Below are 57,487 nucleotides of genomic sequence, written 5' to 3'. Positions count from 1 at the left end.
CAGCAAGCTAGAACCACATACCCCGTTTCAGCTGGACAAGGGCTTCCTACCTTCTTTACGCTCAAGACACTTGATTCACGTTTTACGTTCAACAGAGGAGTTGATACAAGTGGACTTGCCAAGTATACTTGCACCCATAAGTGGGGAGGATCCTTTGATTCTTCCCTCAGCACACAGGGAACGGAAACATGGCGAACAGCCCATCGCCGACTCGGACATTCTCCATGTCTACCGATATGGCATCGAAGTCGACATCAACGTTCTTCGTTTTCCTCCCACTCATGTGCTTGTCGGGACTGGAGCGTCTGGTGCCATTTTGTATGAAATCGGCGTCATTGAACGCGAATGGATTCCGGGAACATATGAGCATGTCATCGTGCACGCCATGCGAGCTCGACTGACCTATGAAATGAAATGGTTGACGATGCAATACCAGGATGGTGATAACGATGAAATTTGAAGACTACTCCCCCGAAGTGCAAGCCAAACTCATGGAAATCGGCAACGCTGCGGCAGATGCCGTGGAGTCTCAGGAATCACCAGCAGAAGGCATTCCCGAGGACAGCCCAAACTTCTCTCCCGAACTGGAGCTCAGCCGTCTAATCAATCGACGCAAAGCCGAACTGGAATACATTGATGCCCGCATTGCGCAGATGGTACTGCTCATGCATGAGCGTGGCCAATCATGGGAAACAATTGGTCGCAAGCTCGGTATCACGGGTGAAGCTACTCGTTTGCGATATGCCAAGATGGAGAGACCACGGCAATAACTGTAGTGCCAGCTGAGTTCGCGAATCATCTCGGCGAGAGAGGCTTCATCGCTAATCGTCATATTAGTCAGTTCAGACGCTCAGCTCTTTTGTCGGCACTCGGCAATGAGGGCGGCACAGAGCAAAATGACCTGGGCGACGAGGTTGAACCAAATGAGCACGCCGATCAACGCGGCGAACGGGGCAAGCATCGGATTCCGGGAGGCTCCGGCTAATAGTCGCGCACCGAGAAGCTGCATTGCGGAAACCGTCAGAGATCCCAGTAACGCGCCGAGTATCGTGAATCGTCCGGCTTTGATGCGGGAGACCACGCGCAGCAGCAACATGAACAACGCGAAATTCAGTGCGACGCCGGTACCGAAACCGGTCATCTCCAAAAGCACGGTGCCGGGCAACGAACTGCTGGGGATGCCGCCCCATTGCAGCAGTCGGCGTACGATGCCGCCGGACACCGTACCGGCCGCGGTCGAAAGAATGAACAGTATTGCGATGGCGATGGCGGCAAGCGTATCGCGTAACCTTGCGACGACGATATTGAGCTCGTCGCCGCAGTCGTCGAACATTGCCCGTACGGCGTGGCGCAGCGAGTTCATCCAGCCGGTCACTGTCCACCAGAATATGGCCAACGTGGCCAGACCGGTCCACGTCAATGTGCTTGACATGGTGCCTAGCGCGGAAGACGTCAGAAACGAGTCGGCCACACCGGGAATGACTTCACGCACCGCGTCGATCAGCATTTGCTGCCAATCAATGTTGCCGACCATGATGAGACCGAGCACGCTCACCGCAATCCAGATTCCGGCAAAAAAGGCGAATAGCAGACCATATGCCAGACCATTCGCCAGCAGGGGGCCGCTCCGCGACACATACCGGTCGAGCACGCGCCCAGGCAGCGAACGTGCACACGCGTCCGCTCCCCTGTCAATCGCACTCTTCAACCCATGCATAGTTCGACTGTAGCCGTTGTCACCGTTGTTGAAACAGCATGACGCGAAATCGCATTTAGCCAGCTCAAACGATGGCAACCATCAACGCCCCACTCAATTGTTCAGAATCGGATACCATATGAGTATTCAATTCATCCGTCGGAGTTCAATGTCAGCAGTCCTCACCAACTGATGTCTTGCTAACCCGCTGGCCGCCCTAGTATCTACTGTTTCTTGTGGTCTTCGTTCAACAGCCAGTCAAGCGCGTATACCTGTCGGATGCCTTCGTGGGAGTAGGGCCGTTCGTCATCCAGCGTAATCAGTGTCTTGGGATAGTTGTCACGCACGGCGCGCAGCGAGGACAGCTCCCGATCCAGCGTCGCCGAATCGTGCACCGATTCGCTGACCTGGTAGTACCGACACCCGCCTGGCCCGTTCGTGACGAAGTCGATCTCGCCGCCGGAGCTCTGTCCGACATACACGTCGCCCTCGCGGCGCATCAGTTCGAGGAACACCACGTTCTCGAGGAGGCGTCCAATGTCCCGCACGTTGTTGGAGCACAGGATACGTCGCATCCCCAAGTCCACGGCATAGTACTTCTTCTCCTGCTTGAGAATCCTCTTGCCTTTGATGTCGTATCGGTGGGCCGGGTAGAGGATGAACGCGTCGGACAGGCCGTCAAGGTAGCTAGACACTGTCGGTGCCGTGATCTTGGTTACCAGCGAGGTCATGTGTTGGCGATGGTCTTGGGCGTGGTCAGGTTGCCGATGTTGCCGAACATGTAGCGGGTGAGTGCGCCGAGCGCCCCGATGTTGGAGGCGCCGAGACGTTCGGCGACGTCCTTGAGCAGCACGGTGTTCAGGATGCCGTCGAGATAGTCGTGAAGCATCGTCTCGTCGCCGGGGAAGCCCACGGTCGCCGGCATTGCGCCGTCACGCAGGTAGTCGGACCAGACGCGTCGTAGGCCGCGATCGTCGTCGGAACGGGCACGGACAACGACCAGGAAACGGTTTTTATCAGCAGGAGATTCTGCAATCCGGATGGCATATACCGTCCGGCTTCATTACTGCTTTGGCTCATTTCTGTTCACTTCACGCTGGAGTACCGAGACACGTTGAGCGGAAATACCGGTAATTCGCGTACGGTTACCGACCATTGGCCTGAATGGTACTCAGCATCCGCAGTCACTTGGGGTATGGTCATGACGGAGAGCCATCATGACCGATCTCTCGTTATTTTGGGATGAATCCGGCGAAGCCGGAACTGAATCTAAATATTAAAACGCATGATGCACACGTTGCGGAATTAGTCCACCAGAACTTCGGCATATTCGGCAGGTTCAGCGGGTTCGATATGTCGGGCACGCATGGCATCGAGGGCGGCAGCCAAGTCGGCCGGGTACTGGGACCGGACCGTGGTCCAGACGCGGGTGCGAGGATGACGGAATTCGAGCTTCATGGCGTGCAGCCACTGCCGGTCAAGTCCCAAGGCCTCAGACAGCACCGGATTGGCACCATACATGGGGTCGCCGTACAGGGGATGCCCAATCGAGGAGAAATGCACGCGAATCTGATGAGTACGTCCGGTCTCCAGATTCACGGATACCAGAGTGGCCTCATGGCCGAAACGCTCCAGCACATCCCAGTGCGTAACGGCCGGTTTGCCGGCCGGAGTCACGCAGAAGCGGAAATCGGACACTTTGGCGCGCCCGATCGGTGCCTCAATGGTTGCTTTGTTCTCTTTAAGACCACCCTGCACGAGCGCATGATAGGTTTTCTTTACCTCATGCTCGGCGAACTGCCGACGCATCTCGGTGTACGCAAGGTCGGACTTGCACACCAACATCAAGCCGGAAGTGCCTACATCAAGGCGAGAAACGATGCCCTCACGCCCGGCCGCACCATAGGAAGTGATATGCACACCGCGGTCACGCAGTGATCCGAGCACGGTTGGACCGGTCCAGCCAACCGAGGCATGCGCCGCCACGCCTACAGGCTTATCGACTACAACGACATCATCGTCTTCGTAGACAACGGCCATATCAGTTGCGATAGGCTCAGGCTCGGCCTGTTCCTCCGCCAAATCAAATTCGACGGTCTCCCCCGCCTGCAATGTGCTGGACCGCGCAACTTCACGCCCTAAAACGCGCGCCTGCCCGGAGTCAACCAGATCGGCGGCTTTAGATCGTGAAATACCCAGCATTTTGGCCACGGCTACGTCGAAACGCTTACCCACCAATGCATCGGGAGCAGGGACTATTCGACTCATTACTTGGCGTCCGCCTCCGGCTCAGACTGTAGGGATTCGTCGGATTGCTCGATGAGATCCTTGTGTGAGAACGGCTCCCCCATAAGAATCAGAATCACCAGGACCACACCGGCGACTACCAGATAGATATCCGCCACATTGCCAACGGACCAGCCATAGTTAAGGAAATCCACCACTTTGCCGTTGAGGAAGCCGTCAGCGTACATAACACGGTCAATCAGGTTGCCCAGAGCGCCTGCAAACGCGAAAGAAATCGCCACCGACCATTTCATGGAGACAGCGCGCACCCCAGCCACAGCAAGGGCCACGCAAGCCACAACGGCCAACAGACTGATTACCCAAGTAGCGCCTGATCCCATGCCCAAGGACGCGCCCGGATTGCGCACCAAGGTGAAGGACAGCAGTCCGGGAATCACGCGAATGGTCTGACCGTTGGATAACGCGGCCATCGCCCAAGCCTTGGTGAGCTGATCGACAATCAGCGCAGCCGCGGCCACACATGCAAAGACGGCCACGCGAGTGCGCAGCCGTCCCTGTTGGTTCGTCATACGACCTGTACCTGCCTACGCTCAGTTGGTCTTGGACGAGGTCTGGTCGACGTAGTTGTTCGACTCGGAAACCTGCGATGCCAGCTGGCCGAGGTACTCGGTGAGGCGGGCGCGGTATTCAGTCTCGAACTGCTTGAGGCTCTGGATGTTGCCCTCGACGACCTTGGACTGAGCCTGAAGGTTGTCGCGCACCTGCTCGGCATACGTATCGGCTGCAGAGCGGGTGTTCTTGTCGTACGCATCAGCTGCGGAACGAGTGTTCTTGTCATACTCGGCGGCACGCTGCTGCACTTCCTTCTCGTAGTTGTCAGCGTCATCGTGCTGAGACTTGGAGTAGTTGTCCGCATCCTGACGAGTCTTGACGGAGTATGCGTCGGCCTCAGAACGGGTGTTCTGGGAGTAGGTCTCGGCATCCGCGTGAGTCTGGTCACGGTAAGCGTCGGCCTCGGAACGGGTACGCTCCGAATAGGTGTCGGCGTCGGAACGAGTACGAGTGGAGTAGTCGTCGGCCTCGGAACGGGTACGCTCGGAGTAGTTGTTGGCCTTGGTGACCAGATCGTTGTACTTGTTCTGGCTGGCCTCGGTGATTTCCTTGGCCTTGTTCTTGCCCTTCTCCACGTACTGATCGTGCAGCTGCATAGCCAGGGTCAGCATGGCGGTGGCGCGCTCGGGCTCGGTGCCCGGCATGGAAGCGGCGCCAGCGATCTTCTGCAGAGAACCGGTCTCGGTGCTCGGCTCGACCTTGGAAACCTGAGCACGAAGCTGGTTTTCACGCTGCTTGGCTTCTTCGAGCTGACGGGACAGCTCAGCGATCTGAGCGGACTGCTGCTGAGCGGCGGCACCCTGCTGCTGAGCAACGGCGAGCTGACGGGACAGCTCCTCGTTGGCCGCGCGGAACTGATCACGTTCCTGCTGAATGGCGGCGATCTGCTGGCCGACAGCCTCCTGGTTACCGGAGGCCTGAGCGGCCTGAGCGGTGAGCTGATCGATTTGAGCGTTCAGCTGATCGACCTGACCCTTGAGCTGCTCATTCTGGGAGGACAGCGCACGGTTGGATTCCTCGGCTTCGCTGAGCTTGGCAGAGGCAAGCTGTGCTGCCTGATCATTGCCAGCCTGAGCGGCCTGCTGGGCCTGAGCCACAGTGTTCTTCAAACCAGCATTCTCCGACTGGAGTTGCTGCACCTGACCGGTAAGATCGGAAATCTTCGCATTAAGGTTGGTTACGTCAGGACCCAGAGACTGAGTGGCCTGACCGCCGGCTACCGCCTGACGTCCAAGAGCCTCGACGGTTTCCGTGACCTGATCAAGGAAGTCATCGACCTCGTCGACATCATAGCCTTCCTTGAATCGAACAGTCTGGAAGGTATGCTCCCTAATATCCTTCGGCGTCAACAGAGCCATAAATCTTGCACCTCGCTTCGGGGCATTGCCCGCACTTACGTTGGTCTCAAGTCAGAATGCTATCACGACCCCATCGTTTCAGAACATTCGACGTGGGTTTTTATGCCGGATATATGCCTCCGGCGGGTCAAAACGGCCTCAGAACACTATCAGAACAACACTTTCCAGTACCACCAGCGCAAAATACAGCACAATGAAGCTGACATCAAGATAAATCGAACCGAGCGGCAATGGGCGAATATAGCGACGTAGCCAACGCAGAGGGGGTTCGGTAATGAAATACACAATATTGATCAGCTGGGCCACCACACCACGTGGATACCAGTTTCGTGCGAGAACGGAGACCCAGTCCAGAATCATGCGCACGAACAGAACCGTGATATACGCGTTGATGAGCCATGCAAGAATGCGGCCGATCAGAGAGAACACTAAGGAAAGCATGCTGACAGACTAACAACCGCGCATGAAAAGTTTGTTCGGAGCACAATAAGAATCGGCCGACTCCTTGCTGGGAGTCGGCCGAATACCGATATAACGTCGAATGCGAAAACTACTGAACCGGTCAGTCAGCGAACAAATCGTGTGCCGAGGCTGGTTTTGTCGGCTCTTCGACCTTGATGTTCACCTGCGCCGGGCTCAACAGGAACACGCGCGGAGTGACACGCTCGAGGGAACCACGCACGCCGAACACCACGCCGGCGGAGAAGTCCACGATGCGATATGCCACGGCTTCGGCCACACCGGTGAGATTCAGTACGACCGGAACACCGTCACGCAATGCGCGGCCGACCAGTTGAGCATCCTCATATGACTTCGGATGGATGGTGGTGATTCTGTTCACACGGCCACCGGGGAACGGCTTGGTAGTCGACGATGCGGCAGGCGCGGTGGTTGATGCCAGCGGCGTGACCGTATGGTCGGAATCAAATGCGGACTTCGGAGCCGGCTTCTGCTCCTCGTCCTCCTCGATGTAGTCGTCCTCATCGTCCACAACGTCACTCATGCCCAGATAGGACATCGCGTTTTTCATGAACCCAGCCATGGATCAGTCCTTTCAGCGCAGGAAGTCAGGGATGTCGAGATCGCCGGCCGGATCGTTCACGGCGATATTCGGATGAGCGGAAGTCGAATCATCAAAAGGCAACGATGCGGAGTCACCGGTAGCCGGTGTGAATGCCGGTTGGGCAGTGGCAGCGGGCTGTGCAGCCGGTGCTGGAGCTGGCTGTGCCACGGGAGTCGCAGGATCGGCGGCGGTTGGCACAACCGGCGTCACCGTGCTCCGAGTGTCGTCATCTTGAGCAGCGACGGGGTCAAAACCAGCAGCAATAACAGTGACACGCACTTCATCGCCATAAGCATCGTCCAGAGCAAGACCCCAAATAATCTGGGCTTCAGGGTGAATGGCCTTGCGCACCAGTTCGGTGGCAGCAGAGGCCTCCTGCAACTTCAGGTCGGTCGGACCGGCGATGTTGATCAGCGCACCGTGTGCGCCTTCAATGCTTTCCTCAAGCAGCGGAGAGCTGATGGCGATTTCGGCGGCCTGCGTGGCACGATCCTCTCCCCGTGCGGAACCGATACCAAACAGCGCAGTACCAGCACCACGAAGAATGGAGTTCACATCGTTGAAGTCGACGTGAATATAGGAGTTCATCGAAATCAGGTCAGTGATGCCCTGAACACCGGCAAGCAGTGCGGTATCAGCGGTCTTGAAGGCCTCAATAATGCCAATGGAACGGTCAGAAAGTTCGAGCAGGCGATCGTTCGGAATGACGATCAGCGCGTCGACTTCCTTGCGCAGGTTGTCGATGCCGTATTCGGCGGAAGCGGAACGCTGAGGGCCTTCGAAGCTGAACGGACGAGTAACAACCGCGATGGTGAGAGCACCCTGTTGATGAGCCGCACGAGCGACGATCGGGCTGGCTCCAGTACCGGTGCCACCGCCCTCGCCGCAGGTGACGAACACCATGTCGGCACCCCTAAGCGCCTCTTCGATATCCGACTGGTGGTCCTGGGCCGCCTTGGCTCCACGCTCCGGGTCGGCACCAGCACCGAGACCACGACTGGACTTATCGGAAAGGGAAATCTTGACATCCGCATCAGAGCGCAGAAGATCCTTCGCATCGGTATTTACCGCCACAAATTCAACATTCTGTAATCCCTCGGCAATCATGCGATTGACGGCATTACCGCCGGCACCGCCGACGCCAACAACCTTGATGTTGGTCTTGTCGTTGAACTCATTCTGCGCGATCTCGCTCACGTTTGGCTCCTGTCACTTCACGGTTACACCTAAGAGTAGCGCAAACAGGCTACTCTTGGAGGGAAATTCACGCGCAGAATGGCGCGTGTTGCGTGTATTTTCAGTATTTTCTCAGTAACTGGCGTCCATTGGGTCGTCACCGAAGAGCGCCTCACGCTCTTCGTGGGTGGTGGTACGCGATTCCAACCAGCCATACGGCAAGTGCACCTTCTTGGCGAAACGCACGCGGCCGCGCGGTTTGTCGACCACGCGTGGCGGGTATTCGATAGTCGGGTCGAGCTTGCCGATCTCGCGGTCCACATCGGTCAGGCTCTCGCACTCCATAAAGGCCTTGCGGGTGGACCCGCCCACCGGGAATCCTTTCAGATACCAGGCGATGTGCTTGCGCAGATCGTGGACGGCCATCATCTCATCGCCCTCATAAAACTCGGTAAGCAGCTCGGCATGACGGTGAATCACCCGGCAGACCTCGCCCAGATTCGGATTGAGCCGTTCGGGATTGCCCTCGAAGGCGTTTTTGATGTTGGCGAACAGCCACGGCCGGCCCTGGCATCCGCGGCCGATGGCCACACCGTCGCAGCCGGTCTCGCGCACCATTTCGAGCGCATCCTCGGCACCCCAGATATCGCCATTGCCGAATACCGGAATGTTGAGGTGTTCCTTGAGCTCGCCGATGCGGGACCAGTCGGAATGACCGCCATAGTATTCGGCGGTGGTGCGGGCATGCAGGGTTACGGCCTTGCAGCCCTCCTCCTGCGCGATGTGTCCGGCTTCGAGGAAGGTCTCATGGTTATGGTCGATGCCGACGCGGATCTTCGCGGTGACGGGGATGCCCGCCGGCTCGCATACGGCGACCACGCGCTGGATGAGCTCGGTGAAGATGTCGGTTTTCCAAGGCAAGGCCGAACCACCGCCTCGACGAGTGACCTTGGGCACCGGGCAGCCGAAGTTCAGATCCACATGGTCGGCCATGTTGCCGTCGACCACGATTTTCGCCGCCTGTTCGGTGATGGAGGGGTTCACGCCGTACAACTGCAGTGAACGGATTTTTTCGCTTTTGGCGAAATGACAGAGGCGCAGTGCTTTCGGGTTATGCGCCACGAGGGCTCGAGCGGTGATCATCTCGGCCACGTAGAGTCCATCGGGACCATATTCCTCGCAAATCACGCGGAAGGGCCAGTTGGTCACTCCCGCCATCGGCGAGAGCACCACCGGGGTCGGCACGGTGATGTTGCCGAGTTGGACCGGGGCGATATGCACCGGGGTCCCGGGGCGCGCCGGCGCGTCCGTACGTGGGTCGAGGTTGTCGGTCTCGTGATGCTCGGTGAGCACTGTTTCGGATTCGGATTGTGCCATGTGATTCCTAAGAAAATAAGTAGGGGCTCCCCTGAGAGAGGAGCCCCGGCGTCTATCGCCGCCACTTCGCCTACAAACAGCCCACTGGGATGTTTTCCTTACGGCTCAGCCCACAGAGGGGAGCCCAAGTTGTGCGACTCCGGCTTAGTACAGGCCGCCGGCTTCCCGAACGCCGGACTCAGGCCAAGGCTCACCGCCCATTTCCACAGGCTTCAGGGGCACGCGGGTGCGCTTCTCGCCGATACGGGCGGCCACGTAATCGGCCACCTTGTCAAGAGCGACGCGCTCCTGGGCCATGGTGTCACGCTCACGGATGGTCACGGCGTGGTCCTCGAGGGTGTCGAAGTCCACGGTGATGCACAGCGGGGTGCCGATCTCGTCCTGACGACGGTAACGACGACCGATGGCACCGGACTCGTCGTAGTCGATCATCCACTCGTTGAAGCGCAGGTCGTCGGCCAGGTTCTGGGCCACGGTCTGCAGTTCGGGCTTCTTGCTCAGCGGCAGCACGGCGGCCTTGACCGGGGCCAGACGCGGGTCGAGACGCAGCACGGTGCGCTTGTCAACGCCGCCCTTGGTGTTCGGGGCCTCGTCCACATCGTAGGCGTCCACGAGGAAGCACATCAGGGAGCGGGTCAGGCCGGCGGCCGGTTCGATGACGTACGGCACGTACTTCTCGCCGGTGGCCTGGTTGAAGTAGCTCAGGTCTTCGCCGGAGTGCTTGGAGTGCGCGCTCAAATCGTAATCGGTACGGTTGGCGATGCCTTCGAGCTCGCCCCAGTCGGAACCCTGGAAGCCGAACTTGTATTCGATGTCCACGGTGCGCTTGGAGTAGTGGGAGAGCTTCTCCTTCGGGTGCTCGTAGTGGCGCAGGTTCTCCGGCCTGACGCCGAGGTCGATGTACCAGCGGGTGCGGGCGTCGATCCAGTACTGGTGCCATTCCTCATCGGTGCCGGGCGTGACGAAGAACTCCATCTCCATCTGCTCGAACTCACGGGTGCGGAAGATGAAGTTACCCGGGGTGATCTCGTTACGGAAGGACTTACCCATGTTGGCGATGCCGAACGGCGGCCTGGAACGGGAAGAGGTCATCACGTTCTTGAAGTCCACGAAGATGCCCTGTGCAGTCTCCGGGCGCAGGTAGTGCAGGCTGTTCTCGTCCTCGACCGGGCCGAGGTGGGTGCGCAGCATCATGTTGAAGTCGCGCGGTTCGGTCCACTGGCCACGGGTGCCGCAGTTCGGGCAGACGATGTCCTTCATGCCGTTTTCCGGCATCTTGTCGTCGTGCTTCTCGGCGTAGGATTCCTCGAGCTTGTCGGCGCGGTTGCGCTTGTGGCAGTTGAGACACTCGACGAGCGGATCGTTGAACACGCTCACGTGGCCGGACGCCACCCACACTTCGGGCGGCAGAATGATGGAAGTGTCGACACCGACGACATCAGGACGGGTGACGACCATGGAGCGCCACCATTCACGCTTGATATTGTCCTTGAGAGCGACGCCGAGGGGGCCGTAATCCCAAGCGGAACGGGTGCCGCCGTAAATTTCGCCGGCGGGGAACACGAAGCCGCGACGCTTCGCAAGGGATACGACTTCATCGAGTTTGGACTGAGCCACAATGCACCTTCTGGTTTGAACGGTTTGGGGGTCTAATAACAACCGCTTCAGGATAGCCGTATATGGTGACAGGTCAGGCGGCATTATCCGGTATATGTTCCGCGTCTCACGAGCGGCCGTTCGCAGCGATTCCTCTATCGCAACACCTCCATATTGTTCCTGTTGTTTTACCCTTCCCGAATTTGTACCACTGGCATCGCGTCAGCGTCACAAATGCGGGAGATGTTGCTCGGCGGAGGCGTCTATGTATCACGAATGGACGGGACGCGCCAGACCTGACGACACGTATCGAACAAATCCGTCACGATAATGTCCATGTTGGCGCATAGCGTCGGCACTGTAATGCAGGGGAACTCGCATGTGGTTCGCGAGTTGAGAAAGGCCTGAGCCTGACCCTTAGAACCTGTTGGTTAAGACCATCGTAGGGAGCAGTAAATGAGCAATAGTGCATCATCGTTTACCGGTGTGTCCAGCGGTTGTACCGCCGGGACTCCGGTTCCAGCCGATTCACCCATCCGTGACAATATCGCCGATGCCGTTCGCCGCGTACGCGAGACGACTCCGTTGGCCCAGTCATTCACCAATTTTGTGACCATCAATTTGGTTGCCAACGCGCAACTGGCGGCCGGCGGCACTGCGGCCATGAGTTTCCTGCCGGACGACGTGATCGAAACCGCGAAAATCGCGGGCGCGAACTACATCAACGTGGGCACGCTGCTGCCGTTCTATAAGGACGCACTGCCCGAAATCGCCCAGCGACTCAACTACTTGGACAAGCCGTGGGTGCTCGACCCGGTGGCCGCCGGCATCGGCCGCACCCGTACCGCCATTCTTCAGGCCTTCAAGGCCGCTCCCCCGACCATGATTCGCGCGAATGCATCCGAGGTAATCGCGCTGGCGAACATGTGGGGGCTCAATACCGAAACCGTGGGGGACGTTTCCGAGCACCGCCCCGCCGGAGTGGAATCCGTCGACGACGTGGAGTCCGCAACCGGTGCGGCGGTGGCGCTGGCACAGTATCTGACCGAACAGCACGCCAAGCATTCCTCCCATGACGCTTCCACCCGCTGCGCCGTGGCCGTGTCCGGCATCGCCGATCTGGTGACCGATGGCGAAACCGTGTACCGGCTGCCGGGCGGTAGCGCGATGATGACCAAGATCACCGGTGCCGGCTGCTCGCTGGGCGGCGTGGCTGCCACGTATTTGGCGGTCTCCGATCCGTTGACCGCCGCCCTGTCCGCGTCTCTGCTGTACAACCGCGCGGGAGAGGTGGCCGATACAAGTTCGCACGGGCCGGGCTCGTTCCAAGTCGCGTTCCTTGACGCGCTGTGGAATGTGACCGCCGGACAGGTGGCGGAATCCGAGATTTTGGTGCAGTAGTTTCAGTTCCCTCTGATGAGGGAGCTCATAACAGTTTTTTCCAATAAGACTTCCACAAGAAACAACAAAAGCAGGAATAATAATGAATATTGAATACCCATACGACTCCATGCGCGACAGCTTCGACCTGTCCGCGTACTTCGTGGTGGGGCCGGAGGACTGCAAAGGCCGTCCGCTGACCGACGTGGTGGATCAGGCTCTGCACGGCGGCGCAACCTTCATCCAACTGCGCGCCAAGGAGGCCGATGCCTCTGAGCTGACCGACATGGCTCGCGACATCGCGCAGATCATCGAGGACAATGAGAAGTCCGATTCCGTGGCCTTTGTGATCGACGACCGTGCCGACGTGGTGTGGCAGGCCCGCCGCAAGGGCATCAAGGTGGACGGTGTGCACATCGGCCAAACCGACATGGAGCCGCGCGAAGCCCGCGCCCTGCTCGGCGACGAGGCCATCGTGGGTCTGTCGGCTGAGACCGAAAGCCTCGTTCGGCTCATCAACGAGCTGCCCGACGGCTGCATCGACTACATTGGCGCCGGCCCTCTGCACGTCTCCACCACCAAGCCCGAGGCTTCCGTGGGCGGCAACGACGGCTCCGGCAAGACGCTGGACGCCGCCCAGATCAACACCATCTGCGTTGCCAGTGAATTCCCGGTGGTCGTGGGCGGCGGCGTGACCGCAGCCGATATGGCCATGCTCGCCGATACCAAGGCTGCCGGCTGGTTCGCGGTCTCCGCCATCGCGGGTGCCGAGGACCCGGAAGAGGCCGCGCGCACCATGGTCGAAGACTGGAAGGCCGTCCGCGGCGACAAGAAGCACGGCTACGCGCCGCGCGTCGTAACCCACACCCCCGTTACTGACACTCAGGCTGCTCAGGAGGGGGCCGCGAAGCCTGGTTCCGAGGCCACTGAGAAGAAGTTCACCAACGCCAAGGACGCCAAGGATGCCCAGAAGCTTGCCAAGCAGCAGCGCGTGGACATCGCTGCCCGTGGTTCCAAGCAGCGCGACAAGGCGCACATCCGCAAGACCAAGTCCGTACCGTTCACCTATCAGTACGGTTCCTACGATCTGGAAGTGCCGTACACCGAAATCAAGCTGAGCGACACGCCCGGCGTGGGCCCGAACCCGCCGTTCCACGATTACAACACCGAAGGCCCCAAGTGCGACCCGAAGGAAGGCTTGAAGCCCCTGCGTCTCGACTGGATTCGCGACCGCGGCGACATCGAAGACTACGAGGGCCGCCGCCGCAACCTTGAGGACGATGGCAAGCGCGCCATCAAGCGCGGCCGCGCCACCAAGGAATGGCGTGGACGCAAGCATGAGCCGATGCGCGCCAAGGATCACCCGATCACCCAGATGTGGTACGCCCGCCACGGCATCATCACCCCGGAGATGCAGTACGTGGCCACCCGCGAGAACTGCGATGTGGAGCTCGTGCGCTCCGAGCTGGCCGCCGGCCGCGCAGTGATGCCCTGCAACATCAACCACCCCGAGGCCGAGCCGATGATTATCGGATCCGCCTTCCTGACCAAGCTCAACGCCAACATGGGCAACTCGGCCGTCACCTCCTCCATCGATGAGGAAGTGGAGAAGCTGACGTGGGCCACCAAGTGGGGTGCCGATACCGTGATGGACCTGTCCACCGGTAACGACATCCACACCACCCGTGAGTGGATTCTGCGCAACTCCCCCGTGCCGATCGGCACCGTGCCGATGTACCAGGCCCTCGAAAAGGTCGAGGATGATGCCTCCAAGCTGAGCTGGGAGCTGTTCCGCGACACCGTGATCGAACAGTGCGAGCAGGGTGTGGATTACATGACCATCCACGCCGGCGTGCTGCTGCGTTACGTGCCGCTGACCGCCAACCGCGTGACCGGCATCGTCTCCCGCGGTGGCTCCATCATGGCCGACTGGTGCCTGCGCCACCACCAGGAGAGCTTCCTGTACACGCACTTCGACGAGCTGTGCGACATCTTCGCCAAGTACGACGTGGCGTTCTCTCTGGGCGATGGCCTGCGCCCCGGCTCCCTGGCCGACGCGAACGACGCCGCGCAGCTTTCCGAGCTCATGACTCTGGGCGAGCTGACTGAGCGCGCCTGGGCCAAGGACGTGCAGGTGATGATCGAGGGGCCGGGCCACGTGCCGTTCGACACCGTGCGCATGAACATCGAGCTGGAGAAGGCCGTGTGCCACAACGCCCCGTTCTACACCCTCGGACCGCTGACCACCGATACCGCTCCGGGTTACGATCACATCACCTCCGCTATCGGTGCCACCGAGATCGGTCGTTACGGCACCGCTATGCTGTGCTACGTGACCCCGAAGGAACACCTCGGCCTGCCGAACAAGGATGATGTGAAGCAGGGCGTGATTGCCTACAAGATCGCCTGCCACGCCGCAGACATCGCCAAGCACCACCCGCACGCGATGGATCGTGACAATGCGATTTCCAAGGCTCGCTTTGAGTTCCGTTGGCTCGACCAGTTCAATCTGTCCTACGATCCGGACACCGCCATCGCCTTCCACGACGATACCCTGCCCGCCGAGCCGGCCAAGATGGCGCACTTCTGCTCGATGTGCGGCCCGAAGTTCTGCTCGATGGCCATCTCCCAGAACATCCGCAAGGCATTCGGTGGCGAGGCCGCTCAGCAGCAAATCGTGAAGGAGGCTGCTGCAGGCATCGACTCCGAGGCACTGGCTAAGGCCAAGGCCAATGTCGATAACGGCGTGGTGTCCGCCAACGTGCTCAGCCCCGAAGAAATCCTCGCCGGCATGGATGCGATGAGCAAAAAGTACACCGCCCAAGGCGGCAAGCTCTACTCCACCGCCCAGGAGTAAACCTCTCTGGCTCCCCTCTCTGAGGGGAGCCAATTATTATGCCCGGTGGTGTCTTAATTCGGGGCGGCGCTCGACTCGCTCGAAGGCGGTGACGAGGTCGGCAGCACGGATCGCGCCGCGGCGGTCCTTGGCGGCCACCAGAGCGGCCTCGGTCCAAATGGCGCACACTTCGGCGCCACTCCAGCCTTCAGTCCGCTGTGCGATATCGGCCAACGGCAGTTCGCCCTCAATTGACAGCGAACGGGCCTGCACCTGCAGAATGCCCAAACGGTCGCGCTCGGACGGCATCGGGAAAGGAATCTGCCAGTCGAAACGGCCCGGACGCAACAAAGCAGGATCCACGTCCTCAATACGATTGGTCGCAGCGACCACCACAACATTGCCCTTGGACTCGAAACCATCCATCAACGTCAGCAACTGTGCCACCAAGCGCTTGCCGACGCCATTGGTATCGTTCTCGCGCGAGGACGCAATCGAATCGATCTCATCAAAGAAGATGATGGCGCGCTTGTCCGCCTGCGCGGCGGCGAAAATCATGCGCAGCGTTTCCTCACTATCGCCTACATACTTGCTCACAATGGTCGGGCCGGACACTAGATAGAACTGCGCGTCCGCCACATTGGCGATGATGCGGGCCAAATGCGTTTTGCCGGTGCCCGGAGCACCGGTGAAGATCACGCCCTTGATGGGCTTGGCACCAATCGCACGCATCTGCGCACTGTTGCCCAGCTGCGTTTCGATGAGCTCCTTGGCGCGCGTAATCACCTGCTCATAACCGCCGAACGAATCGAAGGTAAGCGACGGATCGCTGCCCGGCGTGATGCGGTACTGCTTGATGTCGTCATCATGGTCAGATTCGCCAGGACGGATGGCCGTGGGCCACAGCACTCGTTCGATGCCGAACAGGTCGGTGAACTGCACAGTATTGCCGGGCATGATCGAAGTCGGATAATCACCCTCAAGCAGTTCGAGGCCGTTGGAAGTCTCCAGGACCACGCCTTCGTTGAGCGCACGGCGCACGATGCCCACACGGGGCTTCAACGGCCACACATCATGCGGCACTTTGCGATAGAAATCCGTACCGACGAGCAACACGTCGCCCACATCGAACACTTCCTGACGCGGAAATGTGAGCTGTGTGGTGTGTCCGTTAGGCATTACGCCAAAATATGCGGTGCGTTCATCGTCAAAACCGGTGATGCGCACCAAGACGCCGTCACGGCGCAGTACATCGTTATCAGCCATGTCCTCCTCCCGAACATTTCATGAATCAATCGCAATCAGCAAACCTTCCCCATCTCACCACAGGAGCGGCAAAACATCAAGGAAAACCGCTCCGAAAAAACATCATGGGCCCCACTTAGAATGAACACTATGGCACAAATTGCAACATCTCCACTTCCCGCTGTTCTCGCGATCTCCGGCTCCGACTCGTCCGGCGGTGCCGGCATGCAGGCCGACCTGAAGACCATGCTGGCCTGCGGCGTGTTCGGCATGAGCGCCATCACCGCGCTCACCGCACAGAACACCACCGGCGTGCGTTCCATTCAGGACACCAAACCGGACATTCTCGCCGATCAGATCAACATGGTGTTTGAGGATATTCCGCCGGTCGCGGTGAAAATCGGCATGGTGTCTGCCACTGACCTCATCGACGTCATCGCTGAACGACTCACCTTCCATCACGCCACGAACATCGTGCTCGACCCGGTTATGGTGGCCACTTCCGGTGCCAAGCTCATCAGTGACGATGCCATTGCAGCCTTGACCGGCAAACTGTTCCCGATGGCCACGGTCGTGACTCCGAACATTCCCGAGGCCGAAGTGCTGACCGATACGCTGATTCGCGATCAGGAGGATATGGAGGCCGCCGCCCACCGCCTCGTGGAGCGTTATGGCTGTGCCGCGCTGGTCAAGGGTGGTCATGGCACCGAGGATGCCAACGATGTGCTTGCCGAGACGGATGGAACCGTGACCTGGTTTGATGGCGCGCGTATCAATAATCCGAACACGCACGGCACCGGATGCACGCTAAGCTCCGCCATCGCCTCGTATCTGGCGCTTGGCGACACATTGCCCAAGACCATCAAGCATGCGAAGAAGTATCTGACCGGTGCGCTGAAGGCCCAGCTGAGTCTTGGCCACGGCTCCGGCCCGATGGATCATTTCTGGAAGTATCGCTGAGTCCTACTGGCCCCCCTCTCTGAGGGGAACCAAGTAATAAAAGGAGAATCATGATTATTGACCGTAATGCCGTTACTCAGGAAGTGCCGATCGACCCGGAAACCGGCAAACCGTACCTCAACACCGTGGCCGCCATTCAGGTGTCGGCCAATGGCGTGGGCTCCGAGGTTTCGCCATACGTGGCTCAGGCCGTCGAGGTGATTCGCGAATCCGGCCTGCCGCAGGAAACCAACGCCCTGTTCACCAACGTGGAAGGCAATCTGGACGACGTGCTCAAGGTGGCCGGTGAGGCCGCCAAGAAGCTCGCCGAGCAGGGCTACCGCACTTCTCTGGTGCTGCACATGGATATCCGCCCCGGCTTCACCGGCCAGCTGACCGAAAAGCCCAAGCTGGTGGATGAGATCCTCGCCGACAAGCAGGCGAAGTAGCAAAGCATTGCTTCCACCAGCAAGGGCATGCTTTGTTATTACACGTTTCATGGGGCGGTAGCTCACCCATGGGGTGGTAAATATCTCATGGGGCGGTAGGCGAAAACGGCTCTATTCTGCGGAAAGGCATAATCCGCTAACCGCCCCATGGGCCGAATACCACCCCATGAGTGTTTTACCGCCCCATGGGAATCGCGGTTCTGCCTTCTTTCGACGGGGTAAAAGCGTAAGTGGGGCATATGTAGGAGCGTTACAACCTCTGTTATCGTTCACAATGTGACCGCAACGCGGCGTGCCACAAAATCGAACCTATAGTTAAGCCCCATGCAGTGAGCTATCTCACAACGATTGGCTCGCTACGTGGAATTCAAGACTTGGACCGCAAACGTCGTTCATCCCACACAATGGGAGGGCGAACGGAACACGCAGTCCAATCAAGAGTTCGCTCGCCGCAACACCATTGAGCAGTTGCACGCGGGCAGGTTTGCAAGAAGAGGGCTCAAATATGACTGCTGCTGAACAGCAGATTTCCGGCAATCCCCCGGCTATGGAAAACGCACAAGCACGTACCACCGTGATGGATCAAGCCAAGGTTCAGGATATTATCTCGCGCATGGATCGCGCACATGAAACCCCGATGTTCCATCGCATCGTGACGCTGGTCGCCGCTGGCATGCTGATGGACAGCATCGACGTATATATTGGCAGCGCCGTTGCCTCCAGCGCGTTGGCTACCCACTGGTCCACCGTTGCGCAAAATTCCACCTTTATGTCCGCAGGCTTCCTGGGTCTGCTGGTCGGTTCGCTGCTGGCCGGCTTCGTCGGTGACCTGGAGGGCCGCCGCGTGGCTTACCAAATCAACCTGCTGCTGTTTGGCGGCTTCACCTTCCTCGGCGCATTCGCCCCGAACATGGCCGTGCTGTCCCTGTGCCGTCTGGGTGCCGGCCTGGGCCTCGGCGCTGAAATCGTCACCGGCTTCGCCATGGTCAACGAGTTCGCACCGATGAACCGCCGTGGCCACTGGTGCGCGATTGTCTCGCTCGTGGCCAACTGCGGTGTGCCGATCGCTATGCTGCTGTGTGCATGGATCATCCCCCGCTGGTCCTGGCGTCCGCTGTTCGTGGCCATCGGTCTGGGGGCCGCCATCATCTGGTGGCTGCGCCGCGACATCCCCGAATCCCCGCGTTGGCTCGCCGTGCACGGCCGTTACGATGAGGCCGACGCCATCGTCAAGCAGCTTGAGGCCAACGGCTCCGAACCGATCGACGCAGCCGCCAAGGCCGACACCAGCGACACCCGCAACGCCGGCGGCCGTTCGCTCGGCATCTGCCTGCTTGTGGCTGTGGTTGCTGTGGCCGCCACGAACGTGTGCTCCTACGCCTTCACTTCTTGGGTTCCGACGATTCTGGTCAAGCGTGGTATTAACCTGTCCAGCTCGCTGCTCACCTCCACGGCGATGATGCTCGGCGCCCCGGTCGGCTGCCTGATTGGCTCTCTGCTTATCGACCGCATCGGCCGCAAGCGCACGATTGTGCCGGCCTTCCTGTTCACTGGCGTGTTCGGTTTGATGTATGCCTTCCAGACCTCTACCGTGAGCGCAATTATCGTTGGCTTCCTGCTCATGATGTGCCTGTACGTGCTTATGGCTTCCGTGGTGGCTGTGTACGCTCCGGAACTGTTCGCCACCAAGGTTCGCTTCCGTTGCGTCGGTTTCGCGAACGCCGTGGCCAAGCTGCTCAATGTGTTGATGCCTATGGTGGTGGGTTGGATGCTCACCTCGCTTGGTGTTACGTCCATCTTTGTGGCCATTAGCGCGATTGCTATTGCATCGATGTTGATTGTCGGCTTCTTTGGCGCGGAGACTGCGCAGAAGTCGGTTGGGTGATGGTTTCCTCACAGTGGAATAACTGCTGATAATGTCCATTCGGCGTCTTGCGTGGTGATATGCAGGGCGCCGTTTTGTTGTTCTAGTAATTGTCGGTAACGGTTGAGGCCGGTGCCGGTGGATAGGTCCGCACTGCCATCCGCATCCGAATCCGATGACGTGCAGGCCGTGTCGATGCAGGCGATGCGGACGGTGTCCAGTCCGATGCCAATCGTCATTACATAGCCCGCTTCCGGGTCGGCATGTTTGGCGATATTGCCGTACAGTTCCTCCAACAGCCCGGCGATCAGGTCACTCCGACCGGCTGCGCCATGAGCACCGGAAATAATCGTCTGACCTTCAAAGCCAAGCTCTGATAATCGGCGGTCACCATTGCTCGCACCATCACGAATTTGCTCGGCTAGCGGACAATCAGCGCCTGTGATGTCACATGCAATGCCAGAAGCGGCATCAACGGTCGAATCATACGGAGTCACTACACTGTGCGCCGCTTCTCCCCTGCCTTCAATAACATCAATGACCTGATGCGTGCGATCCAATGCGCCCATAGCCACGCTACGCAGTTCGCGTAATTCTTCTTCAGAAGGGGTCTTGCCATCGGCGATATTTTTGTCGAATCGCAAAATCAGGTATGCCAAATCATTGGATACGTAATCGTGAATGTCCTGAGCCGTGCGTTCCTGCTGACGGCGGTGAGCCAACTCAGCTTGTGCCAAGCTGCGTTCGTGATTCCATCGCGCTGCCATACCGCCAAGCATGAAGCCAATAAACAGCACGGCCACTGGTATCACACCATAGAGGGCAATCGCACCAAGAATCACTTGCCCAGTGCGATGCTCGGCAGAAGAACCGCTCGATTCATAGGCGCTTCCGGTGAAGTCGCTTCCCGACTGCCCTGCGCTGTCAGACCCACTGGATGAAGAGCCACCATCAGCAGCGCCACCGTCAGCAACACTACCGTCTAGGGCACTACTACTCGCCGCGCCATCCGCAGATCCACTCATCGTGTCTGAGCCGCCATCAAGCCAAGGAATGGCCACGCCACCACGCGACAACATCCACACCACAACGGCAATGCCGGCAACCGCCAGCGCCAATCGCTTATCGGTGTATCCGGCAATACCCACCGCCAATAACATGGCGAGCATTGCACCCGACGGCATCCAGATCGGACTCATGCACAACACTATCCAAGCCACCGCTACCGCCACGCATCCGGTGACCGGACGAAACGCCATCCACCCCACAATGGCAACGAATATGAACTCCGCAAGGCAGTCCGCCGCCGAGACATTGTCAGCGGCCAAGCCCGCCATGGTTTCCATCGTGCATATCAAGGCAACAACCAGTATGGCAATCAACAGCCATGCATTGCGAACACCGCTATCCAGCTCGGCCAATCGGTGTCGTAACGCTTTCATAGCAGTTCCTTTCCTACCATCCATGCCGTTGCACATGCAGCCCTTGCCAGCTCTTAAATCTCATGCCGTTTCACGCAGATTGATATGGCATGGGCGCGACTGCGAGCGCCGAGTTTGGCGAGTGCGCGGCGTTCAAAAGTCGCCACAGTGGCCACGCTGATGCCCAATCGCTCGGCGATTTCCTTGGTGGTTGACCCGTCCGCATACATGCGCAGGGTGTTGCGTTCTTTGCCGGAAAGCGCGCCACGGTGCGCGTATGACGTATCTTCGAGCACCGCGTAGGCGGTTGCGGCATCCATGAAGGACAGCGAATTACCGCTCTCCTCATCTCCCAGTACCAGCTCATTGGTTGGCAATCCTTGGGCTGCATTGCGAATAGCGAGCGCAATGCCGTTCAAATCGGTTTTACCAACCAAGGCCTGTGCCCCGCAGCGAGCCGCCTCGTCGTGAAATGACGCGAGCGCGTATGAGGTGACACCCACCAGCCCAACCTCGGGTGTTTTGGCACGAATCGCTCGGCAGACTTCGGTACCGGGCACGTCGCCCATAGACATATCCGTAACCAGCACGTCAGGCCGCTTGGTGGGGCTCAGGCATCGGCTGATGGCCACGGCACCCAAATCGCAGGTCCATATCACGGCAAAATCGCTGGACATACGTTCGATTAGCGCGCCGAACACTTTCAGCGCATATGGGTCATTGTCCACAATGCCGATGCGTATGTTGCGGTTGCGCGCTTCTTCCATTACATTCACCCCTTCAGTGTGCCCGACGCCAAACTGCTCCGTCCTGACATGTCATGGTCACTATGACAACTATCATTCCACATTTCCTGCGTGATTTACGATGGAATCATCATCAATCCTTGACAAGGCGGTAAAGGAGGACGGCAATGAACCGTGCACAAGCACTCAGCAAGCTCAACAGGAGCGATATGCGCAATGCCGCCGCCGAGCGCGGGACGCAAACACTGTTCACATGGAACCGCGCGCATTGGATTGGCATGGTTGTACTGATAGCGGTGTTGTTGCTGCTGCAGTGGAGCTCATCAATGTATCTCATGCCCGACGAGGTTCTTGACAGGGCTGCCAAAAACCTGTTCGTATGGTTCCCCGGTATGGTGCTGCACTGGCCATTGGTGTTGGGAATCACCAACCTGATACTCGGTTCGATACGATCCGGCAGTCTGTCTTTCCCGTTGGCGAGCGCAATCATCGGACCGCTGGCATTCGGCTGTACCAATCTTCGCTTACGGCCGGGGTTCCCATACCGTTCCTGGGCTCAGTGGTGGAAGCTAATGCACACTGAAAGCGGCCATCAGTTATTGGTTCATTCGTTGATCGGCTCGGCCATGCTGTTGATCTGTTATACGGCCGTTGCGTTCATCTGCTATGCAATCGGATGCTACGGTCTGCGCGAATTGTTTGTGGATCCGAATCCGCAGACGGCGAGCGGACGACTGCTCACATGGATTCGTCAGGATACGATTCGCTTCGGCTGCTGGCTGGCGACGGCAATCATGTACGGCTTGCTATTGGCGCTGACCTTACGGGGCGGCATGGCTGCGATGGCCGCCGCACTGCTAATCAATTTTGTGATTCCGCCCGCCTTGCTGGTCATCAACGGCATCTACGCGCTACGCCCGGCCTCACTGACGTATCCGTGGAAAAGCCTGCTGTTCCCGTTGGTGTGCACACTGGTACCTGCGCCGATGCTCATGGTGCTCATCACGGTGTATGAAGACACGTGCCCGGTAGGAAGTACCTGCACGCTGATCGGCGACCGATACCTCTCCTGGGTCTCGATGGATCAGGTCTTGCATTTCGTCATCGTGTTCGCCGTGGCGAGCTTCCTCGGATTCGGCGTGGTGTGGGCCGTGCGGTGGATTGTGACTCGTCGCACAAAATAAGAGAGACCAAAATATACTGAAATCAGGGGCTTCGTGCAATGATGCACGAGCCGATCCAAGCAAAGGGGCCGACCATGAGCGAGCAACTGATGGAACAGTACCGGTTGCGCGGACAACGCAAACGCCGTAACGCTTGTATCGCCGCCATCGTGACAGTAGTGCTCGTCCTTGCCGTCGCCGGCGGCGTATGGTGGACGGCCGGCGATGGCAGCGCATTGGTTCGCAATATGTTCAAGCCGAAGGCCACGCCTGCCACGCAGCCGGTAGTCAACAGCACCGCAACCTTCGCCTACCGCACCGCACCGGAATTCCTGGCGATGGAAGCCGGAGACCGAGGCACCGGCAATGTGAACTACTCCCCTGCTTCGATGTGGATGGCGTTGGCCATCGCCGCGCAGGGCGCCAATGGCACGACCCGCTCGCAACTGAACGAACTGCTGGGCTCCGGTTCGCTGACCGATAGCGACTACCAATCGCTGCTGAGTTCGATCAACGGGCAATATTCGGGGGCGAAATCCGAGATGAGCGCCGCAAACTCGCTGTGGATTGATGACGGCTACTCTCTTGCCAGCGATTACCAATCCACTGTCAAGAAGATGTTCGAGGCAGAAGTCACCACGTTACCGTTCGACGATCAGGCCGCCGCAAAGATGTCCGATTGGATCGCCAAGCATACGAATGGTTCGCTCAAGCCGAAGATCACGCTGCGTGACCGTGAAGTCCTGTCCATCATCAACACCGTCTATGCGGATGGCCGCTGGAAGGATCCGTTCGAAGAGCGGTCCACCGGCAACGGCACCTTCCACGGCGAAGCCGGAGATGCTCAGGTGCCGATGATGCACCGGACCTTCAGCCAAATGGCTTACGGACATGATGAGTACAACACTTGGCAGCGGGTGGAGATTCCGTTCGACAACGGCGGCAATCTGGCCATCGTGCTGCCGGCCGAAGGGCATTTCGACGAGTTGGCCGGCGATGCCGAGAAGCTCAGTTGGGCGTTCGGTACATGCTCGACGGCTTCCCTTGGCGAGGGCGCAAGAGATTGCATTACAGACAGCATGTCCGGCTGGGGCGTCTCCGTCAACTCGGTCATGGTGAACGTCACGCTACCGCGATTCACCATCGACAGCATGTTCGACTCGGAAGCCACCATCAAGGCATTCGAAAAAACTGGGGGTGACCGATGCGTTCAGTGCAGGCGACGCCGACTTCACCAAGATGATCGACACCGGTTCGCACGGCGAGAATCTGTATATCGGCTCGATTCTGCAAGGCACGCGCATCGAGGTGAACGAAGCCGGAGCCAAGGCCATGTCCTTCACCAAGGTCGGCGTGGACTCCGTTAGCGCGCCGGTGGACAACGTCGAGTTCACGGTGGATCGCCCATTTCTGTATTCGTACGTCACCCCGGACGGCATACCATTATTCATCGGTGCGGTGCACAACCTCGGCGGAGTCGGTGGAGAAAACTGATACTTTCCTGACAGTCCGTCAATTAGGGTGTATCGTTTGACGCATGGTTACGATGAAGGAAATCGCGAACAAGACGGGGGTTTCCGTCTCCACGGTGTCGCTGGTGCTCAACGGACGCGACGAGGGGCGCGTAAAGTCCAAAATTGCGGACAATGTGCGCGCCATCGCCACCAAGCTCGGCTACCGGTCGAATCCGCTGGCCAGTTCGCTGCGTACAGGCAAGACGCACATCCTCGGTTTCATCAGTGAGGAGGTGGCCACCACCCCGTACGCCGGCGGTATGATTCTGGGCGCGCAGACCGCCGCAAGCCAGTTCGGCTATATGCTCATCACCGTGAGCACCGACGGCGAGAACAGCGAGAGCGAGGAAATCGCCGCACTCAAGCGATACGGCACCGACGGTTTTCTGTACGCCAAGATGTCGAACCGCATCACCCATGTGCCTTCTTCGCTGGCCAAGACACCACTGGTGTTGGTGGATGCCACCGACTCGCTTGGCAAAATCCCGAGCGTGGAACCGGACGAGTTCCAAATCGGCTACGACGCCACCACCAGATTGGTTAAGGCCGGATGCGCACGTATCGCCTATGTGGGTTGCTTGGAGCCGATGATTGCGCAGGACGATCGTTTGAAAGGCTATCAGGCGGCGCTCAGGGACGCCGGCCTCGACTATGACGATCATCTGGCCGTCAATGTGCTCAACAACGGGCCGGCACTGACCGCAGTCAGCGATTTGTTCGACGCCGAGCATCCGGACGGATTCTTCTGCTTCAACGATGCCCGCGCCTGGTATGTGTACGAATGCGCCGCACGCCGAGGACTCACGGTCGGCAAGGACATCTCCGTGGTCGGCGTGGATAACCATCGCGTGTTCGCCGAAACGCTGGAACCGATGCTCACCACTGTGGAACTGCCGCATTTCGAGATGGGCTACTGGGCCGTGGCCAAGCTGGTGTCGATTATCGAAGGACGCTCGATGGACGACGCCTCATGGCCAGCGACCACCGCTCCCCTGCCGCCGATCGACGCGCCGATTCCGGCGAAGATCCACTGCACGCTGATCGAAAAGGCCTCGGCGAAGTAACCGAGTCCCACGCGATTTCTCAAGGCCTCCGCTCAGCGCGGAGGCCTTTTTGCGTGTCAAACAGGTACGACACGCCGATGACGTCAATCGATTGACGTAAATCGATTGACGTCGCATAATAATTGCTACACAACAACTTCTACAAAGGCACGGCCGCCCGAGCAGAAGCGCTACATAACCAATAACCAACCAAGTAGTAATCAAAGGATGATTATGGCAAGTGCAACCAAATCTGCATGGAAGAATCCTTCCTATCTGCAGAGCTCTTTCGGCATCTTCATGTTCTTCTGCTCCTGGGGCATCTGGTGGTCCTTCTTCCGTATCTGGCTTGAATCCTTGGGCCTGAGCGGCACCGAAGTCGGCACCATCTACTCCATCAACTCCGCAATGACCATGATTATCATGTTCTGCTACGGCATCATCCAGGATCAGCTCGGCATCAAGCGCAAGCTCATCATCGTGGTCTCCGTGATCTCCGCATGCGTGGGCCCCTTTGTCCAGTTCGTCTACGCCCCGATGATCAACGCCGGAGGCACCACCCGCTGGGCTGGTGCACTGATTGGCTCCATCGTCCTGTCCGCCGGCTTCATGGCAGCCTGCTCCCTGTTCGAGGCTGTCACCGAACGCTACTCCCGTAAGTTCAACTTCGAATACGGCCAGTCCCGTGCCTGGGGTTCCTTCGGCTACGCCATCGTGGCCCTGTGCGCCGGCTTCCTGTTCAACATCAGCCCGATGATCAACTTCTGGATCGGCACCGCCTGCGGCGTCGGCATGCTGCTCATCTACCTGTTCTGGGTTCCGGCCGAGCAGAAGGAAGAGCTCAAGAAGGCAGCCGATCCGAACGCCGAGAAGACCAACCCCTCCTTCAAGGAGATGGTCGGCGTGCTCAAGATGCCGACCCTGTGGGTGCTCATCGTCTTCATGCTCCTGACCAACACCTTCTACACCGTGTTCGACCAGCAGTGGTTCCCGGTCTACTACGCCGGTCTGTTCCCCACTGAGGCCATCGGCAACGCCACCTACGGCACCCTCAACGGCTTCCAGGTCTTCCTCGAGTCCGCGATGATGGGCGTTGTACCGATCATCATGAAGAAGATCGGCGTGCGCAACTCCCTGCTGCTCGGCGCCACCGTGATGTTCCTGCGCATCGGCCTGTGCGGCGTGTTCCACGACCCGGTCACCGTCTCCATCGTCAAGCTGTTCCACTCCATCGAAGTGCCGCTGTTCTGTCTGCCGGCGTTCCGCTACTTCACCCTGCACTTCGACACCAAGCTCTCCGCCACGCTGTACATGGTCGGCTTCCAGATCGCCTCCCAGGTGGGCCAGATCATCTTCTCCACCCCACTGGGCGCCTTCCACGACTACATGGCCGGCATCCTGCCGAACAACGACATGGGCTCCCGCGTGACCTTCTGGGTCATCTCCGGCATCGTGCTGTGCGCGCTGATCTACGGCTTCTTCGTCATCAAGCACGATGATCAGGAAGTCGGCGGCGACCCGTTCTACACCGACAAGCAGCTGCGCCAGATGGAAGCTGCCAAGGCCTGAAAGGACACACCATGACTGACTTCACTCCCGAAACCCCTGTTCTCACCCCCATCCGCGACCACGCTGCTGAACTGGCAAAAGCCGAAGCCGGCGTGGCTGAGATGGCCGCCAAGCGCAACAACCGCTGGTACCCGAAGTATCACATCGCCTCCAACGGTGGCTGGATCAACGACCCGAACGGCCTGTGCTTCTACAAGGGCCGCTGGCACGTGTTCTACCAGCTGCACCCCTACGGCACCCAGTGGGGTCCGATGCACTGGGGCCACGTCTCCTCCACCGACATGCTCAACTGGAAGCGCGAGCCCATCATGTTCGCACCGTCCCTAGAGCAGGAGAAGGACGGCGTGTTCTCCGGTTCCGCCGTCATCGACGACAACGGCGACCTTCGCTTCTACTACACCGGCCACCGTTGGGCCAACGGCCACGACAACACCGGCGGCGACTGGCAGGTGCAGATGACCGCGCTGCCGGACAATGACGAGCTCACCTCCGCCACCAAGCAGGGCATGATCATCGACTGCCCGACCGACAAGGTCGACCATCACTACCGCGACCCGAAGGTCTGGAAGACCGGCGACACCTGGTACATGACCTTCGGTGTCTCCTCTGCGGACAAGCGCGGCCAGATGTGGCTGTTCTCCTCCAAGGACATGGTCCGCTGGGAATACGAGCGCGTGCTCTTCCAGCACCCGGATCCGGATGTGTTCATGCTCGAATGCCCCGACTTCTTCCCCATCAAAGACAAGGACGGCAACGAGAAGTGGGTCATTGGCTTCTCCGCCATGGGGTCCAAGCCCAGCGGCTTCATGAACCGCAACGTCAACAACGCCGGCTACATGATCGGCACGTGGGAGCCGGGCGGCGAATTCAAGCCGGAAACCGAGTTCCGCCTGTGGGATTGCGGCCACAACTACTATGCCCCGCAGTCCTTCAATGTGGACGGCCGTCAGATCGTCTATGGCTGGATGAGCCCGTTCGTGCAGCCGATTCCCATGGAGGATGACGGCTGGTGTGGCCAGCTCACCCTGCCGCGCGAGATCACCCTTGGCGATGACGGCGACGTGGTCACCGCGCCGGTCGCCGAAATGGAAGGCCTGCGCGAGGATACCCTCGACCATGGTTCGATCACACTCGACATGGATGGCGAGCAGGTCATCGCCGACGACGCCGAGGCCGTGGAAATCGAAATGACCATCGACTTGGCTGCCTCCACTGCCGAGCGTGCGGGTCTGAAGATTCACGCCACTGAGGACGGTGCCTACACCTACGTGGCTTATGACGACCAGATCGGCCGCGTGGTGGTGGATCGTCAGGCCATGACCAACGGCGATCGCGGCTACCGCGCCGCCCCACTGACCGACGCCGAACTGGCCTCCGGCAAGCTGGACCTGCGCGTGTTCGTGGATCGCGGCTCCGTGGAGGTCTACGTCAACGGTGGCCACCAAGTGCTGAGCTCCTACTCCTACGCCTCCGAAGGCCCGCGCGCCATCAAGCTCGTCGCCGAGTCCGGTAGTCTCAAGGTGGATTCCCTGAAGCTCCACCACATGAAGTCCATCGGACTGGAGTAGCTCTCTCACCTCCCTCTGACGAGGGAGGTTTTTTGTGCGCCCTGTCGTTCGCCTTCGCCTATACTGATGGACGGCATATAACACAATCCATCACACGACCGGCAGGCGCGCAGGCTCCTCACCTTACTGTTCCACGCCCCGGCCGCAAGCGCCACCAGCAAACCGGACTGGCGCGGAAAGCAAGGTGACATCCCATGTCCATCGCCAAGCGCCTCAAGCGCCGCATGCCCACCGTCATCGCCGTCATCGTATTGCTGGCAGTCTGGGAAACGTGGGTGGATCTAGGACATGTCTCCCCCACGATGATCTCCGCACCAAGCGAGATTTTCGCCGCCACCATCGAAACATGGAACACGCTCGGCCCGGCCGCGGCAATCACCGGCTATGAGGGCGTGGCTGGCTTCCTGTTTGCCGTGTTCTTCGGCATTATGATCGGCATTGCACTGTACTGCTCGCACACGTTCAACGCGGCGTTCTATCCGCTGCTTGCCGCCGCACAAACCATGCCGCTGATTTCCATCGCCCCGTTGTTCCTGATTTGGTTCGGTTTTGAGATTTCCGGCAAAATCGTAATCGTGGCGGTATTCGGCCTCTTCCCCATCGCCGTGCAGACTGTGCGCGGACTAGAAGCAGTGCCCCAGTTCTATTCCGACGTCGCATTGACCTGCGGCGCGACCCCGGTCTGGACGCTCTGGCACGTGAAGCTGCGCGTTGCCGCACGTCAGATCTATGGCGGTATCCGAGTATCTGCCGCATACATCTTCGCCACGGCATCCACCGCTGAATACCTTGGCGCACGCAAGGGCCTCGGCATCTGGCTGCAGGCTGCCTACAGTTCATTCCGCACGCCGCTGATCTTCTCCGCCACCATCGTCATTATCCTGATGACATGCGTACTGATGCTGGCGGTAAACGCCAGCGAGCGCATCCTGCTCGGCCCGGCCGGCGACGACGAAGACCCCGACGCGGACCAGTAGTTCTTTTTTTTACCGTCAAAGGCACAAGCCGGCAGCCAGGACCGACTGAACGAGGCGGCTTCTCATGAGGTCTCCAACCCTGTCTCTATAATGGAACAGCTTTACCAGCGTGTGGCAAACCGGCTTTCCCGAGCTTTCATAGGGAATGTCGGGGGCGCTGGTCGAACGGAAATCAAGGCCCTCCATATCGTTTTCTGCCGACTTCCGTTCGAAGCAATCCCAGAGAACGATAGAGAGACAACGAATTAGGGAACCATCATTATGAAGAAAAGCCTTGTATCCAAGGCCGCTGCCCTCGTGGGCGCCCTTGCTATGACTTTCGGTTTCGCCGCATGTGGCCAGACCAACACCGCCGACTCCTCCAACTCCAACACCTCCGACCTCAAGAAGGTCACTTTCATGCTTTCCTGGGCACCCGATACCAACCACATCGGCGTGTACGTGGCCAAGAACAAGGGCTACTTCAAGGATGCCGGCCTTGACGTGGATATCGTGGCCGTGGCCCAGGCCGGTGCCGAACAGGCCGTGAACAACGGTGTGGCCGACTTCGCCCTGTCCAACCTGACCAACGTGGGCATCTACACGCTGAAGGGCGCTCACATCAAGCAGGTGCTGCAGGTGCAGCAGAAGCCGAGCGCCATTTGGTGCGCACTGGCGTCCAACACCGCCATCAAGTCCCCTAAGGATTTGGATGGCAAGACCTTCGCCACCTTCGGCTCCAACGAGTCCGATGCCGTGGTGCGCCGCATGATCCAAACCGATGGCGGCAAGGGCGAATTCGACAAGGTGACCGTCGGCACCTCCACCTTCCAGACCATGGAATCCGGCAAGGCCGATTTCGGCGGCTTCTACGCCACGTGGGAAGGCGTGCAAGCCGACATGTACGGCCCGAAGCTCAACTGCTTCACCGAGCCTGACTATGGCGTGCCCGGCAACGCCGACACCATCGGCATCATCACCAACGACAAGACCATCAAGAACAATCCCGACCTGGTCAAGAAGTTCACTCAGGCCACTCAAAAGGGTTACGAGTACGCGTACGCCAACCCGGATGACGCCGCGCAGATTCTCGTGGACGAAGCCCCTGACGCCAACCTCAAGCCCGAATTCGTCAAGAAGAGCATGCAGGTTATCGTCGACGGCCAGTACTGGGGCGATCCGGCCAAGATCAAGGACGGCTCTTTCGTGCTCGGCACCAACGACTTCAAGGGCGCTCAAGAATACTTCGACTTCCTGGCTGAAGAAGACGCATACACCGACAGTCATGACAAGATAATTCATGAGGCCCCGCAGGCCAAGGACCTTGCCACCGACGAATTCATCGGCAAGTAATTTCCGATATTCCGAGTTTGAATCTACGCAAAAATGCGTCCTTCCCATGAGGAAAGGACGCATTTTTGCGTATCGGCCGATAAGGTTATTCATAGCGGATCACGCTAACAAGGAGACGATTCTATGGTCCAATGTCCTGACCGTATTATTGCCAGCATGGATACGGGTGTTGATGATGCGTTGGCGTTGGCGTATTTGTTGGGGTCGGCGGATGAGTGCGAGTTGGGTGGCGTGATTGCCAGTTATGGCAATGTGGATGCGAACACGGCTTATACCAATACTTGCGCGGTGCTTGATTTGTTTGGTCGGGCGGATATTCCAGTGTTTTTAGGGTCTGAGCATCCTTCTTGGGCTGATGCGTTTATTCCTGATGCAGGGTGTGCCCAGTTCCATGGGGATGATGGACTGGGGAATACTCGGCTGGCAGGGTCCGGGGCTCTGGCTGATGGAGCTGGTGTGCCTGGTGATGATATGTCTGGGGATGACATGTCTGTGGATGTGCCCGATGAGGTTGTTTCTGTTGGCGGGTATTTGGCGGGGGATGTTCATGCTCATCCGGCGTTGGGTGCTTGTTCTCGTGTGAACCGCTCTCGGTCGGTGGGCCACCCCCAGTCGGCTATGCCGACAGCTCTCGCCAGCGGGGGCAAAAGGAGGTGCTCCGTTGATGCTGCGGATGGGATTGAGTATCTGATTGAGCAGGTTCGCGAGTTTGGCCGAGACGTTACCGTGCTGGCTACCGGGCCGTTGACGGATGTGGATGCGGCTATTACTCGAGCACCGGATATTGCATCGAAACTCAGGCTGGTGATGATGGGCGGTACGCTTACCCAACCCGGTAATTGTTGGGATGCGGTAGCTGAGACGAATATCATCCAAGACCCTGAGGCCGCGAATCGTGTATTTCATTCCGGCGCAGACATCACAATGGTGGGACTTGATGTGACTCACCAGTGTTTGCTACCGCAATCGGCAGCCGACCAGTGGCGTGCGACGGGGACCAAGCGCGGGCGGTTTTTGGCTGATCTCGCGGACTTTTCCATCAAGGCAAATTTGGAAGCCGACCCCGCACTGTTCTCTGGCGGCATGCCGTTTCATGATCCGTTGGCGGCGGCGGTTGCACTTGATTCTTCACTGGTCGATTGTTTTGATCTTGCGTTGCGCGCGGAGACCAATACCGGTGATTTCAATGGAGTACGAGGCCGGACCACCGGAGACCCGGTTGGGCTGGTGAATCATTCCATGCCGCATGTGCATGTGGCACTTGGTGTGAATTCGGGACGTTTTTTGGATGAGTTTGTAGAGAGGATAGCTGAGGTGTGCCGGTAACTCCCCTCAGTCCGCTACACGGACAGCTCGACCGCAATTACGGACAAGCTGCCGCTCGCATTCTTCTGGCTCGACTCTCGTCTCGCCTTCGCCTACAAGCAGCCCACCGGGCTGTTTGCTTTACGGTTCAGCCCGTCAGAGGGGCCTAACAAGGACTATTTCACACCGCCGAATCGGCGATCGCGGTGGATGTAATGGTCGATGGAGCGCCATAGCACGTCACGGCCGCAGTCCGGGAAGAGTTCGGGCACGAAGTCGAGCTCGGCGTAGGCGGCCTCCCACGGCAGGAAGTTGGAGGTGCGCTGTTCGCCGGAAGTACGGATCACCAAGTCGCAATCGGGAATGTCCGGATTGTACAGATGGTCGGCAATCATCTTTTCAGTCACACGGTCGCCGGAAATCTTGCCATCGCGCACTTCGCGAGCGATGGCGGCGCAGGCGTCGGCGATTTCAGCACGGCCACCATAGTTGATGCAGAACACCACATCGATGACCTTGTTGTTCTTGGTGCGCTCCTCGGCGGCTTCAAGCTCGTCGATCACCGACTTCCACAGCTTGGGGCGACGGCCGGACCAGCGCACGCGCACACCCCACTCGTCCATCTGTTCCACACGACGGTGGATGATTTCACGCGAGAAACCCATGAGGAAGCGCACTTCCTGTGGCGAGCGCTTCCAGTTTTCAGTGGAGAACGTGTACAGGCTCAAATACCGTACACCGGCTTCGATGGCACCGGCGATAGTGTCGAACACCACCGGTTCGGCGGCCTGATGACCATTGGTGCGGACCATGCCGCGCTGCTTGGCCCAACGACCATTGCCGTCCATAATCACACCGATATGGCGGGGTACCTTGTTCTTGGGGAAGTCGGGAATACGAGCGGGGTCGCTGAACGGAGCTGCGGGAATGTCCAACGACGTGTAATCAACGTTCTCAAAAGCCATACTCATGAATCTATCAAGCGCAGCGAACGAATCGGGCGTTCGAGGTAATACTCCCCCCAATCTTCAACCAACTCCTGCACAACCCGCTCCACAGGCGCGGCATCAAGCACCGACCAATCGCCACGAATCAGTGCATCGAACTGGTTTAACACGAACGGCGCGATACGGCGCGCATCGGTAGTGTGGTCGGCTTCGCACATCACGCCGCCGGACGCGATGGACAGGTACGCCGGCTCCGCCTTGCCGCATACCACGCAAGCACCCAATCGTGGCGTCCAACCAGCCAAGGCCAAGGCGCGCATCACATAGGAGTCGCCTATGGCTTGCGGGGCGTGGGATTGTTTGGCGAGCGCGTTCAACGCGCCGATGAGCAGCCGATATTGGTTCGGCAGCTGCTCATGTTCGGTGCTGGCGAGTTTATCGATAGTCTCAACGATGACGTTGGCGGCCTCATACGCCGCATAATCCGCCGCGATCGGAGCACCATAAGCGGCGACCGCTTCAGCTTGGGAGACCACGTCAAGCGAGCGGCCTTCAGCGATAAGCACATCGACTCGCATGAACGGCTCGAGCCTGGCACCAAAGCGTGATTTGGTGCGACGTACGCCTTTGGCGACCGCCCGAATCTTGCCATGCCCACGCGTCAGGATGGTGATGATACGATCAGCCTCGCCCAGTTTGGAGGTACGCAACACCACACCTTCGTCTCGGTACAGCGACATCTCATCTCCTTTCCCCGCGACGCCCGGCAGACCCTACTCAATGAAGTAGTCAGTAAATAAACAGGCCCCAGAAGGCGAACACCAACAGTATGTACAGCATGGTGAAGGCCACCAGCCAGAACAGGACTCGGCCCAGACGGGTGGAGGCCAGTACCGGGTCGGCACCGGTGACGATGTCTCGAACGGATTCGCGACGAGGGGGTATCTGAATCAGGCCGCAGACGGAAGCGACTTCTATCAGGTGCATAAAGACGCGGGACCAAGCCCATAGCACCAGCACGGACACCACTTGGATGACCGGCCAGCTCCAATACATGACACCCGGCGTCTCGGTAGGCGCGCCACCCCATGCAAGTCTGACCACGCCCATGATCACCTGCCCGAGTCCGGCGAAGAAGATGAGCAATGTGGCAAGAGTGGTGAGGGTCAAAGTCAGCAGCGCATTGCCGAAACCATGTGCGAAATCGAGTACCACAGGCCGTCCCGGTATCAGCATGCCCGCACGTTTGGCCTCGCGCTTCTCTCGCCGCCATCGGGCATCCGCCGCGATTTTGCGACCCAGCGCCACCAGTGCCAGCACGATGGATGCGAGCAACAGCAGTACCACCGTGACGTGCAGAATCACACCATATATGGTGCCGACGCGTCTTGCCTTCAAAGCGCCCGGCAGACCGATTGATTGGTACAGATTGGTGCCGGCCACCTTTTCGCTGGTCTGCGTGAGTCCGGCGGAAGTGCCGACGGCCCAGTCGATGAGATCGTCCACATAGGCGTCCGCAAACGGGGTGCCCGCTTCGGACTCATCTCCCAAACGCAGCACATGGTTGGCGACCGGGTAGCTGCGCACGGTCACATTCCAGTTATCGGCTTTGTGGGCGTTGTAGAGAATCGCACGCACGCCGTCGACCTGCGCTGTCATCACGTCTTTCGAACCGTAAGCCACATAGGTGGGTACGGCGTAGGCGGCGGGTTTGAGTGTGGCGAGGTCGAAATTGTTCAATCCGAACAGGCCGGTGTCCGCGCTGAACACACGTTGGACGATGGATTGATAGCCTTCGTTCGCGCCAACAAGGGTGAAGTCTTGGGTGACGAAAAATCCCAGCGATTGGCGTGGGCTGAACACCATCGGGCTCAGGAGAATCTGGAAGGCGACGTCCGGATCGTCCCCGAGCAGATACGAGGAGATCCATGTCGATTCGGAGGTGGCATAGATGCCGACCTTGGCCGCGTCCACATCGCTTTGGTCTCGCAGGTATTCGATGACCTGATCATAAGCCTTGGCTGAAGCCGGATAATCGCGGTTGATGTCGGTGGTGTTCCAGACGGGTTTGTCGAGCACTGCGGTCACAAAGCCGGCCGAAGCCATATCGGAGGCCACGTCGCCAAAGGAGTTGTCACAGGTGCCGTATCCGGCACCGTGCATGAACACCACGCCGGGGCGCTTGCCTGATGCATTCTGAGGTTCCCGAATCAATACCTTGATGGCTTGGACGCCGTCCGCATTGGCCTTGCCCCGATCAACGGACTCCTTGGTCAGATTGCCGTCGCTGGTCATGTTCAGCGTGATGTATCGCTCGGTGACCTCATACGTGCCTTTTGCCGGCAGCGTTTCTCCGGACGGGTTATCGAAGGTGACTTCGGTATCGTCGGTGAGCGTGGCCATCGACTGGCCGGTGGGTTCGATGTTCCAAGGCACCGTGGTCAGATTGGAAATGGAGACCAGCACGCCGATCAGGATAATGAAGATGGGCAGGCTGACCATCAGCCGGTGGGTGCTGGTCCACGGCTTGGATCGAACAGTCAGGCGATGCTCTTCTTCTTGCGGCACGTGCGCTATTGTAATCTGACCGCGATATTTATGCCGAGGGACTATTCGGCCGAATCAGTGACCGGGGTGCTGGATTGGGACCACGACCGGGCCGGTGGAATTGACGGGGACTTGGCCGTCGACCTCCATTTGGGCGGCGATATCGTTCGCTATGGTGAGCAGCGTGTCGACGATCTGGTCTTCGGGCACGGTCTTGATGACCTTGCCCTTGATGAAGATCTGGCCCTTGCCATTGCCGGAGGCCACGCCGAGGTCGGCTTCGCGTGCTTCGCCCGGACCGTTGACGATGCAGCCCATGACGGCTACACGGATCGGCGCGGTCACGTCCTTCAGGCCTTCGGTGACGGCGGAGGCGAGCTGGATCACATCCACTTGGGCGCGGCCGCAGCTCGGGCAGGAGATGATGTCGAACTTGCGGGGGCGCAATCCCATGTATTCCAAGAGTTTGCAACCCACCTTGACCTCTTCGACCGGCGGCGCGGAGAGGGACACGCGAATCGTGTCGCCAATGCCCTCGGCCAGGAGCGCACCGAACGCAAGACAAGATTTAATGGTGCCTTGCCAGGCAGGGCCGGCCTCGGTGACGCCGAGGTGCAGCGGCCAATCGCCCTTGGATGCGAGCAGTCGGTACGTTTCGACCATGGTGATGACGTCATGGTGTTTGACGGAGATCTTGAAATCGTGGAAGCCGACGTCCTCGAACATGTGCGCTTCCTTCAAGGCGGAGGCCACCAGCGCTTCCGGAGTCGGGCCACCGTATTTGGCGTAGAGTTCCTTGTCCAGCGAGCCGGCGTTCACACCGATACGCAGCGAGATGCCCGCGTCGGTGGCGGCCTTGCAGATGTCCGGGCCGACTTCGTCGAACTTACGGATGTTGCCGGGGTTCACACGCACGGCCGCGCAGCCGGCGTCGATGGCCTGGAACACGTATTTGGACTGGAAGTGGATATCGGCGATGACCGGAATCGGCGATTTGCGGCAGATTTCCGGCAGTGCGTCGGCATCGTCCTGACTCGGCACGGCCACGCGCACGATGTCGCAGCCGGCGGCGGTCAGTTCGGCGATCTGCTGCAACGTGGCAGGTACGTTGGCCGTGAGCGTGTTGGTCATCGACTGCACGGAGATGGGCGCTCCCCCGCCCACCGGCACCGGACCCACCATGATGCGGCGGGACTTGCGGCGCGGGTGCAAGGGCGATTCGCTGGTCAGGTCGACCGGATCACCGGTTTTGCGGAACGGCTTTTCGATGGGATTTTCCGTATTCAAGGTATTCATCATTGCTTGTTTATCAGGTCGTCGGCGCGTCGGCGGGCTTCAAGCTCAAGCTGGTTCATTTCCTCCACGTCCGTGAACAGCGGGTTACCACGAAGCTCGGCGTCCATCTGGTCCAGCACGGCTTTGACCGTGTCCACGATGCCGAGGTATGGCAGACGATGCTCGAGGAAGGCATGCACGGCCTGTTCATTGGCAGCATTGAGCACCGCCGTATGCTTCTCGGAGGCGGCCAGGCAGTGGCGGGCCAGTTGCACGGCAGGGAACGCCTCATTGTCCAACGGTTCAAAGGTCCAGGTTGCGGCTTGCGTCCAGTCGCACGCGGCGGCCACATTGGTCATGCGGTCCGGCGCGGACAGGCCCAGCGCGATGGGCAGACGCATGTCTGGCGGCGAAGCTTGGCAAATCGTGGCGCCGTCCACAAATTCGACCATGGAATGGACGATGGACTGCGGGTGCACGGTCACGTCGATGCGTTCAGGCGGCACGTTGAACAAGCGGGACGCCTCGATGACTTCGAGGCCCTTGTTCATCAGTGTGGAGGAGTTGATGGTGACAACCGGCCCCATGTTCCACGTCGGATGATGCAGCGCCTGCTCGGGAGTGATGTTCTCCATGTCGGCACGTTTCCAGCCGCGGAACGGTCCGCCGGAGGCGGTGACCACAAGCTTGGCGACTTCGGCGTGGGTTCCGGAGCGCAGGGATTGCCAGATGGCGGAATGCTCGGAATCGACCGGGTTGATTTGGTTCTCGCGCACTTGCGCGCTGAACAGCAGATGCCCGCCCGCGACTACGGACTCCTTGTTGGCCAATGCCAGCTGGGAACCGGCCTTGAGCGCCGCGATCGACGGTTCGAGGCCGATGGAGCCGGTGATGCCGTTCAATACGACATTCGCACCGGAGCCGGCCATGGCGATGACCGAATCCGGACCGCCGGTCACGCGGACACCTTGTGCGCCGGCCTGTGCGAGAGCTGCTTGCAGCGCTGGAACCTTGGTCTCATCAAACACCGCGACTTCGGACACATGGAACTGTGCGGCCTGTTGCGCCAGCAGCTCGATATGTGCTCCGCCCGCCGCCAGACCGGTGACGGTAAATCGTTCAGGATGACGCGAGATGACGTCAAGTCCTTGGGTGCCGATGGATCCGGTGGATCCGAGAACGATGACAGTGGAGTTGGAGGCTATGCTCACTGTTCCTTCTTCGTATCGTCATTGTTCAGTGTGGGGAACGACAGGTCGGGGATATCCGAATCGAAGTCACCGCCAAGCGGGAACAGCAGCGGGAACGAATCGTTGGAATCGTGCTTATCCTGTGACGGCTGAGCTGCTTCCGCGTCATGGGAGGCGGCAACGTATTCAGATGATTCCACAGCCGGACGGGAGGTCGTGCTGTCTGCAGGCTGACTATCGGATACGCGAACCGGAATGGAGTTCGTGTTACGATCCGGCTTGCTGGTGGGAGCAAAGGAGACCGGCATGGCAGCGGACGCAGCCTCGTCAGCAGTGCTATTCACAGGTTGCGCTGCCGGGGCGGAGGGTGCCGGGGATGAAACCGAACCCGGTACCTCATTCAATTTCAGCGCATTCGGTGTATCAAGGCTGGGCATCTTGGGAGCGAAGGACGGCGTATCCACCGCCGGAAGTTCCTGAGAAACCGCAGCCATGTGGGCGAGAGCGGCCAGAGAGGAACCGTCCTGCACCATATCCACGGGCTGTTCCGCGAACACCGACGGGGTCGATGACGGAGCTGCGGGTTCGTGAGCTGCCTGTGCCGGAGCAAACGAGGGGACGCTGCCAGCGGTCACACCGGAAACCGGCGCGGACGGGGCACTGACGGGAGGCTCAGCCGCAGCAACTGCGGTAGGAGCCACGGAAGGCGTCTCGGAGACGGGCTTCGCCGCAGACTCGTTGGACTCATGCACCGGGTATGCTGCGGGAGCAAAGGAAACCGGCTGTTCCGCATTGGTGTTATTGGTGCTTGTGGAAGCATCGAACGATGCAGGAGCCGGCGCATAGGCGATCGGTGCCGCCGCGGCCGGCGCCGCGGGAGCAACCGGAGCCGGAGCAGTGAACAGGCTCTGCTCGGCCTGATGCAGGGCATCGAATGATTCGTCATGAGCAACGGCAGACGGCGCAAAACGTTCGTCAGTTGCCGGGCGCTGCGTTCCGGAAGCGAACAACGGTGAGACGCCGTTCGCTTGAACGGTCACGTTCGTGGCGGTCTGGGCAGGAGCCGCAGGCTCGCCGGACACGAAATCGGCCACACGTGCATAGGATTCCAAGCGACTCAGCAACCGCACGCAGGCGTTCAGGAAGTAATCGACCTGTCGCTCGTCATAGCCTTTCTTGCCCTTGCGCTGGGTGAAGATCACATTGTTGACCGTATTCGCATTGAGATCGGCCAAAGACCGTACATCGTCTTCGGTCACGCCGTCAACGCCCAATGCGGCCGCCGCCTTGTCCACAATCTGGTCGACCAGACGATCCACCTGCTTCTTATCGTACGAAGGCTGCTTGGGCGCTCCGGACTTGAAGCGTTCGCGCTCATTACGCTCCGCATGGTTCTGGACTTCGTGGTACAGCTTCTCGGTCTTCGCCTTCCACGTCACACGCCCATGCTGTGCGATCTCCCATGTGGTCTGCTTATCGACCACGGCACGTTCCAGACGTCCAAGCGCGGCGTCAACCTGTGCGATCACATAGCCGTTCTTGCGCAAATCAAAGGACACGTTCTGAATGTCATGCTGGGTGAGATTCATGCCCTCGCTGTCATACAGAGCATGGGCGCGCTCCAGGAAAGCGTCCACCTGAGCGGGGTCATACCCCCACTTGCGCTTGCCCGCACGTGCGATGCCCGACTTGCCGTCCCCTTCACGAAGTTCCTGCGCCATCGGCTATTCGACCTCCTGCTGGATATAAACACTCTGCCACAACTTTACGTGACTATTGAGACGCATCTGACCAAGAAGACCGAAATTCACGATTTTGTAGCAGTACTGCAAGCTTCCTTCTGCACGCATCTCACTGAGATTTCAGAACCCTTGCCGAAGACTGTCAGGGAATATCGTCACAGCCTATATCCGTGGAATGAGGGGATTGCATGAAGTGATGAAAAATGAAAGTGGGCAATGAGGGACTCGAACCCCCGACATCCACCGTGTAAAGGTGGCGCTCTAACCAACTGAGCTAATTGCCCACAAATGACAACAATAGCGTATGGCCGGCACTGCGCGACACGTGGTGTCGCATACGCGTGCCGTAGCGCTCAATCGCAATGACATTCAGTCACGCCCAGCAGCACTACGCAGCACGCGACGCCGGTCAACACGCTTAAAGTCAAGCGTATTGATTGACGCTTATCAGCGGCCCTTGCCGAATGCGCGCAGGCGGATGCCGTTCCAGTCCGAGCTGACGGTCAGCGGGGTGGCGGCGTTCATACCGGCGGTCTGCGCGGCGGACTGCACGGTGGAGGAGCTGGCGGCACCCGGGCGGCCGGGCTTGGGAGTCAGTATCCACAGCGGGCCGTCATTGCCCAGTACCGCGTAGGCGTCAACGATCGTATCGGACAATTCGTCCTCATCATCGCCGTCGCGCCACCATACGATGACGCCGTCCACAGCGGAGTCGTAGTCCTCGTCCACGAGATTCTCGCCCGTGAGCTCTTCAATCTGGGCACGAATGGAATCGTCCACGTCGTCGTCCCAGAGCCACTCCTGGACGATATCGCCGGGCTCGAAACCAAATTCTTCAGCGTTCTGTGATGCCGTTTGATTCACAGGGGACACATTAGCAAGTCTTCGCGAACAAATGCGTTAACGCGGCCGAAAATCGCCGCATTGTGGGCAGACCCATGCGAGTCGTCTCACCAGAAACAACGACTGGCCGCGCGCGTCATGCCTCGCAATGAGGCAAATCGTCGGCTTGCCCCTTGCCGACGGCCACCAACGCCTGATACGCCTCGTCCAGCGTGGCGACCTTGACGTCGCGCAGACCATCCGGCACGCGGCCGGCCACATCCAAACAATTCGACGCGGGGGCCAGGAACCATGTGGCGCCATCGCGCTTGGCGCCAAGCATCTTCAGCTCTATGCCGCCGATTCTGCCGACTTTGCCGTCCTTGTCTATGGTGCCGGTGCCGGCGATGGTCTTGCCGCCGCTCTCGTTGGCGGGGGTGAGTTTGTCGATGAGACCGAGCGTGTACATCATGCCTGCGGACGGCCCGCCGATGCTGTCCACGTGCATCGTCACCTTGGCGTGTCGCAATGCACTGGCGTCAATGCCCAGTTCGTCCGCATGGGCTTTGGCATACGCCAGACCGACGGCACTGGCCGAATCCTGGGAACCGGCCATGTCTTGTTCGACTTTCTTCTGATACTGGTCCGCGCTCTGGCCCACCGGTACCGTGGCCTCACGCGGCATGACCTCCACCTGCGGATTGGCCCAACCCCAGACGGCCTGCGCGTTGATGATCGGGTACCCGGGCACGCCGGACGCGTTCACCGTGGTCAGCAGCAGCTTGCCGGAATCCTTATACGTCGTCACGTCGGTACCAGTGATGTCGATAACCGCACCATCCTCAACTTTGCCCAGCACATCCTGGGTGGGTCCGGGCATCTCGATGACGTACGGGCTGGGCAGCAGCAGAATCACCACACCAAGCAACACGGCGAACGCACCGACGAAATGGCGTTTCGGACGAGCGGCCGCATAGGCCCGAGCACGGCTGATTCCACGAGATAGGCGCGAATCATGCTTCACTTCGAACGATGGCATGTGCTCATCTCCCGCTTCCGAACCCGCAGTCGGGCTCTCCTGCTCCTGAACGAGGTCTGGTTCCTGATTCCTGTGGCGTGCAAGCATACCCTACAGTGTAAGCGGAGGGCCGAAATCGGCCGAAAACGAACATAAACCGAAAATATTGCTCGGCCACAAGCGAACAGGCCCGGGCAGACCCTACACTTGGGGTAACACACCGCGGCAAAGAAGGATACGCATGGACGACAACGCGATTCACGAGTGGCTGATCAAATGCTTCGGCCCCATTCAGGGTGAGATGGCCTGGCAGCAGATCAGCCAGTTGCCTGAGGAGATCCGTGAACAGCTGATGAGTCAGGACCCCAGCCGACTGCCCAATCCATCCGAAGTCCAGCAGATGATGGCCGCGTTCAGCGCCGGCGGACTCAACACGATGGGCGATATCAAGCGCACTGTCGAGGAAGGGCCGATCAACGTCAAGCTCGCCAAGTCGATTGCCTTGCAGCAGGCCAACGCCCCCGGTTCTGCATCCAGCGTGTCCGCCGTGGATGGCGAGGCGGCTCGCCGCGCGATGAGTGAGGCGAACCTGTGGCTGGATACCGCCTGCGAGTTCAATCCCGCGCCCGGCGATCCGGATGTGCTGACCCGCGCCGGCTGGGTGGAGGGCACCATCGACCAGTGGGCGAAGTTCGCAGCTCCTGTGGCCGAGTCGATGAACGACGCTTTGGCTTCGGTGATTTCGGAGCGTCTTGGCGGCGCGTTCGGCGATGGCGAGATTGCCGGCATGTTCGCCGGACCGGTGCCGATTCCGATTCCCGACGGTACGAAAGACCCAGCCCAACTGATGAAGCTGCTGGGCAACACGTCCTTTGCCATGCAGTTGGGGCATGCGGCCGGCAATCTGAGCCATGAAGTGCGTGGCAGTTTCGATCAGGGCATCGCGTTGCTGAAGAATCCGGCTGGTGGACTGATTGCCCAGAACGCCACCGAATACGCGAAGATGCTGAACGGTGAGGCTTCTGCGGCTGAGGCCGACACGGCCGGCACTTCAACCGACTCGGTCAATCCGTTCTCCACATCCACCGACGCTTCTGCCAATCCCATCGGCTTCACTTCGGCCGGCAACAGCGATACTCCGGCAACTGACGGTACCGCCCAAGTCTCCGGCTCTGATGCTTCCGCCGACGCCGCCGACGCCGCCGCGTTCGAGGCTGCGCTCTCCGGATTCGAGACCACCGAGAAAATCCCCGAATCTGAAGTGCTTTCCTTCCTGGCCCTGCAGGAAATGGCTCACGCCCGCCTGTATGCCTCGGTACCGTGGCTGATGCCGCGTTTCGAGGCGCTCATCGGCAAGTACGCACGCGGCATCTCCATCGATCTGGATGCGATGGAGGAACAGCTGCGTGACGCCACGTCGATGGATCCGGAGTCGATTTCCGGCGCGGTGAATCTCACCAAGGTCGGCATCCCCGACACTCCCGAACAGCGCGAGGCGCTGGCTTCGCTGGAATCGCTGCTGGCGATGGTCGAGGGCTGGGTGGATTGCGTGGTGTGGCGCGCCGGTATGGCTCATCTGCCTCATATCGAACAGTTGCGTGAGATGATGCGCCGCGAGCGCGCGATGGGCGGCCCCGCCGAGCGTACGTTCGAAAGTCTGCTCGGTTTGCAGCTGCGCCCCAAGCGCATGCGCGAGGCCACCGGGTTATGGGAGATGATCACCGCCGCCGAAGGCCCTGAAGGCCGTGACGCCAAGTGGCCGCATCCCGATCTGCTGCCTTCGCTGCCTGGCGACAAGCCCGCAGATGGCGCGTCTCCGTCATCCGACGCCCCTTCAGGTTCTTCTTCCGATGCCAACGGTTCCGCTTCTCACCCTGCCGCAGATGGCAAGACCGGCGATATCGATTGGGATGCCGAACTGTCCAAGCTTCTCGGCGAAGATGGCGAAGACGGTGAAAACGGCAACTCGGAGGATACGCAGGCATAGTCAACCGGCCTTCAGCCAATTCCCGCTCCTGAACGTTCAGGAGCATTCAGTATGCATTACAGACGCCCGTCACAAAAATCGTGATGGGCGTCTGTGCTGCGCTCCATAACCATCCTTGGTCCGTGCATACGACAAATGCAGCGAATCCTCAGCTCGGGTGATGCCCACATACATAAGCCGGCGTTCCTCTTCCAGCGCATCCCCCGTTTCCGGCGAACCGTACGGCAAGAGCCCTTCCGAACAGCCGATCAGAAACACGTGCTTGAATTCCAGACCCTTGGATGCGTGGATCGTGGAAATCGTAACCCCGGGATCGTCGTTTGCGGCAAGTCCGGTGGCGTCCAAACCCATCGCCTCCAATAGTGCGCGTTTGGACGCGGCCTCGTCGGCGAGCGCGGATGATTGCCATCCCGAATCCTTGCGGACGCGATATTTCAGTCTCGCAGCGCGCAAGGCGGCACCGAATACCGGCTGTTGGGCGTTGATGCGGGTGAGGATCGCGCAATCGGACGGCTTGGCCCCGTTGGCGACCAACCGGGCTATGCGTGCCGCCACGCCCTGTGCCTCTTCCATATCGCTCTCATAAGCGGTTCGGGTAACGCGCGGGCCGGATTCGCGGGCGGAAACCAGTTTCAGGTAATCCTCACGGTTCGGCGCGGCCGCAAGCACCCGGTTGGCGAGGTTCACGACTTCCGGCGTCGAACGATAGTCGGTGTTGAGATTGACATCGGCGGCGAGCGGCCCGAATTCATCGGCGAAACGCAGCAGATCCCAGCTGGAGGCACCGGCAAACGAGTAGATGGTCTGGGCCGGATCGCCCACGACGCATACGTTGCGGTTCATTGCGCTCTTGCCGTCAGGTCCTCCCCCGCCCAGCCACAGGGTCAGCAGCCTGTGTTGCAGGGGCGAGACGTCCTGATACTCGTCGACGGTGAGCCAGCCGATGGTGGAACGAATTTGGGCGACGGCTTCGGGAAAATCATCCATGATATGGCATACGAGCAGCAGAATATCGTCAAAATCGATTTCGCCACGCGAGGTCTTTTCCTGCTCGTAGGCGCTGTAGACGTCGGCGAACCGAGCGGTGTCGAGTCCGGCGGGCGGCTGCCTATGGGCGATGGCACAGGCCCGGGCATAATCTTCCACCGCCACCAACGAGATTTTGGCCCAATTGATTTCGGCGAGCACATCACGAACGGTCAGCGAATCGGCATCGGTACGTGCGGTGGCGCGGATGATCGCGCGGGAGACGACGTCACGCTGATCTTCGATCACATGCGGAAATGGAGCCTCGCATATGTCCGCCCAGACGCTGTTGAGCTGATGCAATGCCGCTGAGTGGAAGGTCGCGGCCGTGACTCCGGCAGTTCCCGCACCCGAACCGGAACGTCCGGTACCTCCCCCTACGCCGAGCTGGCCCAATCGTGCGCGCATTTCCGCCGCCGCTTTTACCGAAAAGGTGACGGCAAGCACCCGCTCCGGCTTCCATGCCCCGGTGGCGCAGGCATAGGCGATTCGCCGCGTGACCGTGCGTGTTTTACCGGCACCTGCGCCGGCGATGATGCGCACCGGCCCTTGCAACGTAGTCGCGGCGGTACGCTGCCGCTCATCGAGCCCCTCAAGAATCCCCTGCGCCTGTTCCATGCGTCCATTGTGGCACGATTCGCGCTCACGGCACGACTCATGCCTATGGCTGAATCGGGCTCACGACAAAACATCGCCAGAATCATGCGTTTTGCGTGTCATTCTGCGGTGCGAATCGCCACGGATGTATTAGTGTGGAAGGGTGATGAAACGTAGCGATTATATGTTGGCGGCACTCGCCTCAGCCGTCCTGCCGAATCTGGGGGTGGCCGGCGTACGCGAGAACGTGCAGGCCAGCACAACCGACGAGGCCAAAGGCATCGATCAGACCGTGATTCAAGATGCCTCAGGCAAGTTGTACGACGTATACGCCACTGACACCAAGGAAGGGCGTACACGTCTGATTCGCCGTGTGAAAGCGGCGCAGACACTGGCAGCCGCGCGCGAGCCTGGTGGCCTCGGCTTCGATATGGACCGTGTGGTCGCGTTCGCCCCGGGAGACGTTTCCCACCCCGGCCAGACGGCCACCGCACAGGCCGTGGGGCAGCAGACCCAGGCGGAGTCCACACCGCTGACCCCGCGCAAGCCCGGCCCCACAGGCGAGACGACCGTGATGATCGCCGTCCACCGTGATGGCCAGGCGCGGCCTCTCGACCTGTTGACATTGGATGACTGCGCGGCCGTCGGCACCGCCATCGGAGCCATTCATCGCCTGCCTTCGACTTTTCTGGCCAATGCCAAATATCCGGTAGTTACCACCGGTCAGATTCGTTCGCAGCTGACCGCCTGGATTCGCCGCTTACGCTCCGCCGGCCATGTTCCCCAAGAAATCACCGACAGCTGGGCGCGCATCATGGACACCGAGGGATTGTGGTCGTTCTCCACCGGCACGGTTCACGGCGGTTTTTCCGACGGCGACTTCCTGTTCTCCGGTTCCACCATCACCACGGTGACCAACTGGCAGGATATGCAGGTCAACGATCCGGCACGAGACCTTGCCTGGATTTTCGGAAAGCTCGACGAATCCCATCGCAACGCCGTGCTTTCCGCATACGGCCGCATGATGGGCTCTCGACTTGACGATCTCATCATGCTCAGGGCCAACCTGTGGCTGCAGATGGAACAGGTGGGCGAATTCATTCAGGCGTTGAACCGTGCGGACAACGATCGCATCATGCAGTTCAAGGCACAGGTCGAACGACTCGCACACCAGTTGGGCGTGATCAAACACACTCCGGCACCGGCCCCAGCCGCAGGGTCGGCCGCCGCCTCGTCGACGAAGCCCGGTTCGCCTTCCACAATCACCGTCGGCACATTGTTGCAGGACGAACGTCATCAGGCACCCGCCACACAGGTACCCGCACAACCGCAGCAGTCCGACACCGGTACCGCGGCGGCCGAGGTCTCGGACGACACGCCCGATCCCGATCGCACCGGTTCCGCTGACATCGTGGCCGCTGGCGACGTGGATCTTACCCCGGAAGTCGAACCCGATGCTGACCGGACCGCCAATCACCCGCAAGCGAATGTCTCCGGCACCGTAACCGGTACGGGATCGACCAAACCGCAGCCCTCACATGGCGCTTCCCATTCTTCGGTGACGATCACGCTGAAGGAGCTCCTCAGTATGAACGGGCATAGCGGCACGACGTCAACCGACGCTTCCCCTGCGTCTCAATCCGCCGCCCCGACCGACGATGCGGTGAATGACGATACTCCGGACAGTCTCGTTCAGTACGGAGCCTCGAGTGCCCAAACCACGGTGATTCCGCTGTTGGAGCGGGAAGAACGCGCTCTGCGCGATGCCCGTGCCGGGTTGGACGGGTATGACAGCGAGGGCAATCCGCTGGCCGAATCATCCACATCATCCAAATAATGTCGTGTGCGGTGTTCCGCGCCACGCCGAGCGCGTAACACCGCACATGATGACGCAGACACGCGGCACAATAGAGTACAGAACCTCGGCCGGCGACGGCCACTTACCATGATGTTCGTCACAAAGACGGCAGAACAAGGAGCCTTATATGGATATCGAACTGGGCATTCAGAACGTGGCACGACCGGTGAACTTCAGCACCGACGAATCAGCCGACAATGTGAGCCAGGCCATCGCGCAGGCCGTGGCCGACAACGCGACGATCAATCTGACCGATGACAAGGGCCGTCGCATCATCGTGCCCGCCAAGGCACTCGGTTACGCGATCATCGGCTCCGAAACCAAGCACGCCGTCGGCTTCGGCACGCTGTGACCATGAATCGCGCATAAGCGGCCTTGGGCATTATCTCAAGGCCGTTTTTGTATTGCTGAATCACCGATATAGCGGAAGCACGCCGCGATGAACGATCTCTTCGACAGTGGCCTCGTCGGTGAGGTTCTCCCCCAGTTTGTTCGGTTTGCCTTTGCCATGCCAGTCAGACCCACCGGTGACCAGCAGCTGGTGCCGGCGGCAGATGGTGAGCAGCCGTTCTCGTTGCTCCGGTGAATTGCCACGGTGCCATACCTCCAGCCCGTCCAGTCCTTCGCTGATCAATGCCTCGATCTGGTCATCGGACAATAGTCTGCGGTTACGGCTCACATCACCGGCATGGGCGATCAGAATCACACCGCCCGCTCCCTTGACGGCGGCCACCACTTCATGAGAGGTCGGCGAAGGCGTGGGAATATAGTATTTGGATGAGGCGCTGACCGCATCCGCAAACGCTTCCGAACGAGTCCGATATACGCCGGCACTCACCAAAGCATCAGCGATGTGAGGCCGGCCAATGGTGGTTTTGCCACCCTCCTTGACTTGGGCGAGCACGGATTGCCAGGTAATCGGATAATCACGAGACAACAATTCGACCATGCGCTGCGTGCGTTGCAACCGTGCGGCTCGAGTATTGGCGAACAAGTCCGTGATGTGCTGATTCGTGGGATCATACTGGTAGCCGAGCATGTGTACGGAGACGTTCTCATCCGTGGCGGTGATCTCGGTGCCGCGGAGCAACGGCAAACCGACCCTATGAGCCGCGGCTTCGGCCTCCGGCCAGCCGGCGGTGGTGTCATGATCGGAAATGGCCACGCCCTTGAGTCCCAATGCCTTGGATTGTTCGGCCAACGTGGCCGGCGTTTCCGTGCCATCCGAGAAGGCGGTATGGCAGTGGATGTCCCACCCGACGGCGGGCGGTTCCAAAGGCATCACATATCCAGTCATACCTTCCATCGTAACCTCATTTCAGCATTCCCACGCAAGGCGCAGACAGGTCGTCACCTTCTGCCAACGGCCAAAACCAGACATTCGGCACTCAGCTGACAACCGCAGAGGCTAATCTGGAGCGCAGCGCTATCGAAAGGGACATGATGACTCGTAACACCGCAACCGACACATCATCCAGCACCACGAACAACACGCCGCTTGGCTTGGCGGAGGCACGACCGTTGATTGGATGGCGCCACAGTGCCACTTGGACATATCTCATCATGCTGATTGCCTCGGCAGTGGCGTTGGGGGCCTCGCTCATTCTGTCCGCCGAGACTTTGCAATTGGCTCGGCATCCGGAGTCCGTGCTCGGCTGCGATCTGAACTCGGTGGTGTCCTGTTCGACGGTGGCCCGGTCCTGGCAGGCGGAAATCGTGAAGTTCGGCGGGCTGAGCTATCCGAACGCGTTCTTCGGCATCGCCGCCGAATCGGTGTTCATTACCATCGCGGTGATCGGTTTGGCGCGTGTGAAGGTGCCGCGTTGGTTCGCGACCTGCACGTGGCTGGGCGGACTGGCCGCTTTGGCCTACTCGTACTGGCTGAGCACGCAGTCGCTGTTCGTGATTCACGCGCTGTGCCCGTGGTGCCTGACCCTGATGTTCTCCACCACCATCCAGTTCATGGCGTTGAGCCATGCGACCGTGGCCGTGCAGGGATTGCCGTCACGTAAGGCTGTGGCGGCTGATGATAGCGACGGTGAGGCTGAGGTCGCGGCGGTGCCGGCCGGACTCAATAAGTATTACCGCCTCAACATCGACCTCATGGTTGACATACTGTGGATCGTGGCGATCGTGGTACTCATCATCGTCACCGAAGGCGCGGCCCTGTTCGCTGCCTGATTCCTTTACAACAAATCGATATCGGCGACCAGCGTGGCTGCTCCGGTCAGCTTTACGTCGCTGTCGGTGACGTCCACGCGCAGGGTACCGCCACGTACGGTGATGTCCCAGTGGCTGATGCCGGTCTTGGCCCGCAGCACAACGCCTGTGGCGCACAGGCCGGTGCCGCAGGACAGGGTTTCGCCGCAGCCACGTTCGTTGACGCGCATCGTGGCTTCACCCACGCCGGTGTTCTGGTCGATGTCGTCGACTCGCACGAATTCCACGTTCTGGTCGGATTCGATGACCGGAGCCACCACTGGTTTGGTGACCAAATCCAGTGATTCAACCACTGGCAGGGACGCGAAGGCATCCTCGATCACCGCGACCACATGCGGGTTGCCCATATCCACGAACGTACCGCGCGCCGAGCCCTCAGTGCCGGGGATGGTGACCTCGTAGGCGTCGGTTTCGCCGATCTCCCACTCCCCCATTTCGACCTGGAACACGTTGGCTCCGTACGGCCTCATATTGCCGCGTGGCGTCAGAATCTTGACGCCGGCACGGGTGCCGAGGCGGAACGGCTCGGTGGAGTCGGCCACACTCTCGCGCTGAGCGAACAAGGTGATGGCGCGTGTACCGTTGCCGCACACCTCCGCCAACGATCCATCCGCATTGCGATAGTCCATGAACCATTTCGCGCCCCCGGCCAGTACGTCCGAAAGCTGATCATCGCTTAAATCAGACACGAAATCAGGCCGTGTCAGGCGAATCAGGCCGTCACCGCCAATGCCGAAGTGACGGTCGCACAGGAATCGGACCTCATCGGCGGTAGGCTCGAATTTGCCGGACTTGTCGAGGTACACCACGAAATCATTGCCGGTTGCGTGTGTCTTGGTTACTCGTTGCGGAAGACTCATGGCTTTCAGAGTACTCTAGGGAGCGAAACAACACCGCAAAACAATCGGCTTTGTGATCGGTCGCGGCAACACACGGTTGCAGGCATGGCTATAGGGAGGATTCAGGCATGAGCTCTTCGGCTCCAATCGGCGTATTCGATTCGGGTCTTGGCGGTATTTCCGTGGCTCGCCAAATCGCCAAGGATATGCCGGCCGAGCATGTGCTGTATTTTGGCGATTCGGCCAACGCCCCGTACGGCATCAAGACGCCTGAGCAGGTGAGGGCCCTGAGTTCCGATATTGTCGAACGGTTCGTGCGTCAAGGCGTCAAGGCCGTGGTCATCGCATGCAACACCGCCACTTCCGCCGCGGTGAACGATTTGCGCGAACACTACGATATTCCGATCATCGGCATGGAACCGGCCCTGAAAGTGGCGTGCGACCGTGGTGACGTGCCTTCCGACCCGCATCATATTCCCCAGAGGGTGATTGTGGCGGCCACTCCCCTGACCTTGCGTGAGCGGAAGTTCGCCAAACTGATGGATCGATTCGATTCCAACAACACGATTTTCAAGGAGCCTTGCCCCGACTTGGTGGAGATTGTGGAATCCGGGCGGCTCGGCGACCATGACCTGGTGATGCGCACGCTGCACGGCTACTTCGACCAGTACGATATGGAGCATATCGACTCGGTGGTGCTGGGCTGCACGCATTTCGTGTTCTACCGCGACTACTTCCGCGAGCTGCTGCCCGAACGGGCTGCTGTCATCGACGGCAATGAGGGTACCGTGCGCCATCTGGGCGTGGTGTTGGAGTCTCTGGGCAAACTGGCGCCCGAAGACGCGACCGGCGGCGTGGAGCTCGCCAATTCCGATCCGTCCGAACGGATTGCCGAGTTGTCACGCAAATTGCTGAACGTATGAACCGTTCTTGGCTCCCCTCTCTGAGGGGAGCCAAGGAAGAACCAGACAAATTCACAGCACACTGCCCATATCGTTGTCCGTGCAGCACGCGTAAGCTCATACCAGATTCAAGTGAACAGGGGGTTGGTATGGCAAAGACGGCGATGATTGATGTCGGCGGCGGGTTCCGCGCGATTTTCGGCTGTGGTGTTATGGACCGCATGCTGGAGGACGGCATCGACGTGGATATGTGCTACGGCGTTTCCGCCGGCGCGGCCAATATGACCTCATTCATTGCCCGCCAGCACGGCCGCAACCACACCTTCTACACCAAGTACGCCTTCCGCAAGGAGTACGCGAGCGCGGAAAGCTTCTTCAAGAACCACAACTTTGCCAACCTCGACTACATCTACGGCACGCTGAGCAATCACGATGGCGAGAATCCGGTGGATTTCGCGGCGTTCGAGGCCAATGAGACCGGGTTCACCGTGGTGGCCTGCAATGCCAAGGACGGCTCGACCAAGTACTTCGACAAATCGCGCGTGCGTTTTGATGATTTCGCCATCATCAAGGCTTCGTCCGCCGTGCCGGTGGCCTGCGAGCCGTATGTGGTGGATGGTGTGCCATATTTCGATGGCGGCATCGCCGATCCGATCCCGGTACAGAAGGCGCTGGATGACGGCTATGATCGCGTGATTCTGATTCTGTCCCGCTTGCGTGACGAAGTGCGCAAGCAGCAGAAGGATTTGGCTCCGGCCCGCATCCTCAAACGCTCCCACCCCGCCGCGGCCGAGAAGCTGCGCATGCGCTACAAGACCTACAACGACGAACTCGAACTCGCCAGGCATTACGAGGCGGAAGGCAAAGTGCTGATCCTCGCACCCGAAGACCTGTATGGTCTCAACACCCTGAAGAAGAACTTCGAGGGCCTGGAAATGATGTATCGCAAGGGATACGCGGCGGCCGAGGCCATTCCGGCATTCCTTCAGGCATAGCGATAGTGAAGCCCCTCGCTTGGAGGGGCTTCACTATCGATGGATGGGGATTCGCAAACGGGGTGATTACTTCGTCTCGGAAGCGGTGAGCATGGCCTTGGTGACCTGCTCGTAGAGATCCTGATAGCCGCCGGGCGTGGAGGCGGGCAGCACCACGGTCTTGGTGTTGTTCGATTCGGACAGCGAGCGCATCACGTCGAGGTACTGGTTGAACAGCACCACGTTGTTCACGTCGTTGATGTTCATGCCCACAGCCTGCAGACTCTTGATCTGGTCGACGATACCGTTGGCGATCTCGCGGCGGTAATTGGCCTGGCCCTCACCCTGCAAGCGAGTCTTCTCCGCATCGGCGGCGGCCTGGGTCTCGATCTGGATACGCTGGGCCTCGGCACGTTGACGGGTGGCTTCCTTTTCACGCTGGGCGGCGTTGATGGAGTCCATCGCGTTCTTGACCTGTGGGCTCGGGTCGATGGCGGTGATCAGCGTCTTGACCACGGTGAAGCCGAAGCGGCTCATCTCAGCGCCTACGGTCTTCTGCACGTCGAACGCCACATCGTCCTTGCGGGCAAAGGCATCGTCCAAAGACAGTGCAGGGATGGCGGAACGCAGCGCGTCCTCCATGTAGGAGCGCAGCTGACCGGCCGGGTCACGCAACTCGTAGTAGGCGGTGGCCACATCGTTCGGGTTCACGCGGAACTGAGTGGAGGCCACCACGGTGACGAACACGTTGTCAAGAGTCTTGGTTTCCAGCTGCACGTTAAGCTGGTTGACACGCATGTTCGTCTTCATGGCGATGCGGTCCACGAACGGTATGCGGATATGAATACCTGCGAACTGCACCTTAAGGAACTTGCCGAATCGCTCAATGATGTAGGCCTGCTGCTGCGGCACGACGAAGAGTGCGGCACTCAGCAGAACAATGAGTAGCACGATGATAACCAGCGGACCAGCAAAGAATACGGCCATGATGTTTTCCCTTCACCCACGTCGAAACCGCCCTCGGCCTCGACTCGTGATTTCCATCGTATCAGCGTTCAAAACAAAGCGGTAGACATCGTACGCATATGTGTACAACTGTTCACTATGTGTGCATGCTGGCTTCTTATAAAGAATGTGCGGCATCCAATCAGTATGCTGCGGCGATGGCCTGATCGAGGTCTGCGATCAGGTCGTTGACATCTTCCAAACCTATGGATAGGCGAATCAGGTTGTCGCTGACGCCGGCGGCTATACGCGCTTCGGCCGGTACTTCGCGATGCGTGATGTGCGCGGGGTCGACGATAAGAGAGCGGGCATCACCGATGTTGGGCACGTAGCTGGACAGTTTGGTACCGTCGATGTCACCGCCCGCGAGCGCATCGCCGCGCGCCGCGTCACCCAGGTCGAATGCGGCCGAGGCATAGATTGGCGGCACAGCGGCACGGCCGTTATCCAGCGGCTCGTAGCCGGCGTGGATGGCTTGCGTTCGGAAATCAACGTCCATTAATCCTTCTTCCTCATGCCGCTCTATTGTGGCGGGCTCGACTCTATTCCCGAACTTGCAAGTCATGGTACGCGACACCGGCACATCGGTATCGCAATTGTCAATGCGCGCTTATAAGCAATGGCTATAGAATATCCGCCGAATGCCGGAACACACCAAGCTGCCTAGCCCTCTTTCAGCACCTCGGCCGCAATATTACGCTGCCTCAAATAATTCAAAGCCGCGTCAATCTGTGCCGGTTCACCATCGAAAATGGCCACGATGCCCCCTATCGGAGCATCCGCGACGATGTCGATATCTCCAAAGATTATGTTGACATCGATGCCGAACCCTTTAGTAATTTGCGACACCAACGCTTCAGAAACTTCCTTGGACACATATTGCATCCGGACCAATCGTTGGACTTCAGACAATCTCATCAAAGGGGAGTCCCCTTCCAGGAACTCTCGCACCTTACCCAGGTTCGACGTAGTATCCACATTCCGGCGCTTAGCAGACCGATGATGCAGATAGATACAGTTCTCTTATTAGAAAAGATTTTCATGATTTATTTCCCGATACAATGATCATCGGCACCGACATCCCCTCGGTACTGATGGTTGCTTCACCACAGAACCATTTCCATGGTGCTCTCAACTTAACATGAGTCTCTACGAAGAACACAGGCGTGGCTATATGGCTTGCCTATGGCACGTTATGCCATACGCTGACATGATGCACCTTGTATCGTTCACTTAAGTTTTCGTCTGCCGAATCTGTTTCTTAGCACATCCACAGACCCCATGAGCGTGCAAGGGCCCGGCACCCTACGATACCAGACCCTGCTTCAAAAGTGAAGCCAAAGGTAAACCTCAGCAGTCAGATCCAACGAGGTGAAAGTCAGTGGCGCCGCCTAGAAAATCACTCCGAAGCTAGCATAATCTTTCTGCTAAAACACAGCATACCGTCCCTCATCGGCCCCAATCTTCCACCAGACTGCCCAAACCAGGCTGGCCCAGCCGAGGGTCCTCTCTCTCCAATCACTCCATCACCCAGCTGATGTGGTAATGCCAGTCTGAAGGAACATCACCGATCACGTCCATCATCTGCTCGAAGTGCCCTCTGAGACCAAGAGACAACGCCGTCTGGTGGAAATGAATTACGGCAATGCCCAAATCGAGTTCCCTGATCGCTTCCTCTCCTGCCGCCAGGCCCTCTTTATGCTGCTCAAAGAAGTGGAACATGTTGTCATGGTTCTCTTTTCATATCTGGCGATAACGCATATCAAATCAGCAATCAGCGCAAAGACGCTCGGTCACTCCATCCGGATAACAACTTTGCCCTCCGGATGACCGGCCGCCACCAGCTCAAGCGCATCACGCACATCATCCAATGCAAAGCACCGGGAGTCAATCACAGGGCGCAGTTTCCGCCGCTCAACGATCTTGCTCACGCGGCGCAACTGGCTACCATCGGCACGCACGAACATGAAGCGATATTCCTTACCCTGTTTACGTGCCATACGGTCAAGCTTGGCCCCGGCGAGCGCGAACAGCGCGCGTTTGAACAGCGGCATGGAATAATCCTGGATAAGCTTGACAGCCTCGCTCAGATTGAGGAGATCAAGTGGGTTTACCGCAGCCGCCTGAATACGTACGAGCACTTGGCCTGGTGCCGGTGTAGGTTTCGGTACTTCGTGCACCTGTACATTCGAGATATCCCCGTAACTATAAATCTGGGCTGCCTTCGTAGTGAATCCTCTCGCCCGAATTATGTCTGCACACATCGGGATCCTGTTGTAATTTCAAAGATTACAACAAATATAGCGGTGTTATGCTGTAATGTCAATAGTTACATTGACTGCCGATGGGAGGACGCATGCAGATCAGCACCAGATGCTCAGTCGCCATCCACTGCCTCATCTTTATCTGCGAGGCCAATCGCGTGGGATCGGCCGAGAGCGGCGTGCGCGTCACCAGCGCGCTGCTCTCCGAAAGCACCGGGACGAACGCCGTCAGCATTCGTAACGCCTTGGGAGCGCTCAAACGCGCGGGGCTCATCACAGTGGCACGCGGAACCGGCGGTGCCGAACTTGCCCACACCCCCAAGGAAATCACTCTGCTCGATATCTATCAGGCAGTGGAATCCACAAACCTCGATGATGTGATCGGCATCCACGAGAGCGGGAATCACACATGCCCCGTGGCTCGGAATATCCACGACGTTCTCAAAGATACGTATGCTCCAGTGGCCAAAGCCATGTCGGATTCCATGAGGGAAGTTACGCTTGCCAATATGCTTGCCGACCACCGAAATCGCATTGGGGTCAAAGCCCAGCAATTGGAACAGTAGTGGGCACCGAAGCGTAAGCCCCCTACTCTCTGATCCACATAAACAGATAAGGCGTGCGCCATCAAGACCGATCGATGACGCACGCCTTATGCAGCTCAGACCACGGATTCCTAGTCCGTCAGTCCCCCCAGCTCCTGCAGCTTGTTCTTGATATCCACTGCAGAGGGTTCCACTTGGAACGAGCCGTCATCGTACCGCACCACCGGAATGTGCATCTGGCCGCTGATCTCCACGGCACGGTCGGCGGCACCTTCCTCTTCCTCGATGTTGTGCCAAGTGTATGCCGCGCCCAGTTTGTCGAGCGTGTTCTTTGCCTGGCGGCAGTCGCCGCACCATGTGGCACCGTAGACGTCGATGGCCATATCGGGTCCTTTCTTTGTTCCGCCGCGCTTGACTTTTACGCGGTGCACTATCAAACCGTATTCATCGTAACGGGGATGCTGTGATATCGCGGTTGGCATAATGCGGGCGGTCCGCTTAACCACCCCCCAGTCGGCTACGCCGACAGCCCTCTGCCAGCGGGGCGGAACCAGAGCATAAAAAAAGCGGCGTCGGTGTGGCACAACCGACGCCGCTCCCCAGGAATAGAAAAAATAGGCAGAAAAGTATTAGATCAGGCAAACACCCCCGAAGTCAGCTGTTGAAACACGTCGAAGTCGGCATGCCGATCGATGTAACGGGCGTAAGCGATATCGAACGCCTGGCCGAGATCTTCGATCAGATCGTTGGCGTCCTCGATGCCAACGGCGAGACGCACCAATTCATCGGTGATGCCGATCTTCAGACGCTCCTCGCGAGGCAGTTCGAAATGCGTCATACGACACGGCAGCTCGGCAAGAGACTCCACCGCACCCAACGACACAGCAAGACGGAACAGGTGCAGGTTGTTGAGCACGTCAGCCGGATCAACGCCAGGCACGACCTCGAAGCTCAACACGCCACCGGCCCCCTTGAGACCTTTGGCAGCCAGATGCTGGTCGCCTGCGCCGGGCAGACCCGGGTAATGCACCGCCTTAACCAGCGGATGCACCAGCAGGTAGCGGGCGATGGCATTGGCATTCTCCTGCTGACGATTCATGCGAAGGGCCAGCGTCTGAATGCCGCGGCGCACCGCGTCGCACTCAGCAGGAGCCAACACACCACCCAAACGGTTCTGCGCGAAGTACACGCGGTTCGCCAGATCCTCACCGGAAACGACCACCAGACCGGCGTTCACATCAGAATGACCGGCC

Annotated in this window: 53 protein-coding genes, 1 tRNA gene, 1 pseudogene and 1 riboswitch (1 of these 56 running past the window's edge); of the genes and pseudogenes, 22 read left to right on the top strand and 33 right to left on the bottom strand. The window is 59.3% G+C overall.

The features are described from left to right. Positions 1-154: 154 nt before the first annotated feature. Both ACEUKI_RS01085 and ACEUKI_RS01080 read left to right on the top strand, forming a co-directional pair. Positions 155-460, top strand: a complete 306-nt coding sequence (locus ACEUKI_RS01085) for a hypothetical protein (RefSeq protein WP_374156367.1) — start codon at positions 155-157, stop codon at positions 458-460. After that, positions 450-770, top strand: a complete 321-nt coding sequence (locus tag ACEUKI_RS01080) for a hypothetical protein (RefSeq protein ID WP_053495480.1) — start codon at positions 450-452, stop codon at positions 768-770. Before ACEUKI_RS01085 ends, ACEUKI_RS01080 begins: the two co-directional genes overlap by 11 nt. An 80-nt stretch (positions 771-850) precedes the next feature. On the opposite strand, the gene ACEUKI_RS01075 is transcribed toward ACEUKI_RS01080, so the two are convergent. The 11 genes from ACEUKI_RS01075 to ACEUKI_RS01025 form a co-directional block, all read right to left on the bottom strand. Then, entirely contained in the window at positions 851-1,717 is an 867-nt protein-coding gene (locus ACEUKI_RS01075; RefSeq protein WP_374156366.1) for a YihY/virulence factor BrkB family protein, read from the bottom strand. 203 nt (positions 1,718-1,920) lie between these two features. Continuing rightward, positions 1,921-2,427, bottom strand: coding sequence for an ATP-binding protein (locus ACEUKI_RS01070; protein WP_374156365.1), 507 nt, complete (start codon positions 2,425-2,427; stop codon positions 1,921-1,923). Continuing rightward, positions 2,424-2,621 (bottom strand): hypothetical protein, encoded by a 198-nt coding sequence (locus ACEUKI_RS01065; RefSeq protein WP_374156364.1) that lies wholly within the window; start codon positions 2,619-2,621, stop codon positions 2,424-2,426. The genes ACEUKI_RS01070 and ACEUKI_RS01065 overlap by 4 nt, the downstream gene beginning before the upstream one ends. A gap of 380 nt (positions 2,622-3,001) precedes the next feature. Then, positions 3,002-3,964: an RluA family pseudouridine synthase gene (locus tag ACEUKI_RS01060; protein WP_080784432.1), complete on the bottom strand. Its 963-nt coding sequence runs from the start codon at positions 3,962-3,964 to the stop codon at positions 3,002-3,004. After that, positions 3,964-4,512, bottom strand: a complete 549-nt coding sequence (gene lspA, locus ACEUKI_RS01055; RefSeq protein WP_080784429.1) for a signal peptidase II — start codon at positions 4,510-4,512, stop codon at positions 3,964-3,966. Before lspA ends, ACEUKI_RS01060 begins: the two co-directional genes overlap by 1 nt. 21 nt (positions 4,513-4,533) lie before the next feature. Beyond that, complete coding sequence (locus ACEUKI_RS01050; protein WP_080784426.1) at positions 4,534-5,913, bottom strand: DivIVA domain-containing protein; 1,380 nt, start codon at positions 5,911-5,913, stop codon at positions 4,534-4,536. A gap of 138 nt (positions 5,914-6,051) precedes the next feature. Further along, positions 6,052-6,354 (bottom strand): YggT family protein, encoded by a 303-nt coding sequence (locus ACEUKI_RS01045; protein WP_080784424.1) that lies wholly within the window; start codon positions 6,352-6,354, stop codon positions 6,052-6,054. 121 nt (positions 6,355-6,475) lie between these two features. Then, complete coding sequence (locus tag ACEUKI_RS01040) at positions 6,476-6,955, bottom strand: cell division protein SepF (RefSeq protein WP_080784422.1); 480 nt, start codon at positions 6,953-6,955, stop codon at positions 6,476-6,478. Between the two features lie 12 nt (positions 6,956-6,967). Continuing rightward, entirely contained in the window at positions 6,968-8,173 is a 1,206-nt protein-coding gene (gene ftsZ / locus ACEUKI_RS01035; protein ID WP_080784419.1) for a cell division protein FtsZ, read from the bottom strand. Between the two features lie 111 nt (positions 8,174-8,284). Beyond that, positions 8,285-9,529, bottom strand: coding sequence for a tRNA dihydrouridine synthase DusB (gene dusB / locus ACEUKI_RS01030; protein WP_080784416.1), 1,245 nt, complete (start codon positions 9,527-9,529; stop codon positions 8,285-8,287). A gap of 144 nt (positions 9,530-9,673) precedes the next feature. After that, positions 9,674-11,146: a glycine--tRNA ligase gene (locus tag ACEUKI_RS01025; RefSeq protein WP_080784413.1), complete on the bottom strand. Its 1,473-nt coding sequence runs from the start codon at positions 11,144-11,146 to the stop codon at positions 9,674-9,676. A 336-nt stretch (positions 11,147-11,482) separates the two neighbouring features. Continuing rightward, positions 11,483-11,591, top strand: a riboswitch (TPP riboswitch). On the opposite strand from ACEUKI_RS01025, the gene ACEUKI_RS01020 reads away from it, so the two are divergent. Next, positions 11,582-12,526, top strand: coding sequence for a hydroxyethylthiazole kinase (locus ACEUKI_RS01020; RefSeq protein ID WP_374156363.1), 945 nt, complete (start codon positions 11,582-11,584; stop codon positions 12,524-12,526). It overlaps the preceding riboswitch by 10 nt. 82 nt (positions 12,527-12,608) lie before the next feature. Further along, positions 12,609-15,362, top strand: a complete 2,754-nt coding sequence (gene thiC, locus ACEUKI_RS01015; protein WP_374156362.1) for a phosphomethylpyrimidine synthase ThiC — start codon at positions 12,609-12,611, stop codon at positions 15,360-15,362. A gap of 36 nt (positions 15,363-15,398) precedes the next feature. On the opposite strand, the gene ACEUKI_RS01010 is transcribed toward thiC, so the two are convergent. Then, positions 15,399-16,607 carry a 26S protease regulatory subunit gene (locus ACEUKI_RS01010; RefSeq protein WP_251847873.1) on the bottom strand — a complete coding sequence of 403 codons (1,209 nt, stop codon included), beginning with the start codon at positions 16,605-16,607 and terminating at the stop codon, positions 15,399-15,401. Positions 16,608-16,736: 129 nt separating this feature from the next. Between ACEUKI_RS01010 and thiD the strand changes: the two genes are divergently transcribed. The 3 genes from thiD to ACEUKI_RS00995 all read left to right on the top strand — a co-directional run bounded on the left by thiD (position 16,737) and on the right by ACEUKI_RS00995 (position 19,859). Beyond that, entirely contained in the window at positions 16,737-17,546 is an 810-nt protein-coding gene (thiD, locus tag ACEUKI_RS01005; protein WP_251847872.1) for a bifunctional hydroxymethylpyrimidine kinase/phosphomethylpyrimidine kinase, read from the top strand. Between the two features lie 50 nt (positions 17,547-17,596). Next, the gene (locus ACEUKI_RS01000) at positions 17,597-17,974 is read left to right on the top strand and encodes a thiamine-binding protein (protein WP_200488187.1); all 378 of its coding nucleotides are present in this window, start codon (positions 17,597-17,599) and stop codon (positions 17,972-17,974) included. Positions 17,975-18,479: 505 nt separating this feature from the next. Then, the gene (locus ACEUKI_RS00995; RefSeq protein WP_251847871.1) at positions 18,480-19,859 is read left to right on the top strand and encodes an MFS transporter; all 1,380 of its coding nucleotides are present in this window, start codon (positions 18,480-18,482) and stop codon (positions 19,857-19,859) included. An 8-nt stretch (positions 19,860-19,867) separates the two neighbouring features. Here ACEUKI_RS00995 and serK read toward each other — a convergent pair whose 3' ends face one another. Both serK and ACEUKI_RS00985 read right to left on the bottom strand, forming a co-directional pair. Further along, positions 19,868-21,280, bottom strand: coding sequence for a serpin regulatory histidine kinase SerK (gene serK / locus ACEUKI_RS00990; protein WP_251847870.1), 1,413 nt, complete (start codon positions 21,278-21,280; stop codon positions 19,868-19,870). Positions 21,281-21,333: 53 nt separating this feature from the next. Further along, positions 21,334-22,026, bottom strand: a complete 693-nt coding sequence (locus tag ACEUKI_RS00985) for a response regulator transcription factor (protein ID WP_251847869.1) — start codon at positions 22,024-22,026, stop codon at positions 21,334-21,336. 146 nt (positions 22,027-22,172) lie between these two features. Here ACEUKI_RS00985 and ACEUKI_RS00980 point away from each other — a divergent pair, with 146 nt between their 5' ends. The 8 genes and pseudogenes from ACEUKI_RS00980 (at position 22,173) to ACEUKI_RS00945 (ending at position 32,497) form a co-directional block, all read left to right on the top strand. Then, a complete protein-coding gene (locus tag ACEUKI_RS00980; RefSeq protein ID WP_374156361.1) occupies positions 22,173-23,189 on the top strand; it encodes a hypothetical protein in 1,017 nt (338 codons plus the stop codon). 38 nt (positions 23,190-23,227) lie between these two features. Continuing rightward, a pseudogene (serU, locus tag ACEUKI_RS00975) lies at positions 23,228-24,662 on the top strand (serpin-like protein SerU). Between the two features lie 43 nt (positions 24,663-24,705). Continuing rightward, positions 24,706-25,746, top strand: coding sequence for a LacI family DNA-binding transcriptional regulator (locus ACEUKI_RS00970; RefSeq protein WP_080784386.1), 1,041 nt, complete (start codon positions 24,706-24,708; stop codon positions 25,744-25,746). A gap of 213 nt (positions 25,747-25,959) precedes the next feature. Further along, positions 25,960-27,294, top strand: a complete 1,335-nt coding sequence (locus ACEUKI_RS00965; protein WP_080784385.1) for an MFS transporter — start codon at positions 25,960-25,962, stop codon at positions 27,292-27,294. 11 nt (positions 27,295-27,305) lie between these two features. Beyond that, the gene (locus ACEUKI_RS00960; protein ID WP_080784384.1) at positions 27,306-28,862 is read left to right on the top strand and encodes a GH32 C-terminal domain-containing protein; all 1,557 of its coding nucleotides are present in this window, start codon (positions 27,306-27,308) and stop codon (positions 28,860-28,862) included. Positions 28,863-29,056: 194 nt separating this feature from the next. Further along, on the top strand, positions 29,057-29,839 hold the full coding sequence (locus ACEUKI_RS00955; RefSeq protein WP_080784383.1) for an ABC transporter permease: 783 nt from the start codon (positions 29,057-29,059) through the stop codon (positions 29,837-29,839). A 261-nt stretch (positions 29,840-30,100) separates the two neighbouring features. Next, positions 30,101-31,171: an ABC transporter substrate-binding protein gene (locus tag ACEUKI_RS00950; RefSeq protein WP_080784382.1), complete on the top strand. Its 1,071-nt coding sequence runs from the start codon at positions 30,101-30,103 to the stop codon at positions 31,169-31,171. 123 nt (positions 31,172-31,294) lie between these two features. Continuing rightward, positions 31,295-32,497, top strand: coding sequence for a nucleoside hydrolase (locus ACEUKI_RS00945; protein ID WP_080784380.1), 1,203 nt, complete (start codon positions 31,295-31,297; stop codon positions 32,495-32,497). Between the two features lie 155 nt (positions 32,498-32,652). On the opposite strand, the gene ACEUKI_RS00940 is transcribed toward ACEUKI_RS00945, so the two are convergent. From ACEUKI_RS00940 to ACEUKI_RS00900, 9 genes are all read right to left on the bottom strand, one after another. Continuing rightward, entirely contained in the window at positions 32,653-33,441 is a 789-nt protein-coding gene (locus ACEUKI_RS00940; protein WP_007055433.1) for an isoprenyl transferase, read from the bottom strand. Between the two features lie 2 nt (positions 33,442-33,443). Next, complete coding sequence (gene recO, locus ACEUKI_RS00935; protein WP_080784379.1) at positions 33,444-34,163, bottom strand: DNA repair protein RecO; 720 nt, start codon at positions 34,161-34,163, stop codon at positions 33,444-33,446. 49 nt (positions 34,164-34,212) lie between these two features. Continuing rightward, complete coding sequence (locus ACEUKI_RS00930; RefSeq protein ID WP_374156360.1) at positions 34,213-35,991, bottom strand: alpha/beta hydrolase family protein; 1,779 nt, start codon at positions 35,989-35,991, stop codon at positions 34,213-34,215. Positions 35,992-36,045: 54 nt separating this feature from the next. Then, positions 36,046-37,269 carry a flavodoxin-dependent (E)-4-hydroxy-3-methylbut-2-enyl-diphosphate synthase gene (ispG, locus tag ACEUKI_RS00925; protein ID WP_186289903.1) on the bottom strand — a complete coding sequence of 408 codons (1,224 nt, stop codon included), beginning with the start codon at positions 37,267-37,269 and terminating at the stop codon, positions 36,046-36,048. Then, on the bottom strand, positions 37,266-38,456 hold the full coding sequence (gene dxr, locus ACEUKI_RS00920) for a 1-deoxy-D-xylulose-5-phosphate reductoisomerase (protein ID WP_115770730.1): 1,191 nt from the start codon (positions 38,454-38,456) through the stop codon (positions 37,266-37,268). Before dxr ends, ispG begins: the two co-directional genes overlap by 4 nt. Next, positions 38,453-40,156: a DivIVA domain-containing protein gene (locus ACEUKI_RS00915; protein ID WP_374156359.1), complete on the bottom strand. Its 1,704-nt coding sequence runs from the start codon at positions 40,154-40,156 to the stop codon at positions 38,453-38,455. Before ACEUKI_RS00915 ends, dxr begins: the two co-directional genes overlap by 4 nt. 231 nt (positions 40,157-40,387) lie before the next feature. Then, positions 40,388-40,461 (bottom strand) — tRNA-Val (locus tag ACEUKI_RS00910). 163 nt (positions 40,462-40,624) lie between these two features. Further along, complete coding sequence (locus ACEUKI_RS00905) at positions 40,625-41,041, bottom strand: DUF3052 domain-containing protein (protein WP_080784375.1); 417 nt, start codon at positions 41,039-41,041, stop codon at positions 40,625-40,627. A 115-nt stretch (positions 41,042-41,156) separates the two neighbouring features. Further along, positions 41,157-42,038 carry a S16 family serine protease gene (locus tag ACEUKI_RS00900; protein WP_374156358.1) on the bottom strand — a complete coding sequence of 294 codons (882 nt, stop codon included), beginning with the start codon at positions 42,036-42,038 and terminating at the stop codon, positions 41,157-41,159. Positions 42,039-42,258: 220 nt separating this feature from the next. Between ACEUKI_RS00900 and ACEUKI_RS00895 the strand changes: the two genes are divergently transcribed. Continuing rightward, a complete protein-coding gene (locus tag ACEUKI_RS00895) occupies positions 42,259-44,004 on the top strand; it encodes a zinc-dependent metalloprotease (protein WP_374156357.1) in 1,746 nt (581 codons plus the stop codon). A 69-nt stretch (positions 44,005-44,073) separates the two neighbouring features. On the opposite strand, the gene ACEUKI_RS00890 is transcribed toward ACEUKI_RS00895, so the two are convergent. Beyond that, on the bottom strand, positions 44,074-45,648 hold the full coding sequence (locus tag ACEUKI_RS00890) for an ATP-dependent helicase (RefSeq protein WP_374156356.1): 1,575 nt from the start codon (positions 45,646-45,648) through the stop codon (positions 44,074-44,076). Between the two features lie 145 nt (positions 45,649-45,793). Between ACEUKI_RS00890 and ACEUKI_RS00885 the strand changes: the two genes are divergently transcribed. Both ACEUKI_RS00885 and ACEUKI_RS00880 read left to right on the top strand, forming a co-directional pair. Next, positions 45,794-47,464, top strand: coding sequence for a phosphotransferase (locus ACEUKI_RS00885; protein ID WP_374156355.1), 1,671 nt, complete (start codon positions 45,794-45,796; stop codon positions 47,462-47,464). A gap of 148 nt (positions 47,465-47,612) precedes the next feature. Beyond that, on the top strand, positions 47,613-47,837 hold the full coding sequence (locus ACEUKI_RS00880; RefSeq protein WP_080784370.1) for a DUF3107 domain-containing protein: 225 nt from the start codon (positions 47,613-47,615) through the stop codon (positions 47,835-47,837). Between the two features lie 60 nt (positions 47,838-47,897). Here ACEUKI_RS00880 and ACEUKI_RS00875 read toward each other — a convergent pair whose 3' ends face one another. Then, a complete protein-coding gene (locus ACEUKI_RS00875; protein ID WP_007053286.1) occupies positions 47,898-48,791 on the bottom strand; it encodes a PHP domain-containing protein in 894 nt (297 codons plus the stop codon). Between the two features lie 137 nt (positions 48,792-48,928). On the opposite strand from ACEUKI_RS00875, the gene ACEUKI_RS00870 reads away from it, so the two are divergent. Then, positions 48,929-49,666 (top strand): vitamin K epoxide reductase family protein, encoded by a 738-nt coding sequence (locus tag ACEUKI_RS00870; protein WP_080784369.1) that lies wholly within the window; start codon positions 48,929-48,931, stop codon positions 49,664-49,666. Between the two features lie 5 nt (positions 49,667-49,671). Here the strand turns inward: ACEUKI_RS00870 and dapF are convergent, their stop codons facing one another. Further along, entirely contained in the window at positions 49,672-50,565 is an 894-nt protein-coding gene (dapF, locus tag ACEUKI_RS00865) for a diaminopimelate epimerase (RefSeq protein WP_080784368.1), read from the bottom strand. Between the two features lie 107 nt (positions 50,566-50,672). Between dapF and murI the strand changes: the two genes are divergently transcribed. Both murI and ACEUKI_RS00855 read left to right on the top strand, forming a co-directional pair. Next, a complete protein-coding gene (gene murI, locus ACEUKI_RS00860) occupies positions 50,673-51,467 on the top strand; it encodes a glutamate racemase (protein ID WP_080784367.1) in 795 nt (264 codons plus the stop codon). A gap of 128 nt (positions 51,468-51,595) precedes the next feature. Beyond that, positions 51,596-52,441, top strand: coding sequence for a patatin family protein (locus ACEUKI_RS00855; protein ID WP_179133353.1), 846 nt, complete (start codon positions 51,596-51,598; stop codon positions 52,439-52,441). A 66-nt stretch (positions 52,442-52,507) separates the two neighbouring features. Here the strand turns inward: ACEUKI_RS00855 and ACEUKI_RS00850 are convergent, their stop codons facing one another. The 5 genes from ACEUKI_RS00850 to ACEUKI_RS00830 all read right to left on the bottom strand — a co-directional run bounded on the left by ACEUKI_RS00850 (position 52,508) and on the right by ACEUKI_RS00830 (position 55,605). Next, positions 52,508-53,407 carry an SPFH domain-containing protein gene (locus ACEUKI_RS00850; RefSeq protein WP_251847857.1) on the bottom strand — a complete coding sequence of 300 codons (900 nt, stop codon included), beginning with the start codon at positions 53,405-53,407 and terminating at the stop codon, positions 52,508-52,510. Positions 53,408-53,567: 160 nt separating this feature from the next. After that, positions 53,568-53,924 (bottom strand): PLP-dependent transferase, encoded by a 357-nt coding sequence (locus ACEUKI_RS00845; RefSeq protein WP_251847856.1) that lies wholly within the window; start codon positions 53,922-53,924, stop codon positions 53,568-53,570. A gap of 164 nt (positions 53,925-54,088) precedes the next feature. Further along, positions 54,089-54,343, bottom strand: a complete 255-nt coding sequence (locus ACEUKI_RS00840) for an NIL domain-containing protein (protein ID WP_251847855.1) — start codon at positions 54,341-54,343, stop codon at positions 54,089-54,091. Between the two features lie 600 nt (positions 54,344-54,943). After that, complete coding sequence (locus ACEUKI_RS00835) at positions 54,944-55,147, bottom strand: hypothetical protein (RefSeq protein ID WP_251847854.1); 204 nt, start codon at positions 55,145-55,147, stop codon at positions 54,944-54,946. Between the two features lie 71 nt (positions 55,148-55,218). Continuing rightward, entirely contained in the window at positions 55,219-55,605 is a 387-nt protein-coding gene (locus tag ACEUKI_RS00830) for a zinc-binding dehydrogenase (protein ID WP_374156354.1), read from the bottom strand. Between the two features lie 176 nt (positions 55,606-55,781). Here ACEUKI_RS00830 and ACEUKI_RS00825 point away from each other — a divergent pair, with 176 nt between their 5' ends. Then, a complete protein-coding gene (locus tag ACEUKI_RS00825) occupies positions 55,782-56,255 on the top strand; it encodes an Rrf2 family transcriptional regulator (protein ID WP_080786107.1) in 474 nt (157 codons plus the stop codon). A gap of 110 nt (positions 56,256-56,365) precedes the next feature. Here ACEUKI_RS00825 and ACEUKI_RS00820 read toward each other — a convergent pair whose 3' ends face one another. Next, positions 56,366-56,617 carry a mycoredoxin gene (locus ACEUKI_RS00820; RefSeq protein ID WP_080786106.1) on the bottom strand — a complete coding sequence of 84 codons (252 nt, stop codon included), beginning with the start codon at positions 56,615-56,617 and terminating at the stop codon, positions 56,366-56,368. Positions 56,618-56,868: 251 nt separating this feature from the next. Continuing rightward, positions 56,869-57,487, bottom strand: partial view of a PLP-dependent aspartate aminotransferase family protein gene (locus tag ACEUKI_RS00815; protein WP_080786105.1) — the 3' portion only. Its footprint extends 614 nt past the window's final position; only the last 619 of its 1,233 coding nucleotides appear in the window; the start codon falls outside the window, past its right edge — the gene reads right to left on this strand; the stop codon is at positions 56,869-56,871.

This window comes from Bifidobacterium sp. 2450 (assembly GCF_041900695.1).
GTDB classification, from domain to species: Bacteria; Actinomycetota; Actinomycetes; order Actinomycetales; family Bifidobacteriaceae; genus Bifidobacterium; species Bifidobacterium longum.
The sequence above is the reverse complement of the archived record's forward strand: the minus strand, read 5'-3'. Positions and strand labels throughout refer to the sequence as shown.

What these genes read in the sequence shown, in the direction of transcription:
- ispG (WP_186289903.1), bottom strand. Translation starts at nt 37,269, where the DNA reads ATGATGAATACCTTGAATACGGAAAATCCCATCGAAAAGCCGTTCCGC.
- ACEUKI_RS01060 (WP_080784432.1), bottom strand. Translation starts at nt 3,964, where the DNA reads ATGAGTCGAATAGTCCCTGCTCCCGATGCATTGGTGGGTAAGCGTTTC.
- ACEUKI_RS00995 (WP_251847871.1), top strand. Translation starts at nt 18,480, where the DNA reads ATGACTGCTGCTGAACAGCAGATTTCCGGCAATCCCCCGGCTATGGAA.
- ACEUKI_RS01010 (WP_251847873.1), bottom strand. Translation starts at nt 16,607, where the DNA reads ATGGCTGATAACGATGTACTGCGCCGTGACGGCGTCTTGGTGCGCATC.
- ACEUKI_RS00940 (WP_007055433.1), bottom strand. Translation starts at nt 33,441, where the DNA reads ATGGCTTTTGAGAACGTTGATTACACGTCGTTGGACATTCCCGCAGCT.
- ACEUKI_RS00890 (WP_374156356.1), bottom strand. Translation starts at nt 45,648, where the DNA reads ATGGAACAGGCGCAGGGGATTCTTGAGGGGCTCGATGAGCGGCAGCGT.
- ACEUKI_RS00965 (WP_080784385.1), top strand. Translation starts at nt 25,960, where the DNA reads ATGGCAAGTGCAACCAAATCTGCATGGAAGAATCCTTCCTATCTGCAG.
- ACEUKI_RS01045 (WP_080784424.1), bottom strand. Translation starts at nt 6,354, where the DNA reads ATGCTTTCCTTAGTGTTCTCTCTGATCGGCCGCATTCTTGCATGGCTC.
- ACEUKI_RS01040 (WP_080784422.1), bottom strand. Translation starts at nt 6,955, where the DNA reads ATGGCTGGGTTCATGAAAAACGCGATGTCCTATCTGGGCATGAGTGAC.
- ACEUKI_RS00850 (WP_251847857.1), bottom strand. Translation starts at nt 53,407, where the DNA reads ATGGCCGTATTCTTTGCTGGTCCGCTGGTTATCATCGTGCTACTCATT.
- ACEUKI_RS00900 (WP_374156358.1), bottom strand. Translation starts at nt 42,038, where the DNA reads ATGCCATCGTTCGAAGTGAAGCATGATTCGCGCCTATCTCGTGGAATC.
- ACEUKI_RS00945 (WP_080784380.1), top strand. Translation starts at nt 31,295, where the DNA reads ATGGTCCAATGTCCTGACCGTATTATTGCCAGCATGGATACGGGTGTT.
- ACEUKI_RS00855 (WP_179133353.1), top strand. Translation starts at nt 51,596, where the DNA reads ATGGCAAAGACGGCGATGATTGATGTCGGCGGCGGGTTCCGCGCGATT.
- ACEUKI_RS00840 (WP_251847855.1), bottom strand. Translation starts at nt 54,343, where the DNA reads ATGAGATTGTCTGAAGTCCAACGATTGGTCCGGATGCAATATGTGTCC.
- thiC (WP_374156362.1), top strand. Translation starts at nt 12,609, where the DNA reads ATGAATATTGAATACCCATACGACTCCATGCGCGACAGCTTCGACCTG.
- lspA (WP_080784429.1), bottom strand. Translation starts at nt 4,512, where the DNA reads ATGACGAACCAACAGGGACGGCTGCGCACTCGCGTGGCCGTCTTTGCA.
- ACEUKI_RS00870 (WP_080784369.1), top strand. Translation starts at nt 48,929, where the DNA reads ATGACTCGTAACACCGCAACCGACACATCATCCAGCACCACGAACAAC.
- ACEUKI_RS00895 (WP_374156357.1), top strand. Translation starts at nt 42,259, where the DNA reads ATGGACGACAACGCGATTCACGAGTGGCTGATCAAATGCTTCGGCCCC.
- ACEUKI_RS00880 (WP_080784370.1), top strand. Translation starts at nt 47,613, where the DNA reads ATGGATATCGAACTGGGCATTCAGAACGTGGCACGACCGGTGAACTTC.
- ACEUKI_RS00820 (WP_080786106.1), bottom strand. Translation starts at nt 56,617, where the DNA reads ATGGCCATCGACGTCTACGGTGCCACATGGTGCGGCGACTGCCGCCAG.
- ACEUKI_RS01075 (WP_374156366.1), bottom strand. Translation starts at nt 1,717, where the DNA reads ATGCATGGGTTGAAGAGTGCGATTGACAGGGGAGCGGACGCGTGTGCA.
- ACEUKI_RS01080 (WP_053495480.1), top strand. Translation starts at nt 450, where the DNA reads ATGAAATTTGAAGACTACTCCCCCGAAGTGCAAGCCAAACTCATGGAA.
- ACEUKI_RS01065 (WP_374156364.1), bottom strand. Translation starts at nt 2,621, where the DNA reads ATGCCGGCGACCGTGGGCTTCCCCGGCGACGAGACGATGCTTCACGAC.
- ACEUKI_RS00970 (WP_080784386.1), top strand. Translation starts at nt 24,706, where the DNA reads ATGGTTACGATGAAGGAAATCGCGAACAAGACGGGGGTTTCCGTCTCC.
- dapF (WP_080784368.1), bottom strand. Translation starts at nt 50,565, where the DNA reads ATGAGTCTTCCGCAACGAGTAACCAAGACACACGCAACCGGCAATGAT.
- ACEUKI_RS00980 (WP_374156361.1), top strand. Translation starts at nt 22,173, where the DNA reads ATGAACCGTGCACAAGCACTCAGCAAGCTCAACAGGAGCGATATGCGC.
- ACEUKI_RS00985 (WP_251847869.1), bottom strand. Translation starts at nt 22,026, where the DNA reads ATGGAAGAAGCGCGCAACCGCAACATACGCATCGGCATTGTGGACAAT.
- ACEUKI_RS00845 (WP_251847856.1), bottom strand. Translation starts at nt 53,924, where the DNA reads ATGGACGTTGATTTCCGAACGCAAGCCATCCACGCCGGCTACGAGCCG.
- ACEUKI_RS01020 (WP_374156363.1), top strand. Translation starts at nt 11,582, where the DNA reads ATGAGCAATAGTGCATCATCGTTTACCGGTGTGTCCAGCGGTTGTACC.
- ACEUKI_RS00915 (WP_374156359.1), bottom strand. Translation starts at nt 40,156, where the DNA reads ATGGCGCAGGAACTTCGTGAAGGGGACGGCAAGTCGGGCATCGCACGT.
- ACEUKI_RS01050 (WP_080784426.1), bottom strand. Translation starts at nt 5,913, where the DNA reads ATGGCTCTGTTGACGCCGAAGGATATTAGGGAGCATACCTTCCAGACT.
- ACEUKI_RS01000 (WP_200488187.1), top strand. Translation starts at nt 17,597, where the DNA reads ATGATTATTGACCGTAATGCCGTTACTCAGGAAGTGCCGATCGACCCG.
- ACEUKI_RS00950 (WP_080784382.1), top strand. Translation starts at nt 30,101, where the DNA reads ATGAAGAAAAGCCTTGTATCCAAGGCCGCTGCCCTCGTGGGCGCCCTT.
- ACEUKI_RS01070 (WP_374156365.1), bottom strand. Translation starts at nt 2,427, where the DNA reads ATGACCTCGCTGGTAACCAAGATCACGGCACCGACAGTGTCTAGCTAC.
- ACEUKI_RS00885 (WP_374156355.1), top strand. Translation starts at nt 45,794, where the DNA reads ATGAAACGTAGCGATTATATGTTGGCGGCACTCGCCTCAGCCGTCCTG.
- ACEUKI_RS00825 (WP_080786107.1), top strand. Translation starts at nt 55,782, where the DNA reads ATGCAGATCAGCACCAGATGCTCAGTCGCCATCCACTGCCTCATCTTT.
- murI (WP_080784367.1), top strand. Translation starts at nt 50,673, where the DNA reads ATGAGCTCTTCGGCTCCAATCGGCGTATTCGATTCGGGTCTTGGCGGT.
- ACEUKI_RS00835 (WP_251847854.1), bottom strand. Translation starts at nt 55,147, where the DNA reads ATGTTCCACTTCTTTGAGCAGCATAAAGAGGGCCTGGCGGCAGGAGAG.
- ACEUKI_RS00960 (WP_080784384.1), top strand. Translation starts at nt 27,306, where the DNA reads ATGACTGACTTCACTCCCGAAACCCCTGTTCTCACCCCCATCCGCGAC.
- dusB (WP_080784416.1), bottom strand. Translation starts at nt 9,529, where the DNA reads ATGGCACAATCCGAATCCGAAACAGTGCTCACCGAGCATCACGAGACC.
- serK (WP_251847870.1), bottom strand. Translation starts at nt 21,280, where the DNA reads ATGAAAGCGTTACGACACCGATTGGCCGAGCTGGATAGCGGTGTTCGC.
- ACEUKI_RS00875 (WP_007053286.1), bottom strand. Translation starts at nt 48,791, where the DNA reads ATGGAAGGTATGACTGGATATGTGATGCCTTTGGAACCGCCCGCCGTC.
- thiD (WP_251847872.1), top strand. Translation starts at nt 16,737, where the DNA reads ATGGCACAAATTGCAACATCTCCACTTCCCGCTGTTCTCGCGATCTCC.
- ACEUKI_RS00955 (WP_080784383.1), top strand. Translation starts at nt 29,057, where the DNA reads ATGTCCATCGCCAAGCGCCTCAAGCGCCGCATGCCCACCGTCATCGCC.
- recO (WP_080784379.1), bottom strand. Translation starts at nt 34,163, where the DNA reads ATGTCGCTGTACCGAGACGAAGGTGTGGTGTTGCGTACCTCCAAACTG.